Below are 57,671 nucleotides of genomic sequence, written 5' to 3' on the forward strand. Positions count from 1 at the left end.
TTTTAGTTGTGGCTGTGGTAACTACAACTTTAGGGGGAACCGATTTGTTTGTGAAGGGCTATTTTTTCATGTCAGGTTCGGTGCAAGTGTATTGCATCCAAGCCCCGGCTAAGCGGAAAAATCCCCTTAACTGAGCCCAAACCGAGCATTCAAGCCGGGAATAAAGGGAAAAATCCCATTAACTGAGCCCAAACCAAGCACTCAAGCCCGGAATAAAGGGAAAAATCCCATTAACTGAGCCCAAACCAAGCACTCAAGCCCGGAATAAAGGGAAAAATCCCATTAACTGAGCCCAAACCAAGCACTCAAGCCGGGAATAAAGAGAAAAATCCCATTAACTGAGCCCAAACCAAGCACTCAAGCCGGGAATAAAGGGAAAAATCCCTTTAACTGAGCCCAAACCGAGCACTCAAGCCGGGAATAAAGGGAAAAATCCCCTTAACTGAGCCCGATCCAACCACTCAGGTGGCTTGGCGCGAGCCCATCCTCGAGATAATTCCATCCCGAAGCTATCCCAACCCGTTTAAACCCCATCTACACCAAATCACAAGCCTCGGCAGGCATCCAGTGCGCATCCTGGCCGTCCCATTTGACGTTGCAGCCGATCGGATTGGTCAGCGGGGTGGTAATGGCTTGTCCGGCGAGTAGCTGGGACAATGCGTTGTCCAGGTCGTTCACCGTCATTTTGGCGGTTTCACGCGGGTTATCGACGCCGCGGCCGGTGTAGACCAGCTTGCGGTCCTGATCAAAAACAAAGAAATGCGGCGTGCGCAGCGCACCGTAAGCCCGTGCGGTTTCCTGCGTGTCATCGCGGAGATAGAGCCACGGGAACTTCTGCTCCTCCATCCGCTTCACCATATGCTCGTAGGAATCGTCCGGATGGGTCGTCTCACTGTTGGCGTTAATTCCCGCAAAAGCTACTCCCAGCTCACGGTACTTTTCGGCGGTCTGGCGCGTGACCTCATCAGACCCGACGACGAACGGGCAATGATTGCAGGTGAAGAAGATAACCAATGCTTTTGCTGTAGCAAAGCTGTCCAGCGAATACGTCTGACCGTCTGTTGCTTTTAAAGAAAAATCGGGAGCTGAAGCGCCCAGTTCCAGGGTAAAGCTCATGTTAATGCACCTCCGTAAATAGTATGAAACCATTGAGAGAAGCGTCAGCAGGCCCAAACGGTCTGCTGCTTAAGCAGTAACAATCCCTGTCATTATACTTTATTTGCCTCTGTGCTTCCAAATATTCCAACTCATCAGAGCATCAGAATCTCGCGGATATCCTGCTCGGTTAGGGCGGAGAGCGCCTCTGCCCCAGGCTGGATGACCTCCTCGATCAGGTTCTTTTTCTTCTGCTGCAGCTCGTACATTTTGTCCTCGACAGTGCCCTGGGCTACGAGACGGATTACCTGCACTACCTTCTTCTGCCCGATCCGGTGGGCCCGGTCGGCAGCCTGCTGCTCGACAGCCGGGTTCCACCACAGATCATACAGGATCACCGTGTCCGCTCCGGTCAGATTAAGGCCGGTGCCTCCGGCTTTTAACGAGATGAGGAACAGGTCGCGTTCCCCCTCATTGAACCGGCTGCACAGCTCTACCCGCTGGTCGGCCGGCGTCTTGCCGTCCAGATAAAAATGCCGGACGCCCTGCAGAGCAAGCTCCCGGCCGATCATCCCGAGCATCTCCGTGAACTGGGAGAAGATCAGCATCCGTTTGCCGGAGCTGCGGCATTCCTCGATGATCTCCAGCAGCTGGTCGAACTTGGCCGAGCCGCCGCCGTAGCCCTCGACGAACAGGGCAGGGTGGCAGCAGAGCTGCCGCAGCCGGGTGATGCCGGCCAGCACCTTGATCCGGCCGTGGCCGAAGCTCTCATTGTCGAGATGCTTCAGCGCTTCCTTACGCAGTCTGGCGAGATAAGCCATGTACAGCTTTTTCTGTTCAGGCAGCAGCTCCGAGGCATGCAGGGATTCGATTTTGTCCGGCAGCTCCTTGAGCACATCGCTTTTCAGCCGGCGCAGCAGGAACGGGCGGGTCCGCTTGGCGACCGTTTCGCGCGGCAGATCATGGAACGCTTTTTTGCCGGGGAACAGGCCGGGGAAAACAACACTGTAGATCGACCACAAATCCTCCAGCGCATTTTCCACCGGCGTTCCTGTGAGGGCGAAGCGGTAGCGGGCCTGCAGTATTTTTACCGCCTGCGCAGTCTGGGTGGCATGGTTCTTGATCATTTGGGCTTCATCCAGAATCAGGGTATGGAAGGACAGCCGGGCATACAGCTCAATGTCCCGCCGCAGCAGCGGATAGGAGGTGATAATCACGTCAGCACCCGAACTCTTGCGAACCGCCTTGGTACGCTCATTCAGGTTGCCGTCAGCAATGACGGCCTTGATGTCCGGGGCAAACCGCTTCAGCTCATTCTGCCAGTTGTAGAGCAGGGAGGCTGGAGCGACGATCAGCGCCGGCTTGCCGCCTTCACGGATACCGGTAAGCTCCGAGAGCAGAAAAGCAATGCTCTGCAGTGTTTTGCCAAGTCCCATATCATCAGCCAGAATCCCGCCGAACCGGTAGTGAGCCAGCGTCTTCATCCACTGGAACCCGAACTGCTGATAGTCGCGGAGCACAGGGGCGAGGCTGTCAGGCAGCGGAAAATCGAGATTTTCGGGACTGGCCATATTAGCCATTAACCGCCGGAAGGAGCGCCCGATTGTAACAGCATCGCCATGCCGGGATTCCGGATCCAGCTGCAGACCCTGGACCAGCGGCAGCGAGAATTGTGGTTTGTTAAAAGGAACACTGTGTACCCCGAGCTCATTCATGAACTTGATAATCTCCAGAAACTCCGCACTTTCCAGCGGCAGCAGCGCACCATCCGGGAGGCGGTAATATCTGCGTTTTTCCTGCAGCGCCTCAAGAATCTGCACAATGTCAGTCTCAGCGATGCCCTGCACGGCGAATTTGAATTCCAGCCAGTCGGTTTTTTCGTTCCAAGTCAATACAGCCTTGGGCGTGTAGGTATCAGCGGCAATACGGCCTTTGACGGCAGTCGTGGCATACACCTGAAGCAGCGGCTCCAGGAGCGGAATCGTGTGGTAGAGAAAATCGTACTCCGCTTCCTCATCGCTTATAATAAAGCCGCCTTCCGTCCGCACCAAAGACTCATGCGCCATCAGCCCGAGAATCCGCCGCTCGGCTTCCCCGTCCCGCATCAGAATCACCTCGCTTCCCCGGCTGCCGCTGTCTTCCTCCAGCGGATTAATAACGATGCTGCCATACTGGAATTCAAGGCCGGCCAGCAGCCGGTCCCGCACCCGGTCCAGGTACAACCGCGCCTGCAGCTGAGTCTGCACAATCCGGTCAGCGATGGCCTCGGCGATGTGCACATGGCCCAGCTTTTTCAGCCCGGGAATGACCTGCTCCATAAAAGGCTCCATTTGCTCAGGCGCAATCGCAATCCCGTCCTTGCGGGCGGCGGCCAGCATCCGCTTCAGCTCGGCGAGCCTGCGGCATTCATCAATGCCCAGCTTCAGCAGCCTGCCCCCGGCCAGCACCAGCCCGTAATCCTCCAGCACCATAACCTGTGCCATGCCTTCAATATCCAGATGGTAGCCGTCTTCTGCAGACTGGTCGAACCGGAAGCTTAAGGGCGGGGATTCGGCGGCCAGCTGCAGCTTCTCCAGGATCAGGTCGCCCTGCTGCAGCAAAGCGGAGGGGGCAGCAAGCAGTGCCGGAAGCAGGCCTTCCCAGAACAAGGGTGGAACCGCCAGCAGCCGCTCGCCGCCCATCCCGCCTGATTGTGCAGCATAGGGATTGACGCCGGCACGGTACAGCTTTTCATTCGATGAGATGTCAATCAGCTTCAGCAGAACATCATTGTCTTCCTTGTTGAATGAGTGCAGCGCAGGATCGTAGCTGAATTGCCTGGTGAACTCAAAAGGCTCGCCGCGCCGGACATGCTCCAGAAAGGTTCTGATTTTTTGTACAATATAGAGGCGCTTGGGCCCGACCTTTAATTCGACGCTGAGCATTTGCGTACTGTAGCTGACCGTGACCGGCTTGATAATGAACTCGACCTGCAGCGGTGTCCGGAGATCGGAATAGCTGCCAGTAACGCTCGGACGGGTACGGCTTAAACCTGCGAACACCTCCAGCATACCGTTCACCAGCTGACGGTCTCCGGTGTGTGCAGCTGTACCCCTAGTGCCGTTCTGTACATTGCGCGGGGTAAGAACGCCGGACTCTGCCGGCAGCCGGTCTGATTCCTCATGAGACGGGCTGCCAATCTCGTCGTCCGCATCGTCCTCCTCCAGACGGAGAATAGTGAACAGGCTGGCCGCGATATGCCGGCAAAAGGCCCCCCCGTGGTAATAGGCAGGACAGGTGCATTCCGCATTTACATCCCCGTCACTGTCGATGGCCAGTGCTACATCATAGCTCTCCAGCCCCTGAACCGCCGTGCGGTATTTGGAATATTCAAGCCTGTCGTCATTCTCTCTATAATTCAGCCGGACCCTCCCGGCATCGTGGTCTGCACGGCCTTTATCCAAGGCATCACTGCCGCACAGCAGCCGGATTACCCGCTCGGGAACATAATAACCCATGTTTCATTCACTTCCTCACACCTGTCCGGATTTTCCGGTTATTCAATAGTATTTATCTTAGCAGAACACGCGTACGCATAAAAGTCCGGGACAGGCTGCGGGAGATATGAGGGGCAATTTACCAACTTTATATAGAAAAAAAGCCACTGCGAAGGTTTGCCTTCTGCGGTAGCTCTGTTCTTTCTATCGCGCCAAAATGCAGCCAGACTTCACTGCTCACGCAGCGCCGGCCCGCCGATCCCGTGCAGCATGAAGCTGATCAGCAGACTGATCTCCTCCTCATCGTCCCAGTCCTTCTCCGGCATAAGCAGCAGGCGGGCCAGCAGATAACCGATCACCGAGGAGATAGTGAACCTTATTATAGCCGGGGTAGGCGCATCAATAACCTCACCTTCAGCCTGGAAATGCTCTGTAATCGCGGTTACCCGCTCAAGCACCTGCGCCAGGACGTTCTCGGCAAACTGCTCGCGGAGTGCCGGCTGGAATGGGATTTCCTGAACGAGTATCCGGATGATTTTGAAATTTTTACGGGCAAAGTCCAGCCGGTTCACAATAAACGCCCGCAAAAAGGCCTCATAGCTCTCAAACGGCATATCCAGCACCCCGTTAAAATTACGCATCACGAACGGGGCGATCATCCGGCTCATGGTCGGCCCGACGATGGATAGCAGCAGATCTTTTTTGGTCTTGTAGTAGCGGAAAATCGTCCCCTCAGCCACGCCCGCCTTCTGGGCGATCTCACTGGTGGATGCCGCCGAGAAGCCTTTATCGGAAAATATCTCTATGGCCGCCTCCAGGATGGAGATTTGCTTAGGCGTCATCTGCCCGTCTTCCTTGACGGCGAGCAGCTCCTCGATCCATTGCTCCTTATCGTGCTGCCCGGAACTTTCTTTAGTCATATCATGGCCCTCCAAAAATGTTGCTGTCCCTCTATAGTATCACGGCTGCGGACGAAGTTACACCGGGCTACATTCTGCGGTGTTTGCGCAGCGCCAGCACGTTAAGAACCATGAACAGCAGCGAAAAACCGACCAGCACATAGGCATTCGGGGCTATAGCGCTCCAGCCTTTGCCGCGGATCATAACATCCATCAGCGCCTGGGCGCCATAATAGATTGGAGTCGCCAGGCTGACCCGCTGCAGCCACAGCGGCAGCGTATCCATCGGGAACAGGCCGCTCAAAAAAATCTGCGGCACAATCACCAGCGGAATGAACTGGATCATCTGCAGCTCATTGCCGGCAAAGGCCGAGAGCAGTGTGCCGAGCGTGAGCGCCGTAATCGCCAGGAGCAGTGTAATGAGCAGCACATAGCCGAAGCTGCCGGCCATCATGATGCCGAGCACCTGAATGGAGAACCAGGAGATCAGCAGCGCCTGAACCACTGTGAAAATGCCGAAGCCGCAGACATAGCCGATGACAATCTCCCAGCGCTTCAGCGGCGTAGAGAGCAGACGCTCCAGTGTGCCTGTCGTCCGTTCGCGCAGGAAGGACACTCCGGCAATCAGGAACACGAAAAAGAAAACGAAGACCCCGATCATAATCGGTCCGAAGCGGTCGATCGTGGTCATATCCTCGGCACCGTACAAGTAGCTGATGGCTGGCCGGATCTGCTCCTGAGCGGAGCCGCCCGGGTGGAGCTGCAGAGCAGCTTCCTGCAGGGCGAGCAGAACTGCGCGGTTAGCGGCCGGGTTACTGCCTTCCAGCATTACGGCGGGTACGGTTCCGTCGAGCGTAATCAGGCCATCTATGTCGCCGTCCCTAAGCGCAGCTTCTCCCTGTTCAGCCGCAGGGAAGTCTGTAACGGCAGCATCCTGCGCTTCCAGCGCAGAGGAGAAGACAGTGGCCCCGCCGGTTACACCGATATTCGGCTTATAGGCATCCCCATTAAAAACAAGACTCATCAGGCTCAGGACGAGCAGGGGAGCGATGAACATCAGCGCCATCGTCCGTTTATCATGAATGAACTGCCGCAGAATGCGTAAGGTTATGGCACGAATTTTCATTTGCGGGCACCCCCATAGGTTAAAAAGGCTTCCTCGATCGTTGCGGAGGCGGTAGCTTGTATCAGTCCCGCAGGAGTATCTACGGCCAGCAGCTGGCCGTCCCGGATCATGCCCAGCCGGTCGCATTTTTCAGCTTCATCCATGACATGAGTCGTCAGAACGATGGTCGTTCCCTGGCGGTTCAGCGAGCGCAGCTCCCGCCAGATGGACTGGCGCAGCAGCGGATCGATCCCCACGGTCGGCTCATCGAGAATGAGCAGCGGCGGCTCGTGCAGAAGAGCGATGGCCAGCGACAATCGGCGCTTCATGCCGCCGGAGTACTGGTCCACACGCTTGCGCAGGTGCTCCTGCAGGTTCACGAGCTCCATTACGTCAGCGATCCGCCGCGTGCGGTTTCCCCCTTTAAGGCCGTAGAGCGCAGCAAAAAACTCCAGATTCTCCTTTGCGCTCAGCTCCGTGTACAGGGCATCCGACTGGGCCATATAACCGATTTGCTGCAGCATATCCAGCTTGGGCATCTTGACGCCCATGACCTGCACTTCCCCGGAGCTGACCTCGTCGATGCCGGTCAACAGCTTCACCAGTGTCGTTTTGCCGGAACCGGACGGGCCCAGCAGCCCGAAGGTTTCCGCCCGGTTCACCTGCAGACTGATATCCTTGAGCACCGTTTTGCTGCCAAAAGCCTTGCTGACATGGCTGACCGAAATAACCGGAGTATCCTGATCCATGACTATCTCCTCGATTCCTTTTATGGATGCTTATGTTTATGAGTGATTCATGAGTGAGTACTCACTCATTATTGTAGTGCGTTCTTTGCGCATTGTAAATCTTTATTTGGCAAAAATGCCCTTGATTCCGCCCCGAGCAGGCGGAACGGTACAATTAAACTTTAAATTTTAATAAGTCCTTTGGACTGTTTTTGGACAAACCGTTTTTCGTATGACTAATACGTTTAAATAAATATATATGTCCACTTAACCCTAAACATAGTTAGTCTCAGCAGGTTACTATTTAGTTAGTGTCAGCAGGTTACTTTCCTAAGGTTACTTTCCGCAGGTTACTTTCAACAGTCTACTATTTATTGCCATATTACAATTTTAAATTGCAACACCTATTGCCCTATACGCACCCACATTCCAGGTACCAGCCACTGTCCTAACACCACACACTAATCTCTGTTTTGATCATAAAGAGGAGGTTTCTGCTAATGTCTGACAGGAAGCCAATATTGACCCTGCTGGTTCTGCTGGCCGCAAGTCTAAGCTTGGGTGCATGCAGCAGGCCGGAGACAGCCGCAACGGACTCCCGTAATTTCCATACCCTGGCTGAGGAGAGAATCAGTGAGCCGCAGTATTTACCCCGTGATTTGCCGATTCCGGAAGGGGCGGGCATTACGTTTACGGAAGGCGAGTTTGCGGGCGGCAAGAAATCATCCATGCTGATCTACGAGACGGATGAAACGATGGCCGAGCTTGGCACTACATACCTCAAATATGTGAAAGAAAAAGCACTCGAGAGCGGTACGCAGATTTTGGATAAGGACAACTTGCTGATCAGCGGAAAAGCGCCGGGCAGCTATTCCTATTCGATCATCGGCAGCAGCTCGGAGGCGAAGCCGGGCGGTACCGAAATCATTGTAACGTGGGTTGAAAATTAAAAGTTTCATGCTTAATTGCAGGGCCTATCGAATTTTTTGCCGGAGATTTTACATAGCGTTAACTTTCAGGCTATCCTCAGGGTATTTGGGGGCTGGCCTTTTTGTGCACTTAATATTTCCAAAACATTCCTCTCGAACAGAATTCACACTGATAGCAGAAAATAGCATTAGCAGTTACCTATATGAAAAGGGTGAATCTAATTGAGAAATAGTAAATGGTTCAGCGCGGCTTTGGCTTCTGCACTTCTTGTAACAGGGGGCGCAGGCACGATTGTGGGGGCAAGCAGCGTGAGCGCCGCGGCCGTGGCAAGTACAGTTAAAACGGGTACAGCCACATGGACTGTAAACAGCAATCCGGCCCAGTTCAGCACAATTGACAGCAGCGGCTACAAACTGTATTCGCTTAGCCAGGTAGCCGGTGAGCTTGGTGCCAAGCTGATTCTCACAAACAGCGGTTTTGAGCTGAATGACAGCAAGGGGCTACATACGGTACAGCTTCAAGCAGGCTCCAAAAGCTATGTGGTGGATGGTGCACCCCAGCAATTTACGGTAGCGCCTATCGTATATAACGGAAAAGTTTACGTTGAGCTGACCAAGCTCGTAACCGCTCTGGGCGGGGAGCTTTCGGCGGATGACCTGGCAATTTTGAGCTTCGCCCGTCCGGAAGGCCAGTTTGATACCCTGCACTGGACAGCAGACGGCAGCATCATTGCGAACAAGAGTGACTCCGAAACAGCCCAGCTGCTGAAGTTCAGCGCATATCCGGGCGACTATGAAGTGTTTTCTTCCAATGAAAGTGCGCTTGATTTCTCCGTCTCCGCCGACCAGAAGTGGGGTGCGTTCACAGATGAGACAGGCCAGCTGAAGCTGATCAACCTGTCGAGCGGCGCCATTTCTTCCCTGGGCACCGACACCAGCGTGAAGACAGATCTGGTATGGTCGCAGGATGGCAAAACCATCTATTTCATCCAGGGAGACAAGCAGGAGAAGATCGCCCAGATCGCGGTTGATACCGGAACAGTAAAGACCGTGCTCGAAGATAAAGTGGAAAATAAATCCGAGCTGCGCCTCTCCGCTGATGCGAAAAGCGTGGTGTATATCGTCAACGTAACCGGCGTAGCCAAAAACGATGCCGACAGCACTGAAGATTCCCTGACTGTAGACTACAGCAAAGCCGGAGAGCAGCTCTATAAGCTGGATCTTGCAACCAAGGATGCCAAGCCAAAAGCACTGACTACCGAGCTCGACAACAAGCTGTACCCTGAGATCCTGGCTAACGGCGGCGTGGTCTATCTGAGTGCAGACGCTGAAGGGAATGCGGCTAACACCCTGAAATCGGTCAGTGCAGACGGAGCCACCATTACTAACATTGCACTGGATACGGAAGCAACCTGGTCTGCCGGTGTAGCTACGGGTCTGATTGTATCCGGAGTGGCTGCTGACGGAAGCACTACAATCTATTCCATCGATGCAAGCGGCAATAAAACCGTGCTGTTCCAGACGGCTGAAGATGTATCCGAAGTTGCAGTTTCCCATGACGGCAGCAAGCTGGCAGTAGTAAGCGATGGCAAAGTTCTGTTGATCCAGGGCGGCAAAGCACTGCAGCTGACTAAATAAGACACGTCCCTCATAGCCCACACAATATAACGGCATAGCGCCGGGAGGAGAATTCAGATCATGAAGCTTTTCAAAAAATTTACGGTAACGGCACTGACAGCAGTAATCGCGGTGACCGCATCATTCGCAGGTATTGCGGCAGCAGCCGACACGCTCAAAGGTAAAATCACTATTAACGGTTCTACGGCACTGCTTCCGCTGACCCTGCAGGCAGCCAAAGAATTCCAGAAGCTGCACCCTAAGGTGAAAATCGCCGCTTCCGGTAAAGGTTCCGTAACAGGTCCTCAGGCTGTAAAAAAAGGCATCGCTGATATCGGCGCCTGCGACTGGGATGCAAGCATCGACGTTCCAGGGTTCAAGGCTTTTGACGGACAGGTAGCGAACAAGGTAGCGGTTATTCCTTTTGCAACGATCGTTAACAAAAATGTCGGCGTAGATAACCTGACTACTGAGCAGCTGGCCGGTATTTTCTCCGGTAAAATCACCAACTGGAAAGAAGTCGGCGGTTCGGACGCCAATATCGTAGTTATCACACGTTCCTTCGGTTCCGGTACACGCGTTAACTACCAGGCTAAAGCGCTGGGCGGCGGAGACATCGTGAAGAAAGAAAAGAACTATAAGGAAACAGGCTCCAGCGGTGATATGAAGACTGCCGTAGCCACTACTCCTAACTCCATCGGTTACATCGACCTTGTATACGTAAGCGGCAGCGACATCAAAGCCGTGAAGCACAACGGTGTTGCAGCTACTACAGATAACGTAATCAACGGATCGTACAAGATCTGGGCATACGGATACTACATGACCAAAGGCCAGCCGACCGGTGCTACTAAAGAATTCATCGAGTACGTACAGAGCAAGAAGTTCCAGAACGGCTCGCTCAAAAAGCTTAAATTCATCCCGATCGCAGCAATGAAAGGCTAAGGAAAAGCTTCATTATATTGAACGGTAACAGCGGCCAGCTCCGGAATATTCGGGGGTGGCCGCTTACAGGAGGGAAAGTATGGGGGCACCCGTCCAAAGCCTGGCATCCCAATCGCCAAATAAGGCTGAGCATAGCAACATTAACGACAAACGCCACAGAAGACATCTGCTTGGCAACCGGTTGTCGCGTTATTATTTCTTTTGTAGCATCCTGGCATTGTGCTTCGTGCTTGGACTTGTCATTGTATTCATCGGAAAAACGGCGCTGCTGCTGTTCGGAGATGTCTCTCCGGCCGAGTTCTTTCTGTCCTTTAACTGGACACCGGAGGAGGAGGCTTTTGGTGCGGCGGCCTTTATTGTAAATACACTTACCCTGACTGCACTAACGCTGCTGATTGCAGTGCCGGTTTCTGTGGGGATGGCTGTGCTCTGCGCGGAGATTGCCCCGAAATGGATGAAGAGCTTCATCCGTCCCGTGCTCGACCTGCTTGTCGGCATTCCTTCTATAGTATACGGCTATCTGGGTCTCACTGTAATGCTTCCTTTCCTGCGCAGAATCAGCGGTGAAGGACTGGGCGACGGCGTTCTGGCTGCTGCGCTTGTCCTGGCTCTGATGGTGCTGCCTACGATCTGCCGGATCAGCGATGATGCCATTATTGCTGTGCCGCGCAAATTCCGTGATGCAGCCTATGCCCTTGGCTCTACCCGTCTGCAGGTGATCATACGGGTTGTGCTGCCGGCGGCCAAGCGGGGGATTATCTCGGCTATTATTCTCGGTATGACCCGTGCTGTCGGTGAGACGATGGCTGTAGTTATGGTAATCGGGAATACGCCGCAGCTGGCCAAAAGCCTGTTCACCCCGTCTTCCGTACTGACCAGTAACATTGTAATGCAGATTTCGAACGTGGAATTTGACTCGACCTGGAACTATGCGCTGCATATGATGGCCTTCCTGCTGCTGCTCATTTCCTTTGTGCTGATTCTTATCATCCGCGTAATCGGCCGGAAAAGGGAGGATGCGTAATGAACTTTACCCGTAATCCTCATACTGCACGCTCCCGCCGCAACAACCAGATCGCCACCTTCGGATTCTACGCGCTCGGTGCGCTGGTCATGCTGCTGATCTTCTGGCTGCTCTTTACGATTCTCAGCAAGGGACTGCCGCAGCTCAGACCCGAGTTCCTCGTCAAGCTGCCGGAGGAGATTGATCCGGGCGGCGGCATCGGGCCGGTGCTGTTCAACTCCTTCTATATCCTGTTTATTTCCCTGCTGATTTCGATACCGATCGGGGTAGGCGCAGGGATCTATATGGCGGAGTATGCTCCGGACAACCGCTTTACCGGCGCACTGCGCATCTGTGTAGAATCCCTGTCCTCTGTACCTTCGATTGTATTCGGTCTCCTGGGCTTGGCTATTTTTGCCGAATACTTCGGGATCGGCCTGACCATCCTCGGCGGCGGGGTCTCACTGGCCCTGCTCAATCTGCCGATGCTGGCCCGTGTAACCGAAGAAGCGGTCCGCGCGGTTCCCGCCGACATCCGTGAAGCCGGCTATGCACTGGGGATGACCAAATTCCACGTCATCCGCAAGGTTGTCCTGCCGGTGGCCCTGCCGGCCATCGTTACCGGCATCTGCCTGGTGGCGGGCCGCGCCTTCGGGGAGTCGGCAGTTATAATCCTGACCGCCGGCCTCAGCACCTCCGGCGAGATGTGGGACTTCAACCTGTTCTCACCGGGTGAGACCCTCGCGGTGCATCTCTGGTATGTGCAGTCCGAGGCGATTGTCGAAGACGCACGGCAGATCGCCGACAAGTCGGCGGCGGTGCTGGTCTTCGTCGTGCTGCTGATCAACTTCATTTTCCGGTTCCCGCTATGGCTGGGCAACCGCAAAAAAGGACACTAAAACAAGCTTTCCGGCTGTCCGGGGTGGAAGTTGCACACCGGACAGCTTTTTTGTATGGGGGCAGAGTTCCGCTGTTTAGTGATTGCTAATAAAAATTAATAATACTACAATGAAAGCAATTACACAGACAGTGCCATTTTTCGACAAACGGGCACATACCAGGGAGGTACAGCACGATGCCAGAACGCATGAGTGAGCAGGAGCTGAACAAGCTGATCAACATGCTGGAGCTTTCCGAGCAATGGGATGAGGATGAGCTGGATCAGGCTTTTATAGATCATGAAGCTGAAAGTGATCTCGGAGGGCGCGTGCTCGTCCGGGCAGGTAAAATCTTCGTCCAGGACCCGCTGCCCGGCGGCAGTCCGGCAGTCATCTCGGCTGCTGCGCCGGTTGTAGTCCGCGTTAACGGGCAGCCGATCACCGGTCCGACCGAGGTAACCTCAACAGATAAGATAGAATGGTCGATTACGGAACCTCCGCTGTACACAATTCATGTATCGGAGGATCATTTGCAGGCTTTTTTCACCCTGTATTCAACGCGGCGGTATCAGTGGAAGCTGAATGACTATTATTCTTCCAGTATGGTTGAAGTAGAAGCGGCGATGGACACGGATACGGTAATCGGGCTGCTGGGGCTCAATGAAATCATCGCCGATTTCGAGCAGCAGGGCATTAGGCAGAACCTGAACATTGCCGCCATTCACGCCGAGCTGCAAAACCCCACGTACCAGCCGATTACAGCGGCCAAGGGGCGGGCGGCGGTTCCGGGGGAGAATGCAACGCTTGAGCTGTTTTTTTCGGAAACCATTGAGAATGAATTCAGCGAAATAGAGGGACAGATAGACTTCCGCAGCCATCTCCGGATTCCGTCTGTGGTCAGAGGCCAGGTGATTGCCCGCAAAATCCCTTACATTGAAGGGATCCCCGGCTGTGACGTGTACGGGGCAATTCTGTATCCGCCCCTCCCGGGCGATATTACGATCGTTGCCAAGAATAACACGGTGATGCTGATCAACAATGAGATCCGTGCGCTGCGGGAAGGCCGTCCCCGTGTTACCGGGGAGAAGGTCAAATATTTTGACATTACGACTACTTATACAGTTCCGGGCAACGTCAGCATCAAAACGGGGAATATTATCTTTTCCGGCGATGTACTGGTACGGGGGAATGTCGAAGACAATATGATTATTGAATCGCTCGGTAATGTCTACGTGGAAGGCAGCATTTACAACTCCACCATTACAGCAACCGGCAGTATCGTCGTCAAGGGGAATGTTATCAACAGCAACCTGTATTCCGGCTATTTCGGCGTGATGTATAACCGGATTTTTAACTGCTCGAAGCTGCTGATTGAGGAGGCTGTCCTGCTCAAAAAAGCGGTCCGCCTGCTGATCCAGGCCGTCCAGTCCCGCAAGCAGAGCGTAAAATACGGCCAGGCGGTGCTGCTGCTGATGGAGAGCAAATTTCAAAAGATTCCCCGGCTGATCAAGGAGCTGCTCTCCTTGCTGGAGATGGTCCAGGGGTCCTATCACGAGGATCTGGACCAGACGCTGCATTTCCTGAATCTGATGCTGAAGCCGGTGCAGCTGGTTGACTTCTTGAACGAGGCTTCGCTGAACGGTGTAATCGGCATAATCGAAGAGCTGCATGCAGGCGTGGCCCGGATGCAGGAGAACAAGGTGGAGGTCAACATCGGCAGATGCCAGAACAGCACTGTTAAGTCTAACGGCGACATCAACATCCACAGGGACGGGATCGTGCAGAGTGAGCTGTTCTCCTCCGGCAATATCATCTTCCGCAAGATGTTCGCGGTGTGCCGGGGCTCAAAGCTGGAGGCGGGCGGCAGAATCAGTGCGTACTATGTCGGCAGCGAGAGCGGGGCGCAGTCCTACCTGAAGGCCAAGCACAGCATAACTGTACGCAAAATCTACACCGGCCGCATCACCATCGACAAATACACCACTGACATTACTGCTCCGCTGGAAAATATGACGTTTGACCTTGAGAACATCCGTACGGTCAAGCTGCAGATGGATTCGGAGTAACGCCGTGTTATTAGGAGCTTGTGCAGAGTGGTATGGCTAATGCGACCCGTGAGTATTGTATAGAGTAGTCTGCAAAAGCATCCGGTGAGCTTTGCAGGCGGGGAGTCGGGCTGGTGCTTGTGCGCTAAATGCCTCAAGTTGTTTTGGCCGGACGGACTCAGCAGTCCGGTCCGAACCTACGCCCGATGTCTAACGGACTCAGGAGACGCTACTAGTTTGTTTTAATGCGTCTCCACCGTTTAACGGACCCAGCTGCCGTTATTGATGCGACCGGGCAGCGAATGGCGCCTTTTGGAGCAGAATAACGGCTGTGGAGTCCGTTAGAGTTGGATTAAGCGGAAAATCAGCCAAATAGTGTCATCTGTGTCCGTTAAAAGTTACAGTGGTATTGTTCTGGTTGAGCTCAGACATATAGTGACATGTTCCGTCGTTCCATATTCCGCTATTATCGCTGTAACAAGCATCGCCGGCTCCTGGAGCTTCGAGTAGTCTCGCCTCCGGACAATGGCGCGCATCCCCCTGTAACGCAAAAACAGCCTTCCCGAAGGGAGGCTGTAATGCTTGTTACGTCCCGGAAGGGATGCAGCCCTGCAGGCTGATTGCGAAGCAGGTGCTAACGAAGCGGATGCTCCAACGTCCCCCAGACTGGGGTTCTCATCCCGCCGGAACGCAAAAACAGCCTTCCCGAAGGAAGGCTGTAATGCTTGTTACGTCCCGGAAGGGATGCAGCCCATCCGGGCTGATTGCGAAGCAGGTGCTAACGAAGTGTATGCTCCAACGTCCCCCAGACTGGGGTTCTCATCCCGCCGGAACGCAAAAACAGCCTTCCCGAAGGAAGGCTGTAATGCTTGTTACGTCCCGGAAGGGATTCGAACCCCCGACCGTGCGCTTAGAAGGCGCATGCTCTATCCGGCTGAGCTACCGGGACACGGACACTCAAAAGCAAGCAAAAATTATGTTATCATAGATGAATAATTTTTTCAACTTGTTTTTTTGAATGCGTGGCAGGATATGCTATAATCTACAATTGATCATGGATCGGATAAAAAGGAGGTGCCCTCATTAATCAATTCAATTCCCCTGCCAAAGAGAATGTCGTGCTGTTTCCGAAGACACTGGATTATTACCAGATCCAGCTTACGGTAATGCTGGAGAGTGAACGCTACGGGGAAGCGATGGAACTGCTGCGGTTTCTGCTGCAATGCCAGGGACAGGAAGAGCGGCACTACGAGGAATGGCAGTCATTGCTGGACTGGCTGGAGGCGGCGTTTCCATATGATGCGGGAAGCACAGAGGCGGACCGTGCCGCTTCGAGCGAGGAGCAGGATCTGAAAGAAGAGGATATGGCCCGTATTTTGGCAAAAGCCAAGCTTGAAGAGGATGCGGGTTACCCGGACAAGCTGCTGCGCAAGGTGATGAATGAGCCGCTGTCGGAGGGAACCATTCTGGCGCTGGAGCATCTCTCGTATCTGGAGGGCGGCAGTGTGGATGAGACGCTGACAACCTGGCTGCAAAAGACCCCCGTGCATCCGCTCCTGCAGTTCCGGGCGCTGCAGACACTTAAGAAGCGCGGCGTACAGGGAGTCATCCGGCTGGCACGCGGCAGCGAGCTGGCGCAGATCGAGATTGAAGCGGTCCCGCTGCAGAATGAGGATTTCCCGCCGCAGGTTGCCCAGGTTATGGAACGGGTAGCCGAGCAGGCGGAGGTGCATGAGCCTACACTGTATTATTTTGCACAGGAGCTCTGGGGACAGTTTATTATGTCGATTTATGGATCAGGCGAATATCGTAAATTGCTGGATGGCGGGGATGAGCTGCTTGATATCTGGGCGGGTGCGCTGCATCAGCTGGTATCAGAGAGTCTGAACGGAACCCTGCAGGAGGAGGAGGCCCGGGCCATGTACGGCATTACCGGAGGCATGCGCTTTCAATTCGAAGGGGCATACCGTTCTCTGAAAGGATTTGTTAAGAGTTCCATACTTGATAAATAAGGCGATGTTGTATATAATATAATGGTTATTCTGTGCGTGAAGATCGTAATAATCTAAGTTAACATGCAACCTATTTTTGGAGGGAAAAGTATATTATGAAAGCAACCTGGGAAAAAATAGAGAAGAACCTTGGAGTTCTTGAAGTCGAAGTAGAAGCAGAGCGCGTAGCTGCTGCCCTCGACAAAGCTTTTAATAAAGTGGTTAAGAAAGCAAACGTACCTGGCTTCCGTAAAGGTAAAGTGCCGCGGCCGATCTTTGAATCCCGTTTTGGCGTAGAGAGCCTCTACCAGGATGCAATCGACATCCTTCTTCCTGAAGTATACGGCGAAGCTGTTGAGCAGGCTGACATCTTCCCTGTTGACCGTCCTGAAGTGGACATCGAGCAATTCGCGAAAGGCCAAGCCTTCATCTTCAAAGCGAAGATCACGGTTAAGCCGGAAGTGAAGCTGGGCCAGTACAAAGGCCTGGAAGTTCCTGCCCAGAAGGCTGAAGTTACTGAAGACGAACTGAACGCTGAACTGAAACGCCTGCAGGAGCGTCACGCTGAGCTGGTTGTTGTTGAAGAAGACGCGGCAGTTAACGGCGACATCGCGGTAATCGACTTTGACGGTTCTGTTGACGGCGTTCCTTTCGAAGGCGGTTCGGCTGAGCGTCATTCCCTGGAGCTTGGCAGCAACTCCTTCATCCCTGGCTTTGAAGAGCAGGTTGTTGGTATGGCTACTGGCGATTTCAAGGATGTTGAAGTTACCTTCCCTGAGAACTACCATGCAGAGAACCTTGCCGGCAAGGCTGCAGTATTCAAAGTGAAGCTGCACGAAATCAAGCGCAAACAGCTTCCTGAGCTGGATGACGAGTTCGCTAAGGATGTAAGTGAATTCGACACACTGGAAGAATACAAAGCAGACCTGAAGGCAACGCTTGAATCCCGCAAGCAGGATGAACTCAAAGGCGTACGCGAAAATGCGGTAGTTGACGCAGCAGCAGCCAACGCTGAAGTTGAAATTCCTGAAGCGATGATCAATAGCGAAGTAGCGAACATGGTTCGTGATTTCGACAACCGTCTTCGTCAGCAGGGCATGAACATGGACATGTTCCTCAGCTTCTCCGGCCAGACCCGTGAAGATCTTGAAAACCAGATGAAGGGCGATGCCGAGAAGCGCGTCCGCAACAACCTGGTTCTTGAAGTGATCGCGAAGGAAGAGAACATCGAGGTTACCGAAGAAGAAGTAACCCAGGAGCTTGCTAATATGGCTGAATCCTTCAAGCGTACACCTGAAGAGATCCGCAGCATTCTGGCAGCCAACGGTTCCCTGAGCAGCCTGAACGAAGAAATCTCCCTGCGCAAAACCATCGACCTGCTTGTATCAAGCAGCGTTGAAGTTGAAGCACCTGCAGCTGAAGAAGCACCGGCTGAAGAAGCAAGCGCTGAGTAAGTTCTGCTGTAAACTCCATTTTACCTAGAGCGGCCAGGCAAGCCGGCCTCCATAATAGCAGTCAATAAGGCGCGTAAGTTCTGTTACGTGCCTTATTTTTATCGGTGGAGGGGCGTTTGTGTGTACATAACCCGAAGGCGGATTGGCATTCTGCCATGAAGTACGCTATAATGGCAGGCACGCGGTATCATGCTTTTTTTGCCGATAGTGAAAAAATGACATCCCGCCGCGAACGTGTTAAAATATTTCTGAAACGGTAAGACTAATCTGTATTGAGAAAAGAGGTTGGTGGCATGAGTCTGGTACCTATGGTTGTGGAATCAACTAATCGTGGCGAACGCTCATACGATATTTATTCCAGATTGCTTAAGGACCGCATTATCTTCCTGAGCAATGCGATTGACGATGATGTTGCCAATCTGGTCATTGCCCAGCTGCTGTTCCTGGCCGCGGATGACCCGGAAAAAGACATACACTTGTACATCAACTCGCCCGGTGGTTCTGTAACAGCCGGCATGGGTATATATGATACGATGCAATATATCAAACCGGACGTTTCAACCATTTGCGTCGGAATGGCAGCCAGCATGGGATCACTATTGCTCACAGCTGGAGCGCCAGGCAAGCGTTATGCGCTGACCAACAGCGAGGTTATGATTCATCAGCCGCTCGGCGGTGTTCAGGGGCAGGCGTCCGATATTTGGATTCATACAGACTGGATTCTCAAGACGAGACAGAAGTTGAATCAGATTTATGTGGAGCGCACAGGTCAACCCCTTGAAAAAATCGAACGGGATACGGACCGCGACAACTTCATGAGCGCGGAAGAAGCGAAGGAATACGGGCTTATTGACCAGGTACTCTCTTCACCGATCATATCTTAAAGGGGTGGTTAGATGTTTAAATTTAATGATGAAAAAGGGCAGCTGAAATGCTCCTTTTGCGGTAAGTCACAGGAGCAGGTCCGCAAGCTTGTAGCTGGACCAGGCGTTTATATATGCGACGAATGTATCGAGCTGTGCACGGAAATCGTGGAAGAGGAGCTCGGTCATGAGGAAGAGCTGGATCTTAAGGATATTCCGAAGCCGAAAGAGATCCGTGACATTCTTGACCAGTACGTAATCGGCCAGGAGCAGGCGAAGAAATCGCTCTCCGTTGCCGTATACAATCACTACAAGCGTGTCAATAGCCAGAGCAAGATTGAGGATGTTGAGCTGACCAAGAGTAATATTCTGCTGCTCGGTCCGACCGGTTCCGGTAAGACCCTGCTGGCCCAGACGATGGCCAAGATCATCAACGTTCCTTTTGCCATTGCAGACGCTACTTCCCTTACTGAAGCCGGCTATGTCGGTGAAGATGTGGAGAACATTCTGCTCAAGCTGATCCAGGCTGCAGATTACGATGTTGAGAAGGCCGAACGCGGCATTATCTATATTGACGAAATTGATAAAGTAGCCCGTAAATCCGAGAACCCGTCGATTACCCGCGACGTTTCCGGTGAAGGCGTGCAGCAGGCGCTGCTGAAGATTCTGGAAGGTACCGTCGCTTCCGTTCCTCCGCAAGGCGGACGCAAGCACCCTCACCAGGAGTTCATTCAGATCGACACGACGAACATCCTGTTCATCGTCGGCGGTGCATTTGACGGGCTGGAGCAGATGATCAAACGCCGTATCGGCAAAAAAGTCATCGGCTTCAATGCTGCAGTTGAAGGCCAGAAGGATCTGAAAGCCGGTGAATACCTGTCTATGGTATTGCCTGAAGACTTGCTGAAATTCGGACTCATCCCTGAGTTTGTAGGCCGTCTGCCGGTCATTTCCACGCTGGAGCCGCTTGACGAAACAACCTTGGTACGCATTCTCTCTGAACCTAAGAATGCATTGACCAAGCAGTACATCAAGCTGCTGGAGATGGACAATGTGGCGCTGAAGTTTGAACCGCAGGCCCTTGAAGCTATTGCCAAGGAAGCGATCAAACGCAACACAGGTGCCCGCGGTCTGCGTGCCATCATTGAGAGCATCATGCTCGATGTGATGTACGAGGTTCCGTCACGCGACGATATCAAGGATTGCGTGATTACGGAGCAGGTTGTCCAGGAGAAAGCACTGCCTGAGCTGGGCATCAAGAAAGACAAAAAGAAAGAGGAAAGCGCCTAAGAGCCGCTAGCCTTACAATAAACCACATCACAGCCTCCACCGTTCTCCCGCTTATCCCGCTTCACGGCGGAGCGGGAGGGGTGGAGCTTTGACCGTTATGGGGGAGAGAGAAACCATGTTCTTGAGACACCAGACCCGGCCCGTCAATGTCGGCGGCGTAATTATCGGGGGTAACAACGAGGTTGCTATTCAAAGCATGTGTACGACCAAGACCGCTGACGTAGAAGCTACAGTGGCTGAAATTCTGCGTCTGGAAGAAGCAGGCTGCCAGATCGTGCGCGTAACCGTCAACAATGAAGAAGCGGCTGCAGCGATCAAAGAGATCAAGAAGCGGATTCATATTCCGCTTGTTGCGGATATTCATTTTAACTATAAGCTGGCGCTGCTGGCGATTGAGAACGGTATCGATAAGGTACGGATCAATCCCGGCAATATCGGCCGCCGTGACAAGGTGGAAGCGGTAGTCAAAGCTTGCAAGGACAAAGGCATTCCCATCCGGATCGGGGTTAATGCAGGTTCCCTGGAGACACATCTCCTGGAGAAATACGGTTATCCGACACCGGAAGCAATGGTAGAAAGTGCTTTGTATCATATCGGTATTCTGGAAGAGCTTGATTTCCATGATATTATCGTCTCGCTGAAGGCTTCGGATGTTCCTATGGCCATTGAAGCTTACCGCAAGGCGGCAGAGGTCATCCCTTATCCGCTGCATCTCGGGATTACCGAGTCTGGCACATTGTTTGCCGGAACGGTGAAGAGCTCGGCGGGGATCGGTGCGTTGCTCTCGATGGGCATCGGCAGCACCGTCCGTATCTCGCTTAGTGCTGACCCGGTAGAAGAGGTTAAGGTGGCGCGTGAGCTGCTCAAGACCTTTGGCCTGATCTCCAATGCGGCTACGCTAATCTCCTGCCCGACCTGCGGACGTCTGGATATTGACCTCTTTTCCATCGCGAATGAAGTGGAAGAGTACATTTCCAAGCTGAAGGTGCCGATCAAGGTGTCGGTGCTGGGCTGTGCCGTTAACGGTCCCGGAGAAGCGCGTGAAGCAGACATCGGCATTGCCGGTGCCCGCGGTGAAGGACTGCTGTTCCGTTACGGCCAGATGATCCGCAAGGTGCCTGAAGCCGAGCTGGTATCCGAGCTGAAGAAGGAAATTGACGTCATCGTTGAGCATTTTGAACGGACAGGCGAAATTCCGGGGCGTAAGCATGCCAATCTGGCGCCGGCTGTGCAGCCGGTAAGCCCGGAAGCTTAATTGAACTTATTATACCTTAAAGAAGTGACGGAGAACGTTCCTTTCACCCCGGTTGACCGGTGGTGAACGGGGCGTTTTTTTTTGTTGTTTTACAGAGAATCAGTCTATGGAGGATGGGAAGATGAATTTGAATTATAAGCAAGCACATGGGGAGTTTATGCAGCTTCATCTGGAGTGCAGATCCGGGGAACGCAGGGGAAGGCTCGAGCGGGGACACCGGCATGCAGAAGAATTGTTTTTACGTAATGTATGGTGGCCGCTTCGCGGTGGTTTCGCAGATCTTCATCCGGAGTACGAAGTGCTTGATTGGCGTGGACGTTCGTACTTTGCTGATTTTGCTTTTTTGCCGGGTCATTTCAAGCTCCTCTTGGAGATCAAGGGATATGGCGCTCATGTAAAGGATATGGATCGGCAGAAGTACAGCAACGAGCTGAATCGTGAAACTTTTTTGTGTGCGATGGGTTACCAGGTGATTTCCTTTGCTTACAACGATGTGGAGCAGCGTCCTGATTTGTGTATGACATTAATGCGCATGGTGCTCGGCAGATATATGACGGCAGCTGTGCCGGAAGGAAAAACGCTGCTGGCAGAAAGAGAAGTCATCCGATTCGTCATACGTCAGGCCGGACCGGTACGTCCACAGGACATCGCTAAATATTTCGGGCTTGATCCCAAAACGGCCAGGCAAATGTTATACAAATTATGCGATAAAGGCTGGCTTAGTCCGGTAAAACGTGGTGATGGCATCCGTAAAGTAAGGTATGAGCTGGCGCGTGATGTGCTAAATTATTGGGAATGAGGCTTTACTGGGGCTGTGGACAGAGTGAAAAGATATAGCGGGAAATAGTCGCTTTAATCTTGTTGCAATTCTGTTTAAATTACGGATAGCGGGAAATTCTCCCGGTAATTTCATGAGAAAGTTCAAATACAGCCATTTGTTCAACATTATAGGGCGAAACTCCCTCTAATTAAGCTATGGGTCGCTATATGGGCAAATTAGAGGGTGTTATTCCCGCTAGAGTGCGAAGAATGGCCAAACTTTCATAAATACGGCCTTACGGCGTTTACTAATTTCTGAAACGGCTATACTACCTAGTAGCAGCCAATTGGGCCGAACAGATAGACATGAATGAAACAGGAGGGTGACCTATGGAATTAGGTATATTGCTGATGATCGTGCAGCTCTTTTTCGCGCTGGTTATCGGCGTTTATTTTTGGAATCTGCTGCGTGGACAAAAGACCAACAAAACCGCGGTGGACCGGGAGTCACGCAAGGAGCTGGATAAGCTGCGGAAAATGCGGATGATCTCCCTGACCAAGCCGCTCTCGGAGAAGACGCGTCCGGCCTCAATCGGAGATATTGTCGGGCAGAAGGACGGTCTGCGCGCGCTCAAAGCGGCGCTCTGCAGCGCGAATCCCCAGCACGTGATCATTTACGGGCCGCCGGGAGTCGGCAAGACTGCGGCAGCCCGGGTGGTCATGGAAGAGGCGAAGAAGAACGCGCTCTCTCCCTTTAAGCATGATGCGAAGTTTACAGAGATTGATGCGACTACGGCGCGTTTTGACGAGCGGGGGATTGCCGATCCGCTGATCGGTTCTGTGCATGACCCGATTTATCAGGGTGCCGGAGCGATGGGGATTGCCGGAGTGCCGCAGCCCAAGCCGGGAGCAGTGACGAAGGCACACGGGGGCATCCTGTTCCTCGATGAGATCGGCGAGCTGCATCCCATTCAGATGAACAAGCTGCTCAAGGTGCTGGAGGACCGCAAGGTGCTGCTGGAGAGTGCCTACTATAACTCGGAGGACAGCAACACGCCGGCTTATATTCATGACATTTTCCAGAATGGCCTGCCCGCCGATTTCCGGCTGGTTGGAGCGACTACACGCTCACCGGATGAAATTTCGCCTGCCTTACGCTCACGCTGCATGGAGATTTATTTCCGGCCGCTGCTGCCGGAGGAGATTGAGGTCATTGCCAGGGATGCCATCCAGAAGATCGGCCTGAAGCCGAGTCCGGAAGCGGTGGCTGTAGTCCAGCAGTACGCGACTAACGGCCGTGAAGCCGTGAACATGATCCAGCTGGCGGCCGGCCTTGCGCTGACCGAGCAGCGGGATACGCTGAGCGCGGCGGAAGTGGAGTGGGTAGCAGGCAGCAGCCAGCTGCCGCTGCGCACCGAGCGCAAAATCCCGACCTCCCCGCAGATCGGGCTGGTCAACGGGCTCGCCGTCTATGGGCCCGGCATGGGCACACTGCTGGAGATTGAGGTATCTGCCGCACTGGCGAAGAGCGGGCAGGGTCGGCTGAACATCACCGGCGTAGTCGATGAAGAAGAGATTGGCGGCGGCTCCCGGACGATCCGCCGCAAGAGTATGGCCAAGGGCTCTGTCGAGAACGTGCTCACCGTGCTGCGCATGATGAACCTGGAGCCGGACCGGTATGACCTGCATGTGAACTTTCCCGGCGGCACGCCGATTGACGGCCCGTCTGCCGGTGTAGCGATGGCTGTTGCCATCGTCTCCGCCATCCGCCAGCTGCCGGTAGATAATACCGTCGCCATCACCGGCGAGATTGGCATCCATGGCCGCGTGAAGCCGGTCGGCGGCGTCATCGCCAAGGTCGAAGCCGCCTTCCAGGCCGGCGCGACCACTGTCTTTATCCCGAAGGATAACTGGCAGTCCTTGTTCGCCGATGTTGCACCGCTTCAGGTCATCCCCGTCGATACCGTCGACGAGGTCTTCCGTCACCTGTTCGGCTCCGGCACCGCTGACATCCGCCTGCCGGCAGTATCGGGCGAGACGTTCTCCTCGGCTTCGCTGCTCAAGGCGGATGCTGCGGGGGAAGGTGCGCAGGCGTAAGCTCGAAGGGATATGGAGGCTGTCTCTCAGAGGCAGCCTTATTTGTATGTAGCAACAAATCTCACTTACATAATTGGTAATTTTCAGGTATTATATTAAGATGTTGTGAAATTACTGAATAGGAGTCCGCAATGCTGAACAAGCCGTTACATAGAAAGTATATTATAGCTCTCCTGATTATCCTGCTGTTTCTTTTTTCTTTCCTGCTGCCGGTTAAGGCGAATATTCTTGGATAGTTCGCTTAATCCCTCATAGAATTGGTTAATAATCAATACTAACAATTCAGCAAAGGGGGATGCTCATGCTACACGAATGGAGACGCAAGTGGAATGACTTTCTGGCCGGGTACTATGAAACTCTTTATGCCGATTGCCTCGTTCCCGCCAAAAGAGAAGAGCTGCTGTTGAAAGCCCGCGAGCATTCATACAGATCCTATAGATTGAGCCGGACGCCGTGAGGCGTCTTTTTTAATCTTGGGAACTTGGACATATTCTATAATAAAAGCACTAATAATACATAACGAATGTCCTGTACAAAAAAAGGACTGCTGCTTAACGTGCTGCCAGTTGGTGTTTTCAACCTGCTTTTGTTAAAATGATCTATATGACATAACTTGAGAACCATGGGAGGTGCGAAAGCGATGATGCCGAACAAATCCAAAGGTCGTCGTTTTCCTTTATTACCGCTTAGAGGTCTTCTTGTGTACCCTAGCATGGTTCTGCACCTTGATGTAGGGCGCGAGAAGTCCGTTCGTGCACTGGAAAAAGCTATGGTTGAAGATAACCTGATTCTCCTCTGCTCCCAGTCAGAAGTGAATATTGAGGAGCCTGGACAAGAAGATATTTTTCGGGTCGGTACTGTCGCCAATGTGCGGCAGATGCTGAAGCTTCCGAACGGCACGATCCGTGTGCTGGTTGAAGGAGTGGAACGGGCCGAAATTATTCATTATACGGATAATGAGGAGTTTTATGAGGTTATGGCGCGCGAGCTGCCGGAGCAGGAGGATGTCGATCAGGAGAGCGACGCCTTGATGCGCACGGTGCTTAGCCAATTCGAGCATTATATTACGTTGTCCAAGAAGGTCACTCCAGAGACCCTTGCGGCTGTCTCCGATATTGAAGAACCGGGACGTCTGGCTGATGTCATTACAAGCCACCTGGCGCTGAAGATCAAGGATAAGCAGGAGATTCTGGAGACCATCGATGTCAGCAAACGTCTGGAGAAGCTGCTCGATATTCTTAATAATGAGCGTGAAGTGCTGGAGCTTGAGCGTAAGATCAACCAGCGTGTGAAGAAGCAGATGGAGAAGACCCAGAAGGAATATTACCTCCGCGAACAGATGAAAGCGATCCAGAAGGAGCTCGGTGAGAAGGAAGGCCGGGCCGGTGAAGCCGAAGAGCTGCGCTCGCAAATGCAGGAGAAGAACCTGCCGGAGCGGGTGCAGGAGAAGATCGAGAAGGAAATCGACCGTCTGGAGAAAATGCCTGCAAGCTCAGCCGAAGGCAGCGTTATCCGCAACTACGTGGATTGGCTGCTTGGTCTGCCTTGGAGCGAAGAGACGGAAGACGATCTGGATATTCAAAAAGCGGAACAGGTGCTCGATGCGGATCACTACGGTCTGGAGAAACCTAAGGAACGTGTCCTGGAATATCTGGCCGTGCAGAAGCTGGTTAAGGAGCTGAAAGGACCGATTCTCTGTCTGGTAGGGCCTCCTGGCGTTGGTAAAACCTCATTGGCACGCTCCATCGCCCGTTCGCTGAACCGCAAGTTCGTCCGCATTTCGCTGGGCGGTGTGCGTGACGAAGCCGAGATCCGCGGCCACCGCCGTACTTATGTCGGCGCCATGCCGGGCCGGATCATTCAGGGGATGAAGACAGCAGGAAGCCTTAATCCGGTCTTCCTGCTCGATGAAATCGACAAGATGGCTTCTGACTTCCGCGGAGATCCTTCCGCAGCCTTGCTGGAAGTACTCGATCCGGAACAGAACAATACGTTCAGCGACCACTTTGTAGAGCTGCCGTTTGATCTTTCGAAGGTTATGTTCGTAACCACAGCGAATGTGGTACACAACATTCCCCGCCCGCTGCTCGACCGGATGGAGATGCTGTATATTCCCGGCTACACGGAGCTTGAGAAGCTGCAGATTGCCAGCCGCTACCTGCTGCCGAAGCAGCGTAAGAATCACGGTCTTGAGGACGCACAGCTCGTAATTGAGGACGACACGTTGCTGAAGATTGTCCGCGAATACACGCGGGAATCCGGCGTGCGTAATCTGGAGCAGCAGATTGCCGCACTCTGCCGTAAGGCGGCGAAGCAGATTGTATCCAGTGAGCAGGAGCAGGTTACGATCCTTCCTGGGGAAGTTAAAGAATATCTGGGTGAATCCAAATACCGCTATGGAATGGCTGAACTGGAGGATCAGATTGGTACAGTAACCGGACTGGCGTGGACTGAAGTCGGCGGCGATACACTGCTGATTGAAGTAACAGTGGTTCAGGGTACCGGCAAGCTCACGCTTACCGGTAAATTGGGCGATGTCATGAAGGAATCCGCTCAGGCTGCCTTCAGCTACACCCGTTCCAAAGCAGAGGAGCTGGGACTCGCCCCGGACTTCCACGAGAAGAATGATATTCACATTCATATACCTGAAGGTGCCATACCGAAGGATGGCCCGTCAGCCGGCATTACGATTGCTACCGCGCTCATCTCAGCACTCACCAGACGTTATGTCTCCAAGGATGTAGCGATGACAGGTGAAATTACGCTCCGCGGACGTGTCCTGCCGATCGGCGGACTCAAAGAGAAATCACTGGCTGCCCACCGGGCCGGCTACACAAAAATTCTGCTGCCTAAAGACAACGAACGCGACCTCAAGGATATTCCTGAGAGCGTACGTAATGACGTGGAGTTTATACCAGTGTCCCATATGGATCAGGTACTCCAGCATGCGCTCGTAGACCAGCAGGCAGATGTCAGCAGTAAAGCGCCGAGTAGTGTGCATTAGAAAGGAAGTTCCATTTGAAAGTTAACAACGCCGAATTTATCATCAGCGCCGTAGGCCCTGATCAATACCCAACGGACGCCTTGCCGGAGATTGCTCTGGCAGGGCGCTCCAACGTCGGGAAGTCTTCTCTGATCAACCGTATGATCAACCGCAAGAATTTGGCCCGTACCAGTTCTACGCCGGGTAAGACACAGCATATGAACTATTACCGGGTTAATCAGGATATGTATTTTGTCGATTTTCCGGGATACGGTTATGCCAAGGTATCCAAGACACAGCGGGCCTCATGGGGCAAAATGGTTGAGAAATACATGGAGGAGCGTGAGACGCTGAAGCTTATCCTGCTTGTAGTGGATCTGCGCCATCCGCCCACAAGTAATGATAAAATGATGTTTGACTGGCTCAAGCATTACGATCTGCCGCTCTGTGTGGTAGCAACCAAGGCAGACAAGATTCCCAAGACACGCTGGCCGAAGCATATTAAGATCATGAAGCAGGAGCTCGGCGTGCTGCCTGGAGATCATTTCATTCCGTTCTCATCCGAGCTGGGACTTGGCCGTGAGGAGCTGTGGGCTCTAATTGAGGATTACAGCAGATTTAATGAAGCAGATCAGCAGCCAGAAGAAGCAGTGGAACAGGAGGAGCTATCACAAGAATAGAGGGATGGTTATGGCTCAGCGATTGGCAACAGAATATGTAAATGCGACTTTGCAGATGACAGAATTTCAGATGAACCAGTTTCTGCTCACAGCCGATACCTGCTATATCAGCCACCGGGTCAAGGTCGCCGGGGGCGGGGAGCAGGTCATTGTTCTTGAGGAAGCCGGGGGTGAGGAAGTACGCCTCACAGTTGAGAATAAGCGGGGGATCTACATCTGTTCGCTATCCTGCCGTGTGGTCAATTCGCATCTCAATAATGCTGTCCGCAAGCTGTTCGTCACCTATAAAGGGACCGGGACTGTGAATAGAATCTATAAAGGTTTTACTATGGTCTATTATTATGAGCGCGGCTCCGTGCGCCGGATTTCGGAATTGACGGATTCGGGGAGTAAACTAATCTATCAGCACAAGCATTCCCTTTCAGAAATAATAAATGTATATAAATCAGATGCTGTAGAGCGGGAGATTGCGGAGCTGCGCCGCAAGGCTGACAGATTGCTGGATTTACGCAATGATGCACAGTCTGCCAAGGAATGCAGTGAGATTGATAAAGAGCTTGCGGCGATAGCCAAAGTCATGTTTTTCCTGGAAGCTTAAGCTTGAACAAAGTGCATTTTTAACAATCATTTCCTAGTGAAATGGTTGTATTTTTTTGACGAATCTATTCAAATCAACTGGAAAAGGGCCGATAAATAGTATATGATAGATATCCATAGCCACATTTTGCCTTTTATGGATGACGGTGCTGCCGACTGGGAAGCGGCCCTCTCCATGGCACAGGATGCCGTACAGGATGGCATTTCTACTGTTGTTGCCACGCCGCATCATGCTAACGGAGTATATATGAATCCCGCCCCGGCCATTGGACAAGCGGTAGAACTGCTGAATGATAGAATCAAGCAGGCTGAACTTCCGCTGCTTGTACTTCCCGGTCAGGAGATCCGTGTCTACGGGGATCTGCTGAATGATCTGGAGCAGGGTGAACTGCTGACGCTGGCAAATACGAGATACATTCTGCTGGAAATGCCTTCTTCACGTGTGCCGCGCACTATGGAGGAGACCTGCCACGAGCTGGTGATTCAGGGCTTCGTTCCGGTTATCGCCCATCCGGAGCGCAACGCTGAGATTGCCAGTAACCCCGTCAAGCTTGAGAGATTGATAGAGCTGGGGGCAGTGGGTCAGGTGACCGCCCAGAGTCTGGCCGGAACATTTGGAAGCAAGCTGCAGAAGCTGTCTATCGATCTGTGCCGCAGGAACGCGATTCATGTTATCGCATCGGATGCACACGATAACAGTCATCGTCCGTTCGGACTGAGTGAAGCTTTCAAAGTTTTGGAGAAGGAACTTGGCAATGTGGCTAGCGACAATTTACGCCAAAATTCGCAGAAAATCATCGACAATGAGGAGTTAATTCGGACTATTTATAGTAATTCGGGCAAGAAGCTTCATAAAATGTTCGGATTTTTTTCTCGTAAAGGGTGACCTGACTGTAGAATGATGGTAGAATTGTTTTTACTGGGTTATTGTTACAATTATTTTGATGAGTCAGGGCGCAACTTATCTAGCATTACCGCAGTATAAGATTGTATAACTACATAAGAAGAGGTGGATGACAAGTGAGTTTGAAGAAGAAACTGGCAGTATCAACTCTAGCAGTAAGCATGGCCGCAGCATCCGTTGCAGGATTTCCATTCAGCAGTGAAGGATTGGCCAAGCACTTGAACGGTGTGGCATCAGCAGCTTCCGTATCCCACGATACTGTGAAGAACAAGATCAAGGCGATCTACTCCAACCTGACTGTAACAGAAGCAACTTACCTGAAAGCCTATTCTACTGAAGTAGCAGGCCTGAGCCAGGATAAGTTCGATGAAATTTTCGCTCCGGTTCTTGGTAAGCTTGAACTGAACAATGAGGAGAAGGCAACTTCCCTGAAATTGTTCAAGAGCGTATCCAGCGTAGTTTACAACGTATATGCCGATGATTTCGATGCGCTGAAAGAAATTCGTTACGATGTTGACAACGTTAAGCTGTTCAACAGCATTGCAGCCAAAGCCCAGGTAGAAGGTCTTACCTTCGATGATATTCTTGATTTCTTCTTCGCCACTAATGGTGTAGAAGCAGAGCTTCGCACTTTGCTGGGAAGCAAGAGCAATGCTGATCTGATTAACATCATTGCTAATCCTGAATCCCAGAAGACACTGGTTAAGGATGCTGTATATAAGGTGCTCCAGCACAAGACTGGTGCCGATGGATTGACAGTAAGTCAGGCTGTTTACAATCTGGGAATTACTGCTGATGACATCGTTAAGACATTTAATAACGTGAACACTGAGATTAAGTCTGCTAAGCAGGCAGCTCAGGCACTTGCTCTTGGTTACATCCGTGCATATCCGCTCACTACAGACGGTAATAACGGCGGCGGCGGTGGCGGCGGCGGAGTTGTTACTACACCGGTAACTTCAACTCCAGGTGTGTATGATGTTTCCAGGCTAGTAACAGTTGTTGGCAACAAAGCGACTCTTAATCTCGTAGACGCTGATGTCCTCAAAGCATTTGATGCTCTTGTAGCTGCTAACGCTGGGAAGACGGGCCTTACGCTTACCCTGGACCTTGGTACAGTGAACGCTGCGACTGTGGAAGTTCCGCTGTCCAAGGCTATTATTGAAGCTGCTAAAGCTAAAGGTATTGCTAACATTGCTATAAGCTTCAATGGTCTGACAGTAACCATTCCGGTAACCCAATTCGCTGAAGCAGTAACTTTGACAGTTACTACTGAAGCTGATACTACAGTAACTTCTATCACTACCCTGAAGCTTGCTTCCAAGGTATACTCCTTCGACTTGACAGTAGGCGGAGTAGCAACAACAACCTTCAAGCAACCATTGACAATTAAGCTTCCACTGGTTAATACAACAGGACTCGATAAAGAACTGCTGTCGGTAGCGAAGATTGTATATGGTCAACTGCAATACCACGGTGGTGTGGTGGACGGTGATTACATCGTTGAACCGCGTGATACCTTCTCTTCCTACGCAGTGGTTGAGAACAAGGTAACCTTCAGTGATATCGCAACTGTACAGGCTTGGGCTGGCAGACAGATTCAGGTTGTTGCTGCTAAGGGCGCAATTGAAGGTATCGGTTCCGGCAAGTTCGCTCCTAAGAGCAATGTAACCCGTGCTGAATTCGCGAAGATGCTGATCCGTGCACTGAACCTTGAGAACAGCACAGCCACTGAAAGCTTCAGCGATGTAGCTTCCACAGCATGGTATGCTCCATATGTTGCAGTAGCAGCTGAGAAGGGAATCATCACTGGACGTAGCGCTTCGACCTTTGATCCAAATGCAACAATCACCCGTGCTGAGATGGCGACCATGATCTCCCGTGCAGTTAAATCGCTTAACCCTGCTGCATCCACAGATGCTTCCGCACTGAGCAAGTTCTCTGATGCTGCGAAGATCAGCGCTTCCTTGAAAGACGGCGTAGCATTTGCAGCAAGCAACAACCTTGTAATCGGTAATGCAGGTAAGTTTAACCCTAACGATACAGCTACTCGTGCAGAAGCTGCAGTTATCATCTACCGTACAATTAACTTCAAGTAAGCAATAATTAAGCAAGTGGAGAGCCTCCTCTCGTCAGTATGAGAGGAGGCACTTTTTTAGCACGGATTATATCATTTTAGAAACCGCTTGGAGGGAAATTCACTTGTCAGCTCAAGAATTGGATCTGCGCGATTATTTTCAGATTGTTAAGAAGAGACTGTGGATGATTGTCAGTATTGTGGTCGTCGTATGTCTTCTTGCCGGGGTGTACAGCCTGTACATTAAGAATCCGGTATATGAAGCTTCAACCAAGATTATTGTTAATCAGACCCAACAAGTACAGACTGCAGCATCGCAGCTGGATTTGAACCAGATTAATACCAATATTCAATTGATTAACACGTATAAAGAAATTATCAAGACACCGGCTATTCTGGATGTTGTAGCCAAGAATTACCCGGAGTTTGATACTACTGCCGAAGAGTTGCTTAAGAAGGTTAATGTGAGCTCCGTCAATAATACGCAGGTGATGACACTTGTCGTTCGAGATAATTCATACCAGAGAGCAGCAGAAATTGTAAATGCGATTTCGCTAGTGTTCAAACAGGAGATCCCTTCCTTGTTCAATGTACAGAATGTATCGATCCTGAATGAGGCCAAGCTCAATCCGCCTGTCGCACCAGGGCCGGTTGAACCCAACGTCGTGATGAACATGGCTATTGCCTTTATCGTGTCGCTAATGATCGGACTTGGTATTGCCTTTCTGCTGGAGTATCTGGATGATACATTGAAGACGGAAGAGGATATCGAGAAGTACCTGGGTCTGCCGACGATTGCCATGATTACCAGACTCGGCCAGGAAGAAACGAAGACAACGGCAACACAGGCACAGACGTTATCCAGAAAGGCGGGCGAACTCGAACATGTCTCAGCAGCCAAATAAACAACGCCACCTGATTACCGTAACCAACCCGCGCTCTCCGGTATCGGAAGCGTTCCGGGCGCTGCGTACGAATATTGATTTCTCCTCTGTAGATGAACGGATTCAGATTATTATGGTTACCTCCTCCGGTCCGGAAGAAGGAAAGTCTACAGTTACAGCCAATCTTGCAGCCGCCTATGCTCAGGCTGATAAGAAAGTTCTGCTCATTGACGGTGACCTGCGGAAGCCTACGGCTCACAAGACATTCTCGCTCAGCAACCGCTATGGATTATCATCCTTGTTATCCCAGCAGTCTGAATTAAAGGATGTCATACAGGAATCAGGAGTTCCGAACCTGTCCATTATGACCTCGGGGCCGATTCCTCCGAACCCGGCCGAGATGATGGCTTCTAACCGGATGAGTATGGTTCTGCAGGAGCTTCGTCAAGAGTTCGATGTAATCATGTTCGATACTCCTCCGCTGCTGGCTGTAACGGACGCGCAGATCGTTGCCTCCAAGAGTGATGGTGTTATTATGGTTGTCAGCTACGGTAAAGTAAAACGGGATATTGCAGCGAAGGCCAAAGCAAACCTGGACAGAGTGGGCGCGAAGATGCTGGGTGTTGTTCTGAATAATGTTAAACGCAAAGCCAGCGAAGGCTACTATTATTACTACTATGGAAATTGACATTGTTCTATAGATCAAATTGTTATTTTTGGAGGCACTAAAAATGACAGCGAAAACCAGAGTGTTCGTGTTGTTCTTCATTGATCTTGCCATCATATGGTTCAGCATCGTGACATCTTACCTGTTCCGTTTCTATAGTGATATTCCTGAGGAATATATAGTGCAGATGCTGTTTTACGGAATAATCTGTACTCTTTCTTTTGGCGGCAGTCTGATTTACTTCGGGCTGTACCGCAGATTGTGGCAGTATGCCAGTATCGGTGAGATTGTATCGGTCATGAAGGCTATTGTAGTAGGGGCAGTAATCTCATACGCAGTAGCTTTTGTTATGCTTCCGTCACGTGTCCCTTTCAGTATAGAGGTGCGCTCTGTTGAGACTATTCTTCTGCTGGTGGGTGGCGTACGTCTATTCTGGAGAGTCTTCGGCAGAGGAAGATTTAACAATGTAGATACTGAGGTGCATACCTTAATTGTCGGAGCAGGGGATTGCGGAATGCTGATTGCCAGAGAGCTGATGGGCGCGTCCTTCGCCAATACTCGTCTGATTGGTTTTGTTGACGACAGTGTTGATAAACTTCATTTGAAGATCCTTGGCGTTCCGGTACTTGGAAACCGCTATGATATTCCAAGAATTGTAAAAGATCGGGGCGTTCACGAGGTTATTATCGCCATGCCATCGGTATCACGAAGTGAAATTTCCGAGATTGTCAGTCTGTCCAAAGCAACCGGAGTGAAACTTAAGATTATTCCTGCACTTAGTGATTTGATTACCGGAAAGGTATCCATCAAGAAGTTGCGCGATGTTAGTGTAGAGGACCTGCTTGGGCGTGAGCCTATCGTGGCTGACATGAACAGTATCCTTGGTTATGTACACAATAAGACGGTATTAGTTACGGGTGCCGGAGGTTCTATCGGGTCCGAACTTTGCCGCCAGATTTCACCTTTTGCACCGGACAAGCTGCTGATCCTCGGTCATGGCGAGAACAGTATTTACACAATAGAGATGGAACTCCGCAAGAGCTTCCCGGAGCTTTCGATTGTGACTGTCATTGCCGATGTACAGGATCGGACACGGATGATGGAGGTCTTCGAGAGTCATAAGCCGCAGGTTGTCTTTCACGCGGCAGCGCATAAACACGTGCCACTGATGGAGCGTAATCCTTCCGAGGCCATCAAGAATAATGTGTTCGGCACACGCAATGTGGCCGATTGCGCGGACAAGTACGGAGCCGAGCGTTTTGTACTAATTTCCTCTGACAAGGCGGTTAATCCGACCAGTGTTATGGGAGCTACGAAACGGATTGCTGAAATGTATGTACAGAGTCTCAATACAACAAGCAATACGAAGTTCTCGGCAGTACGCTTTGGTAATGTGCTGGGCAGCCGCGGCAGTGTTATCCCTGCCTTTAAGCAACAGATTGCTGCAGGCGGACCGGTAACCGTTACTCATCCGGAAATGGTGCGTTATTTCATGACGATTCCGGAAGCTGTACAGTTAGTCATTCAGTCTGGTTCATTTGCCAAAGGTGGCGAGGTGTTCGTACTGGATATGGGTGAGCCTGTAAAGATCCTGACACTTGCGGAAGACCTGATTACCCTGTCTGGCTATGAGCCTTACAAGGATATCAATATCGTCTTCTCGGGTATTCGTGAGGGTGAGAAGCTGTACGAAGAACTGCTTACAGATGAAGAAAATCTCGGTTCCACTCAGCATGACCGTATCTTTATAGGTAAACCAAATGTGATCAGTCAGAATCAGCTGGAACTGGAATTCAAGCGATTGGAGCGCGTCTTGTCTGAAGAGCCCGATGCGATCCGTGAGGTCATTAACCAGATTGTGCCAATGCAGCCGGTAGCCCAGGCGGCAATCAGCTAACTATTGTATGTGGAGGTACATGAAGTGAAAAGATGGAAGAAAGTTTTAATCTGGACATTGTCGGTAATAGTGGTGCTTGGCGTCGGCGGTTTGTTTGCGGCAAATTATGCCGTGGATAAGCTAATGAATTCCATGGCGGGCGGTTTTGAGGTGGAGGATACTGCAGATAATGCAGCACAAGGTGAGGTTGTTGAGCCTGTTGTGGCGGCAGGAGATGCAGGGGCAGAACCAACAGCAACAGATACTCCAACCAATAGTGCTGCTCCAACCAGTGGTGCTGATCCTGCGGAAAGTACAGATAAACCTGTCACCGGTGGCGATTCTGTGAATGATACAACCGGACCCACTAGTGTTCCGGCTACATGGAAGCCTACCGCTGCTCCTAATGGTTACACTGCTCAAGTATCCACAGACAAAGCCAAGGATATTCAAGATAACGTAACGGTTAAAGATAAAGCGGATGTGGCTTCTATCGTTATGAGTCAATTAAGCATATCTGATATTAAACGCCTTCAAGAGTTGGCTAAAGGCGGATTAACGATTGAAGAGAAGCGTGAAGCCCGCAGTATTATTCTTGGCAAGGTATCTGAGGATCAATATAATGAATTGTCACAGATTGCTAAGAAATATGGTGTAAGCCAAGGTAAGACCCAGCAACAAATCATTGCGGAAGAAGAGCAGCTTAAAGCACAAGAAAAGGGGAGTGAATAAGTTGGCCAGAATGAAATTCCCGGCAGCTGCATTATTGCTGTTTGTACTTATAGGTTCTGCGCCTTTAACAGCTTCAGCGCCTTTGTCAGCATCTGCAGCTGCTGTAGCCGTTACGGACTCTATCAAGGTTCAGAGTATGGATGTGAAAATGGTTTTTGACGGGGTGAGCATACAGCCTCCAACAGGTCAACATGTCTTCATATACAACAATTCAACATATGTTCCAATCAGATTCGTCTCCTATGCCTTGCAGAAGAGCGTTAGCTGGGATGCCAAAAACCTGAAAGTTACAATTGCTGAACCTAGCAGTTCCGAGCTGGTTGTTATTAAGGAATATCTTATGAATGCTGGAAGTGCAAATCCTTCAGCGACAGGAGCAAAGAATATTGTTCTTAGTAAAGTGAAGGCAAGCTATGTATTCAATGGATCAGCCAAGGCAGTGCCAGCAGGCCAGTCCAGCTTTATATTAAACGGTTCCTTATATGTTCCACTTCGTTTTCTTTCTGAATCAGTAGGTAATAAGATCTCATGGGATCAAAAGACGAAGACCATTACAGCTACTTCTGCCGGTTATCAGGAGCAGAACAACGGTTCAACTGGCGGTGGCACAACCGGGGGGGCGAGTCCTTCAGCAACAACGACTCCGGCTCCAACAAGTACGCCATCAGCTGGCGGCGGATCTGGGGGCACAGGGACAGTAACATATGAGCAAATTACAAGTGCGACAGAGGCTAAGCTTACTGCATTACGTAATCAGAGCAGTTCTGCTCTAATGAGTCTTGCTCTCCAATACGTACAGGCAACGGACGAAACAACTAAAGCCAACCTGTTGGCTCAGGGTAAACAACAGCTGGCTTCATCTACTGCTACTTTTAATAGTATAGTGGCTGATGCTGAGAAGCAGTTAACTGCCAATGGCTATAGTACAGATATTATTAATCAGTACAGAGCAACCTTTGAGGCTGAATTGCAACAAGGTATGGCATTGGCTGAGGGTATGGGAAATTAACAAGGTTTTTATTTATTTTATCTGCACAACCTCTATCTATATTACTGTAGATGAGGTTGTGCATACTATGAAATACTAGTTCTAAAAGGATCAGGTGAACTTACTTATGAAGCCTTATACCATTGTAAAACCAATCATTGATTTTCTACTGGCTCTAATCGGAATTCTCCTGTTATGGCCTTTTTTCTTGATTATTGCAGCCTTCATTAAGCTGGGCTCAAAAGGACCGGTATTATTCAAGCAGAAAAGAATAGGAAAACATAAAAAAGAGTTTTACATTCTTAAATTTAGAACGATGCGTACAGATACTCCTGCAGAGATGCCTACGCATTTATTACAAGATCCGGACTTCTTTATTACTAAAGCAGGTAAATTCCTGAGGAGGACAAGCCTGGATGAGCTACCTCAGATTATTAATATACTAAAGGGTGATATGAGTATTATTGGTCCACGACCGGCTCTATGGAATCAGTATGATTTGATTGCAGAACGGGATAAATATAGAGCTAATGACATAAGGCCAGGGTTGACCGGATGGGCACAGGTTAATGGCAGAGATGAGCTTCCTATTGAGATAAAGGCAAGATTTGATGGTGAGTATACTGCGAAGTTTACATTTATGTTGGATCTGAAGGTTTTCTTTATGACCGTATCAAGTGTGCTGAAATCTGAGGGTGTGAGAGAAGGCGCTAATGATGAAGAAGTAGTATCGAACACCAAAGGAGCCGCTTTGTAGATGGAAAAGAGAAAAATACTGATTACCGGAAAAGGGAGTTATGTTGGAACAAGCCTTATAGAATGGTTACACCAGTGGCCTGATCAGTATGAGGTTGAAGAACTGTCTGTCAGAGGCAACACATGGAGAGAATATGATTTTTCCAAGTATGATGTTGTTTTACATGTAGCTGGAATAGCACATGTGTCCAGTGATCCGAAAATGGAGGAGCATTATTATAAAGTAAATCGAGACTTAGCAATCGAGGTAGCTAAAAAAGCAAAACAAGAGAATGTAAAACAATTCATTTTTATGAGCAGTATGATTATTTATGGTGCTGACAGTAAGATTGGTGAGAAGAAAGTAATTACTAAAGATACATTGCCGGACCCAAGTGACTTTTATGGTAGAAGTAAGTTAGAAGCTGACTTGGAAATAGGAAAAATGAACAATGAATTCTATAAAACGGTTTGTGTAAGAACACCTATGGTTTACGGGCCAAAATGTAAAGGTAACTTTCCTAGACTAAAGCAATTAGCTGGTAAGACTCCTGTATTTCCAAATATTATGAATCAACGAAGTATGATTTTTATAGATAATTTATGTGAGTTTCTTAGGAAAATCATTGATAATTCATTGGCGGGTATCTTTTTTCCACAGAATAAAGATTATGTGAGTACAACGGAGATCATCAGGATAATGGGTTCACAAATGGAAAGGAAAATAGTGTTTGTCAAAGGCTTTAATCCTTTGCTTAGAGTGCTTTCAAATAGAGTGAAGATGATTAACAAAATTTTCGGCAATAAAATATATGATCATGCGAGCTCCCCATCATTTGAATACTGTGTAGTGGATTTTGAAGAATCTATAAAAATAAGTATGTAATAAGGTGTGGAAAAATTGAAAAAGAAAAAGGTTTTATTATTAGGAAATCATGGTTTCGTAATTTATAATTTCCGAAAAGAATTAATACAAAAGCTATTAGCCGAAGGTTATGAAGTATATATTTCACTTCCCAATGATGAAAAGGTAGAAATTATGGTTGGTTGGGGCTGCAAGTTTGTAGAAACAAAAATAGATAGAAGAGGGACTAATCCAGTTTCTGATTCTAAGCTTATCCTACACTACTTGCGTATACTCAAAGAAATTAAACCGGACGTAGTGCTTACCTATACAATTAAACCCAATCTTTATGGAGGATTGGCTTGCAGATTGTTGAAAATTCCATGCGTTAATAATATTACAGGGTTGGGAAGCGGATTTAATCAAAATTCTGCATTGAAAAAATTCTTATCTATTCTCTATAAGGTTAGTTTGAAGAAGTCTTACTGTGTATTTTTTCAGAATACCGAGGATAGAAACACCTTGTTAGAAAGTAAGACGATTACAAGCAATCATGAATTAATTCCCGGATCTGGGGTTAATCTAGATGATTTTAAGCTTAAACCGTTCCCGTTAAAAGAACAGGCAGTTTCCTTTATTTTTATAGGAAGAATTATGAAAGACAAGGGGATTGATCAATATCTGGAAGCCTCTAAGATCATAAAAGAGAAGTATCCCGAGACAATTTTTAATGTTATAGGTTTCATTGAGACAACTCACCCACACTATAATGAAATGATTGGGGAATACAATAAAAAAGGATACATACGCTACTTGGGATATCAATCGGATGTTAAGCCTTTTATAGAACAATCTCATTGTATTATTCAAGCGTCTCATGGCGGGGAAGGTCTATCAAATGTTTTGTTGGAGACAGCTGCCACAGGCCGCGTATTAATTGCCTCCAATATTCCTGGTTGCAGAGAAACTATTGATGTGGGAAGTAATGGATTCACTTTTGAAGCGAGAAATACAGCTGACTTAGTTGACAAAATAGAGTCCTTCATCCAAATGAGTTATGAGGATATGGAAAAAATGGGGATCAACGCCCGATTAAAAGTAGAAAAAGAATTTGATAGAGCGATTGTCATAAAAGCATACATGGATAAAATTGAGCGAATCTGTAATTATCAATAATGATATGGAGTGTATGAAATGTCCAAAATTGCTGTAGTAGGAACAGGATATGTAGGACTAGTATCAGGAGCCATTCTTTCTGATTTTGGTCATACGATAACATGCGTTGATATTGATGACACAAAGATAAATAGTTTAAAACAAGGGATTATTCCTATCTATGAGCCTGGTCTTGAGAATATAGTTAAGAAGAATTATGAAAATCAACGTCTTAGTTTTACTACAAATATAAAAGAAGCAGTTGAAAATAATGATGTAATATTTATAGCAGTCGGTACACCGCCAGCGGATGACGGCAGCGCAGATCTTCAATATGTCTTAGCTGTTGCAAAAAGTATAGCTGAGTACATGAATGGATATAAAGTTGTTGTAGACAAGTCCACAGTCCCTATCGGAACTGGACAAAAAGTTAAGGCAATGATTCAAGAAACTCTTATCGGCAGGGGATTGGAATATGCTTTTGATGTTGTTTCAAATCCTGAATTCCTAAGAGAAGGATCGGCGGTACAAGATTTTACTCACCCGGACCGTGTAGTAATCGGAGCTGAAAGTGATCGGGCGTTTGAAGTGATGAAAGAAGTATACAGGGTTCTATATATTAATGAGACGCCCTTTGTTGAAACAAATATTGAGACTGCAGAAATGATTAAATACGCATCTAATGCGTTTCTGGCAATGAAAATTACCTTTATCAATGAAGTTGCAAATGTATGTGAACAAGTGGGAGCAGATGTTCAAAAAGTTGCCAAGGCAATGGGGCAGGACGGACGTATTTCTCCTAAGTTTCTACATGCTGGACCCGGCTATGGTGGAAGCTGTTTCCCTAAAGACACTATGGCATTAGCGCGGATTGCCCAAGATGTGGGTGAACCCATTTCTCTTATTGAAACTACCGTCCAGGCAAATGAAAGACAAAAGAAGAGAATGGTAGATAAGATTGTAAATGCTATGGGTGATGTTAATGGTAAGGCTATTGCCGTACTTGGAATAACTTTCAAACCTAATACTGATGATATGAGAGATGCTCCTGCATTAATTATTTTACCTGAGCTTGTTAGCCAAGGGGCAAAGTTAAAGATCTATGATCCTGAAGGTAAAAAGGAAGGAACATGGAGGCTTAAGGGAATAGAAGAGGATATCGAGTGGTCTGAAAATGCCTACGATGCAATAAAAGATACAGATGCAACTGTTCTGCTCACAGAGTGGAATGAATTCAGAAATCTGGATTTTGATAAACTAAGAGATATAAACGGTGGAGATTACTTCTTTGACTTGAGAAATATTTACAATAAAACAACAATGCTCGAAAAAGGCTTTAAATACTATGGAGTAGGGGTTTAACTATGCACTTAAAACCTGTAGATCATACAAAAACATATTTAATAACAGGGGCAGCTGGATTTATTGGTATGCACCTATCATTGAAATTATTACAATTTGGCTGCAAGGTGATAGGATTTGATAATATCAATGATTATTACGATGTTAATCTTAAAAATGAGCGTCTAAATTTGTTGCAAAAGTATGATAATTTTGTTTTTCACAAAGCTGATCTAGTTGATAAAGAGTACTTAAATCAAATGTTTACCGATACCCGGATAGATATCGTAATTAACTTGGCTGCACAAGCTGGAGTAAGATACAGTCTGGAAAACCCAGACACATATATTCAATCTAACATAGTGGGTTTTTTGAATATACTTGAAATGTGCAGACATCATAATGTAGATCATCTGGTGTATGCATCGTCCAGTTCTGTTTATGGAGCTAATGAGAAAATTCCCTTTTCGACTGATGATATGGTAGATCGCCCAGTTAGCCTATATGCTGCTACCAAAAAATCCAGTGAATTGATGGCCCATACATATAGTCATTTATTTTGTATTCCTACTACAGGACTACGCTTTTTCACGGTATACGGACCTTATGGTCGTCCTGACATGGCATATTTTTCTTTTACAAAAGCCATAGTTGAAGGGAAACCAATCAAGATTTTTAATAATGGCGATATGTATCGTGACTTTACTTATATTGATGACATTGTTGATGGAATCATTCGCTTAATTCCTAACTCTCCAGCTCTTAACAATGTGCCTCCTTACAAGATTTATAACATTGGCAACAATCAGCCGGAGAAACTTATGGATTTTATACAGGCTATTGAGTCTGCTGTTGGGAAAGAAGCGATTAAGGAGTATTATCCAATGCAGCCTGGAGATGTTTATCGTACTTACGCAGATGTAGATGATCTAATAAGGGATGTAGGATTTAAACCGGAAACATCAATATTTTTAGGGATTTCAAAATTTGTAAATTGGTATAACAAATATCGCAGTGTGAAATAATGTGAGAATGTACTTCCCTGCTGTAGTGGACATCTAATGTCTGTTTAATTGAGGAGTTGTCAATGCCGCCTAGTAAAAAAAATATTAGGTGGTAATGACGATGCGGATCTCAAAAAGAGAAAAAAGATAATACAGTTCCTAAAATACTTTAGGTCGCTTTAGAGCTTGAAGAACCATGAGGTTTGACACATATTAAATAACCCATCAAGTAGAGCGAAGATCTAAATCTTTTATTGATAAAAAAATGAAAACTATTTAGGAGAGAAAAGTGTTTGAAAATACTACATATAATTAATAATCTGGGTTCTGGTGGAGCTGAAAAACTTATTGAAGAAACTATACCGCTATTAAACAACAATTCTGGATTGTTAGTAGAGTTATTATTACTAACAGATAAAGATAACGTATTTGAAAAAGCATTGAAAAGTGCACATATTAAAATTGGCATAATTCCTCTCAAAAAAATGAGAAGTCCGTTGAATATATTCTACATACGTAATTATATAATTCAAGGTGCCTATGATATTGTACATGTGCATCTATTTCCAGCGCAATACTGGACGGCGATGGCATGCATGTTGATTTTTAAAAATAAGCCCAGGCTAATTACTACAGAACATAATACAACTAATAGAAGACGTAAAAAAAAGTATTTTAGGTATATTGATCAGTTTATTTATTCGAAAATTGATAAAATAGTTTCTATAAGTGACGCTACTAAAAGATCGATCGACTCATGGTTAAACCTGACTTCAAAAAATGCTATGAAATCAGTAGTTATTGAGAATGGTATAAATTTAGGAAAGTTTAAAAGTGCAGAAGAATATTATAAACATGATATAAATGTTGAATTTTCAAATGAAACTAAACTTCTGTGCATGGTCGGAAGATTCACAACTCAAAAGGATCATCAAACTTTAATTAAAGCATTAGCACGACTTCCTGAATATATACACTTACTTCTTGTAGGTGAAGGGGAACAAAAGGATGTATACGAGAGTTTAGCGTTAAAATTGGAAGTTGATGATAGAGTTCACTTTCTAGGGTTTAGAAATGATATTGAAAGAATATTAAAAACGGTAGATATGGTGATATTATCATCTAAGTGGGAAGGTTTTGGATTAGCAGCACTTGAGGGAATGAGTTCAGGGAAATTGGTCCTTGGAACTAATGTTGAAGGATTAGCTGAAGTAATAGGGGACGAAGACTTATTATTTGAAGTAGGGAATGATAGGGAACTGGCTGAAAAAATAATGATGTATTTAAATGATACTCAACTTTATTTGAAAAAAACAAATGCTGGTCTCATTAGAAGTAGCAAATACAGTATTTCTAATATGACAGCTCGTTATATAGAGCTTTATCAAAAAGTTTAAAATGATTTTGCACAAGGAGATAATATGCGCTTAAATAAAGTGTTTACAATCTTTTTAGTTTCATTTCAATTGTGGTTTTTGTATGCAACTCCTATTTCAAGTATTTCAGTTGCTGATGCCATATTGATACTAATGTATCCTGTACTCTTATTTAAATTGATAAAAGAGAAAAAAATGTATTTAAGTAAGAATAATCTTCCACTGGTACTGTTTTTAGTTTATATTTTTTTTCAATTTATATTAGTATTCAGTATTAACGATATTTCCTTTGTAAATGAAGCGGCGTTAAGAACAGGTCGGTATGTGTTATATTTAATAACTGTGATTTTTATTGCACCAAATTTTTTCGAAGTTAAACTAGGAATAAAAGTATTAAAATATATATGTATAGCCTCTACCATATTTCTTTTTTTTCAAATACTAATGGTTCGTTTTGCAGGTGTATATATACCAGGAACAATACCTGGCCTACCGCTAATACGCCTTGATTTATTAGAGTTCAATCAAAATATAATGAATGCTGGATATTTAATTAGACCAAGGTCATTCTTTTCAGAACCTGCACACTATGCTACTTATGTATTGCTGTATTTAGGTATAGGACTTTTCTCAGAAAAGAAAAAAATCATTGATTATTTTCCTGAAATAATAATTACATTTGGTTTATTAGTATCAAATTCCGCCACAGGATTTATTGCATGTGCTATAGTATGGGGTGTTTGGGCTTTTAAAAAGCTTTTATTAAATGAAAAAAAAACCAAATTTATTATAGCTACATTATTATTAACACCATTTTTATTATTTTTAATCGTGAATACAGAGTATTATCAAACTTTTGTATTTAGAGTCTTTGGCGAAGGATCAGGAGGATTAGGTACAGCAGCAGCTAGTCGAATGGAGAATTATGATTTGGCATTCTCTACAGATGGCCTATCAACCATAGAAATACTCTTTGGACATGGTATGGTGGATACAGCTTATTATATGCCATCAATACCTACTATTTTCTTTTATTTCGGAATAATAGGGATGCTAGTATTTTTTATTTTTTCATTAATGATAATGCATAATGGTAATGAAAAGCAAAAAATTATTATTATTCTAACTATTGTATTATCAATAGGTGGAGATGCAATATTTGGACCGAATTGCTTATATTTTTATTTATTCCTATTAAGTCCGAAAACTACAAAAAAGTTGGAATGAATTTATCTGTGAATTGGTAAGACTTAATTATTAATTTGAGTTGTAATTTCTTACTCGAAAGGAAGGGAAAATGAGATTAAATGTAGCTTACGCAACTGGCGAAGTTTATGCAAAACACGCCGGAATATCAATGATTTCATTATTTGATAATAATAAAAATTTCGAGGAAATTTATGTATATATTATTGATAATGGAATTTCACAAAATACAAAAAAAAAATTATTAGAAATTTCTTTTGAATATAATCGAAAGATTATTTTCATAGAATTCAATGATATATGTGATATAAGACTATTTAAGGACGTAGGTAATTACTCGAAAATTATTTTTTCGAAAATGTATTTGCATAAAATTGAAGAAATTGAAAAGATAATATATATTGATTGTGACATGATTGTAAAAGATTCTTTTTACGAACTGTGGGAAATGAGTATGGAAAAATATTTAGTGGCTGGTGTAAGAATGCCAACACCGATCCAATATATTCAGAAATTTTCATCTGGAAATAATGATAAATATATAAACGGTGGTTTTATTCTCTTTAACTTAGAAAATTGGCGTAGTTTTAACGTAGAAGAAAAAATAAAAGAATTTATGGTACGACATAAAAATGATATTTATATCGAAGAAAATATAATTTGTAATATTTGTAAAGATTCGATATTAGTTTTGCATCCAAAGTATAACTTAAATGGATTAATGATTGCGTTTAATAGTTTTCAGATAAAAAAAATATCTGACGAAAAAAATTATTATTCTCAAAAACTTATAGAAGAAGCTAAAAATTTCCCGACTATAATTCATTTCTCAAGCGAGATTTATAATCGTCCGTGGTTTCGAAATTGCAATCATCCCTATAAGGATGAGTACCTCAAATACTTAAAAGTTTCTCCCTGGAGTTCAATGAAGTTGGAAAAAGATAATGTTCAATTGAAAATTAGAATAAGAAATGCGTTGAGAATATATTTGCCATTTAATATTTATTTAATAATAAGAAAATTGCTGAAATCAGCTTAGGGAATGGAGTGTTAGAATGCAATTAAATGTAGCCTATGCTTGTGGGGAAGAATATGCAAGACATGCTGGAGTTTCTATGATCTCCCTTTTTGAAAATAATAAATCATTTGAAAAAATAGTAGTTTATCTTATTGATAATGGTATTACTGAAATAACAAAAAGAATACTAGAAAAAATTTCTGAACAGTATAATCGTGATGTGATATTTATTTCTTGTGAGAAATTATGCAGTAAAATAAAGGTGAATACAGAAAGATATCCAGTATCTACTTATTCTAAAATATTTTTTGGTCAATTTACTGAAATAGATAAAATAATATATTTAGATTGTGATATTTCTATCACAGGTTCATTAAAAGAACTTTGGGAAAAAGATATTTCGGAGTACTATGTTGCAGGAGTTTGGGATGATGCAGCACCTCGGCTCAAACAAGCTGTTGGAGTACACGGTAACGATCCTTATATAAACTGTGGGTTAGTATTAATGAATTTAACAAATTGGAGAAAATATGATCTTGAAAAAAAATCAATAGAATTTATACAAAAATTTAATGGAGATGTTCCATTTTTAGATCAAGGAGTGGTCAATGGTATATGTAAAAATAAAATATTATTATTAGATCCTAAATATAATGTAATGAGTTACATGATGATGTATAGAGCAAAAGAAATTCAATTGTTATGTGAGTTGGATGAAATGTATAGCCAAGAGCAAATAGATGAGGGGATAGAGAAGCCTATTGTAATACACTGGGTAACTGGTTGTTACAATAGACCTTGGAGTATAAATTGCACACATCCTTTAAAAACTGAATATTATAAATATTTAGAGATTTCTCCATGGAAAGGTGAGTATACAAATACTAAATTACCTAAAAATGCAAAGAGAATATATATACTATATAAAATATTACCGTTTAGTATATTCAAATGGCTGAGAAAAAAAAGCGATAGAAGAAAAAGAGTACTCTATTATGGCAAATGATAGATTAAGAAAAGTTTTAAATAACCTTTCGTATTCTTTATTTGTCAACATGTTTTCTCTTGTAGTTTCATTATTGACGGTTCTGATTTTTCCTAAATTAATGGGTATTACAGACTATTCATATTGGCAATTATATCTCTTTTATTCATCGTATATTGTTTTTATGAGTATTGGTTGGTGTGATGGAATTTATTTAAGATATGGTGGTTATGAATACAGGAATTTACCAAAGGATATATTTACTTCTCAGTTTTGGTCTATGACAATATATTTATTTATTGTAACGCTTAGTGGTATATTAATTATTGGAATTTCAGATATTGGATATGAAAAGAAATTTATATTAATAGCAACTTTTATATGTGGATTATTTTATATATGTCGAATTCATTTTCAGTTTATTTTACAGACTACAAATCGTATAAAAGAATATTCGAGACTACTTTTAATTGATAGAATAATGTTTTGTGGGGTACTTATATTGTTCATCTTCTACGGTTCTATTGGTTACAAAGGTCTAATCGTTTTAGATTTGTTGATTAAGTTTGGTACGTTGATATATATTATGATTAAGTGCAAAGACATTACTTTCAATAAGTTCGTTGCATTTAGCATTAATCTTAAAGAAACAATAAATAATATTAATGTCGGTATTAAACTAACTGTCTCCAACTTAGCTGGTATTTTAATTATTGGTATTGTTAGGTTTGGTATTGAACGAAATTGGAGTCTTGAGACGTTTGGAAAAGTATCGTTTACCCTTAGTATAAATAATATGATCCTGGTTTGTATTAATGCTATGGGTCTCGTGGTTTTTCCTATTTTATGTAGAGCACCTGTGGAGACTCTACCAAAAATTTATAGGAGTATTCAAAATATGTTATCCGCACCGCTCCTTGGTATTATTATTTGTTTTTACCCTGTTAAAGTATTACTTTCCTCATGGCTACCTAGTTATACTGATGCATTAGATTATATGGTTTTATTATTCCCTATTTGTTTTTTTGAAAGTAAAATGTCTCTGATTCTAAATCCATATTTGAAAGCTTTGCGGAAAGAAAGTGGTCTTCTTAAAATAAATGTAGTAACAGTGATTTTAAGTGTAATAACAACTATAATTACAATCTTTTTTGTGGATAATTTGTTTATCACGGTAATATCAATTACCTTCCTCTTAGGATTCAGATATTTTATTGCTCAAAAATTCTTATCAAATTTATTGGGAGTAAATTTGAAAGGGGATATGTTTTACGAGTTTTTCATGTGTGTTATTTTTGTTGCTTTAAATTGGTTTATTAATTCTTGGTTATCAGTGTTAATCTATTTGCTAATATATTTGGTTTATATTTTCCTTAATAAAAACAGTATTCTAAGTACAGTATTAACCATTAAAAAATTTATTAGATCCAATTAATTGGGATATACCTATTAAATTACTTATGATAAAAGGAGAAATCATCATGAAAGTTGTTATACTTGCAGGTGGGTTTGGTACACGGATAAGTGAGGAATCACATTTAAAGCCAAAACCAATGATAGAAATTGGTGGTATGCCTATACTATGGCATATCATGAAAACATACTCATATTATGGATATAATGATTTTGTTATCTGCTGTGGCTATAAAGGGTACGTAATAAAAGAGTACTTTGCCAATTACTATTTGCACAGATCTGATATAACTTTTGATTTTACTAATGCAAATAAAATGACAATACATAATAATATAGCTGAGCCATGGAAGGTAACGCTTATAGAAACTGGATTGAATACAATGACCGGTGGACGTGTTAAACGAGTTAGTGATTATGTAGGTAATGAACCATTTATGCTAACTTATGGTGATGGCGTTTGTGACATAGAGATTGATAAGCTTGTAGATTACCATAAATCACATGGGAAAATTGCTACTATCACTGCTATCCAACCGGGAGGTAGATTTGGAGTTCTTGGAATTGATAATGATAATAGAATTTCTAATTTTAAAGAAAAGTCTAAACAAGATGGTGGTTGGATTAATGGTGGATTTATGGTCCTGAATCCAGAAATTATGGATTATATTGATAATGATAGTACTGTCCTGGAAAATTACCCTTTAGAGAAGCTAGCTGAATTGGGTGAAATTAAAGCATATAAACATGACGGTTTTTGGCAATGTATGGATACTCTTAGAGACAAAATTCTGCTTGAGGAACTTTTAGAAAAAGGACAAGCACCATGGAGAGTGTGGTAATTATGAATTTGACATTTTATAAAAATAAGCGAGTATTTATTACGGGGCATACTGGTTTTAAGGGAAGTTGGATGTGTAAGGTTTTGACTATGTATGGTGCTAATGTAATGGGCTACGCTCTAAATCCTAGTACCACACCGAATTTATTTGAAGTAGCTGATATTGAGTCAAACATTTCTCATACTGTAGGAAATATTTCAGACTTAGAACATCTCAAGCGAGTTATAATGGACTTTAAACCAGAAATAGTTATTCATATGGCGGCACAGCCACTTGTACGTGAATCGTATGTTGATCCTGTGTACACCTACCAAACAAATGTTATGGGAACGGTAAATATTTGTGAGGCAGTACGGCTTTGTGATAGTGTGAAATCATTTATAAATGTTACTACAGATAAGGTTTACGAAAATAAAGAATGGAGCTGGGGGTATCGTGAAAACGATAACTTAAACGGCTATGATCCTTATTCAAACTCTAAGTCATGTAGTGAGCTTGTGACAAGTAGTTATATTAATTCATATTTTTCAAACAATAAAAATTTAGCGGTTTCTACATGTAGAGCCGGCAATGTAATTGGTGGAGGAGACTTTTCAAAAGATAGAATTATTCCCGATTGTATTCAGGCTGCTATAAAAAATGAGGATATTATTGTAAGAAATCCTTTTTCGGTTAGACCGTATCAACATGTATTGGAACCTGTTTATGCATATTTATATATTGCAATGATGATGTATCAAGATGCATCGTATTCTGGTACTTACAATATTGGGCCTAACGAGAGTGATTGTATTGAAACGGGGGCACTAACAACGTTATTTTGCGATATTTGGGGAGAGAACCAAAAGTGGATAAATTTAAGCGAAGCTAACTCTGTTCATGAGGCTAATTATTTGAAACTTGATACATCTAAGGTGAAAAGTACTTTTGGGATCAAACCTCGGTGGGATATTTCAACTGCAATAGAAAAAACTGTTGAATGGACTAAGGTATACAACAAAGGTGATAATATCAGCGATGTAATGTGTAAACAAGTTATTTCGTATATGGAGGACTTATAGCAATGAAGCGGGTTATTGTAACTGGTGCCAATGGTTTTATTGGAAGTTCAATGGTAAACTATCTTGCTAGTTTGAATATAGAAGTTTTTGCTATTGTAAGAAATGAGGACTCAAACGCTGATAGACTAAATAAAAATAACAAAAATGTAAAGATAGTTTATTGTGATTTAAATCAAATAAGCAAGCTAGCAGATTTTTTTAACGGTATAGAAATTAATACTTTTTATCATTTTGGTTGGGCTGGTGTTTCTAATAGTGATAGAAATAATTATAACTCTCAATTAAATAATATCCAGTGGAGTTGTGATTGCGTTAAGTTGTGTGAAACATTAAATGTTAAACGTTTTATATTTGCCTCAAGTATATGGGAATATGAGTGTTGTAAATCAATGAATGAGACAAATGATGTCAAATTATCATCACTTTATTCAACAGCGAAAATTGCAGCAAATTTTATGAGTCGTACATTATGTAATGATTTTGGGATAACATTTGTTGCAGGTGTTATTACAAATATTTATGGAGTAGGCGAGTTATCTCCACGGCTCATCAATTCTACTATTAGAAAATTGATAAATGGTGAAGAAACAGCCTTTACTTCCTCGACACAAATGTATGACTTTATCTATATAGATGATGCAGTTAGAGCCTTCTATTATATGGATTTATATGGAGTTAATAATAAATCATATTATATCGGGTCTCATGAACCAAAGCCTCTTAAAGAGTTCTTATATTTACTTAGAAATTGTGTTAATAAAGATGCGGAGCTAGGCATTGGAAAAATTCTGCAAAGTGGAATTCACCTAGACTACAATCATTTTAATATTTTTGAGTTGAAAGATGATACTGGTTTCGAAAATGAAGTTTCCTTTGAAGAAGGTATAATAAAAACTTCTGAATGGATAAAATCTTTAAAAGGAGTTTTTTTACATGAATAAATACGAGTTTTTTGAAACAGGAATAGAAGGATTAACGCTTATTAATCCATTTCATTTGATGGATGAAAGAGGTTTGATGAAAAAGACTTTTGAGATAAATATTTTCGAGCAAAATAATATTAATTTTCACCCTATTGAGGAGATGGAAACAACTTCAAAAAAGGGTGTTTTAAGAGGGCTGCACTTTCAGACATCAAACTCACAAGCAAAATTAGTTAGATGTTCTAAAGGAGCCATTCTAGATGTTGCAGTAGACTTGAGGAAAGGGTCAGAAACGTTTGGGAAAAGCTTTTCAGTTCTGCTTTCGTCTGAGAATAAAAAAATGCTATATATTCCTCGGGGATTTGCTCATGGGTGCCTCACTGTAATTGAAGATTCTACCTTTTATTATTTGAGTGATAATAAATATTATCCTGAGTATGACTCCGGTATACGTTGGGATGATAAAGATTTAAATATTAATTGGGAGATGGATGGGAGCATTGAAGTGATTTTATCAGAAAAAGATAAACACTTAGGGAGCTTTCAAAATTTTATAACAACACATGGTGCGATAGAAATTTTATAGTAAAATCGTTTGAGAGATGCTTTTTTCTCTTCAGGTAGGGTCACGTTTATTTTTAACTATCTTTATAAAAACTCAGTTTATAAACTACCCCATACTGCTCTGCTACAATGCAAAGTGGTGGTGAAACCGTACAGCAGCGGAACAACATTTAACGAGTATATTAAAATGATCGGCAACGCCTTCGGCTATAATGGGCCCGAGGCCAAGGAGTCCTTGCAGGAAATCAAGCGCTGGTTTCACTGATTTTGACAAAAAAACATAAAACATTTCACATTTCCACGGACAGCTTCTGACAAACAAATTAGTTATCCCGGTCTATAATTAGTTTCAAATCTAGTTATTTTCCGGGAGAGAAGTCCTATGCCAAATTATTATTTCAAGGAAATCTGGACACCGCTGAAGTGGGTGAAGATACGGTTCTTCCGGGATGATGATGACCGGGTCTGGGTGAAGTTCGGATGGCGGAGACGGCAGCTGCTGAATCGGCAGGAAGTGGAGAGCAAAACGGAGGCCTAAGGGCCTCCGTTTTTCATCTCTATCCAATATTTTAATTACACCCTAAACCGCCCCAGCGCCCCCTTCAGCTCCTCCGAAGTCTCCACCAGCCCCGCCGCAGAGCGGCTAATCTCGTCGATTCCCTCAAGCTGCACTGCAGTAGCGGCTGCGACCTGGTGCGAGTTCGTGCTGGTGGTGCGGGCGATTTCGGTGATGCTGGTGACGGAGGCGGTGATCTGCTGGATGCCGGCGGACATCTGCTCGGAGGCTGCGGCCATTTCTTCGATCTGGGCGGTGATCTGGCCGTTGGTCACGAGGATCTCCCGGAAGTTGTTGTCGGTATCATGCGCGATCTGCAGGCCGGACTGAACCTCACTGATCATTTGAGCGATAGCCTGCACAGACTGATGCATGCCGTTCTCCATCTGATGAACCAGCTCAGCGATACGGGCAGAGGATTCCCCGGACTGTTCCGCCAGCTTGCGGACTTCGGTGGCTACGACGCCGAAGCCCCGGCCATGCTCGCCTGCCCGTGCGGCTTCAATCGAAGCGTTCAGGGCGAGGAGGTTGGTCTGACCGGCAATCTGCTGAATGACAGCGAGAATGGCCGAGATCTCCCGGGACTGTTCGTCCAGCTGGCGGATGACTCCGTCTGTCTCCTTTGCGGAGCGGCTGATCTGGTTCATCTGCTGGACAGTGCTGTTAACGAACCCGGCTCCGGCTTCCGCCTGCAGCCTGGAATGATGGGCAGACGCGGAAATGTCGGCGGCGCTTTCGGCCATCTTTTGGATTCCGATAGAGACCTCTTCCATAGCCAGCAGATTTTCGTTGCTGCTCTGGGTCTGCATCTCTGCACCCTGTGCAACCTCCCCGATGGCCAGGGCAATCTGCTTGGACTCGGCGGCCGTCTGCGTCGTAGCCTCTTTAATCGTGCCGGTTGCGTTACCCACCTTGGTTGCTGTCTCGAGGCCGTGAATGATCAGGGTCTGGAGACTATTTTTCATCTGATTATAGCTTGTGACCAGGTCACCGATTTCATCGCGGGTAGTATCTTGAATCGAGACGGTGAAATCACCGCCGCCAGCATGCTGCAGTGCAGACGAGATTCTTCTGATCCGGGTTGTCATGCGGCGGATGAACAGCACCATAACCAGCACAGACAGAACCATTGCAATGATCATCATCCACACAAAATGCTGCATAAAGGAAGAGATAATCACATCAATCAGGCTTTGGGATGCACCTACATAGAAGATACCAATGATCTCATTCTGCCCGTTCACGAGCGGCATGTAGGCAGTCTGGTAGGTCTGTCCCACCACATTGGCTTCCCCGTAATATTCTTCCCCTTTGATGAGCACCGCTTCATGAACAGCTTCCGAGACAGCAGTGCCGACCGCCCTCTGACCATCGTTCATTACATTGGTGGTTACCCGCTGATTCCCCTGAAAAAGAGTCACCGTATCGCCAGTCAGCTCGCCGATTTCATCAACCAGCCCATGGTTCTCATTGATCCGCAGATCGCCCTTATAGAGCTGACCGTCCTTGATCTGCCAAGCTCCGGGGTATTTATATTCAAGGAACCGTTCAGCCAGCTTCAGATCGCTTCGCGCTTTCTCCCCGGCAAAGGAGGTAATTCCATTCTTCATCTCATTAATGACGACAACCATCACAGCAGCCGAAAAGACCAGCAGCACGCCTATCAAAATCATGCTGATCTTGGTTCCGATACTTCGCCTATTCATCCTTTTCCTGCTTCCCCCAGTCAGTCATATCCGGTATGTAAGTTAAGCCGCAGCTCTACTATATTTATCGGCACAAAATAGTTATTCGTTAAAAATTAAACAATTTATATTTTAGATAATGACCGCTTAAGACAGTAATAGACAATATTTTCAAAAGTAGTTATGATGGAGCTTGTAGTTAAATTTTGAGAAAATATTACTAGGGGAGGGGCGTTGCAGTTACGCTAGAGGGTTGACAGACGATTTTTCAATCATTCACTGGGGAGTAGGAGATTAGGTATGTATTCAAAGAGATTGCGCATGACTGTGTCGCTGATATTAGTATTTGTGTTGTCCTGCATGAATGTGCTGGGAGCATCCGCTGCTTCTTTAAAAGCCGGTTTAGCTTCCAATGAACAGGCTCAGGACGGCACTCAATTCATTACAGTGAACAGTGTAGTAGATGTTACCTATTACGATCTTAAAGTTCTGCAGGATGTCCGGTTCATTCTTAGTAAGGATGGGACTGAAATCGCACGTGCTGTGAAGCCTAAGCAAGAGGCCAAGCTCACTGTGATGGACGCTGTATATACTTCCCTGGAATATAACCGTATTCCGTTTGCAGGCCTGGAAGCCGGCGGGGAATATACACTCCGGGCAGAATATGAAGGGGCAGGGGGCACGATTGTCACTCCGTCTGAGACTGTAAGGGTTCCATCATCGACCGGAATTGACATTACCATTGAACGGATGGCTAAGGATTCCGACACTTATGTAAATGCCGGCAATGCGGAAGTCCGCAGCGACGATAAGAGCATTAGAATTACAGTACTAAGCAACGGGGTTCCTGCAGCCGGGGAATCTATCGCCATTTGGAATTCTTATTCCTCTACTTATTATACGGCAGATGACAAGGGCCAAATTCTGCTGCAGAATAACGCCGGTGGTCTGGCTTTCCGCTCCGCAGTGTCCTTTATCCTGCTAAGACAAGGCAGCGAGCAATATGATGCTAAACCGTTCTATGTGACGGATCTGGAACAGCCGGGGACTTATACCGCTGCTATCCGTTATCTTGATGCAGACGGCAAGCTGCTGTCTAAGCACAGTGAAAGCTCCATGGTGCCGAACGGCTACGTTGAGCGCTTCAGTGTACCGGGAATAGATGTCCTTGTACTGAGAACCGGCGAGGTTTCAGGAAGTGCGTTAACCCGCTTCACGACCAGCAATGAGACCTATCTGTTTCAGATCGGGCAGACCACCTTGTATTCATCCGTCAGCGGGGTACATAAGGAAATTATTGAAGATGGCCGCAGTTACAGCCGGCTTAGTTTCAATTACACATGGGACAATAAGCCGGTAAAGCTGGAGTCCATTAGTTTGATAGACAACAACCAGTACAAACAGATTAATACCGGATACAATGCAATAAGCCTTACAACCCTTACAACCCCTGTGCTTCATGTAAAAAAAGATAGGGAATATGAATTTACCGCAATAGGTACGGTTCAGGGAGTGGACGGCAAAGTGGTGCTGCGCAAAAAAATTCAACCGACTGAAGTGGCAGAAGAGGTTACATATGCTGCCCATCCGGCTGATTTCAGCGCACTTACTCTTCAAGTTCCGGTCATCTATACCGGAGCTGGACAGGTACATCTGTCCTATCTTAACAGCAAGTATAATTACAGCCAGATCAGCACTGCAATTCCTGCCGGTAACGGCAAGCTGTATGTCCAAAAAAATGAAGAGATTCACCGCCTGACAGCAAGTCCGGTTACTGAGTCCAGTCAATACAGCTATAACGCGGACCGGATTCTGCTGAAAGCCTTCTTCACTCCTTCCGAGAGCGTGTATTCTCTGAAGGCCGGCAGCAGCTATACGGCGCAGATTGATACGATTGTTACTGATCCTAACTACAATGGGGAGCCCGAAGCACGAAATGAGCTTGTACTGGGTGAAAATGTAATTAACCGTGTAGTAATGAAGGATGAATACGGTAATCTCCTTGATCTGCGTAGTTACAGGCTGGTCGTTGTAGACGGCAAGGGGGTTACCATTGCGGATGACTCGCTCAACTGGACAACCATGGAGCAGGACGGCAATCTTGAGCGGATCAACCAGCGTGACTGGAAGCCGGCAGCAGCAGGTGACTATAAAGTTCAGCTGTATTCGTCAGACTACATCAATGGACAACTTGTAAAAGGGCCTTTGCTTGCAGAAACGCAGCTCAAGGTTCTGCCCAAGAATGAACTGGATGTTGAAATCAGAGACAAGGACGGCAAGCTGGTTGATCTGGTGGACAAGCCGTACTTGACCGTTGACCAGGCTAATCAGATTACAATTACTGTACGGCAGCATGTGACCGGCGGACAGGGAGCGCTGCAATCCGGCGTTAAGGTATACCGCTATGGCCAGCTTCTGGGAGAGACAGATGCACAGGGGCAGTTCACTATCCCTGAGGATCAAGGCGTTTATCTCGGTGAGCTTCTGTTCAAGAAGCCCGCTTTCATGTTCAAGAAGGTGAACGTGGCGGTCATTAATCCCGAGAATCAGGCGGTAGTAAGAGTACGGGGCCTGGACAAGGCTGAAGGCAACAGCTATGCCGGCGGTGTACCGCTGGATTATGCAAGTATTCAGGCCGTGGTCAAGAATCCGAACGGCTCCCATATCAACCAATCAACCTTCATTGATACTTCCGGAACGCAGGCCCTTCTGATTGTGGATTCCCCTTCTGTGGTAGACATTGACTTCATACGCTACAACCGGAGCTACACAGGGATTGAATCTAAATATGGGTACTATATGTACGGTTCGGTCCGCACGGAGCCGGGCAAAGAGTATTCACTTGTGCTGGATGCCAGACAAGAACAGCAGGAAGTCAGCAAAGTAATTCTGGACAGACCTGCTGAAGATCTTTCGGTTATAAGAAAAGACCTGGCTGGTGTGGAAAATGTACCTTATGTGGTTGACAGCAATGCAGTGAATGAGAATTACTTCTATGCTACGCAAGGGACGTACAGTATGCTGGCCCAGACAACGTGGGGAACCTTTATCTACCGTGATAACGTGGTGGTCGGTACAGGGGACAATACGCTGGTGCTCGATGATTCTGCGGCTGGCTTGGCTACTGTAGTCGCACCGGAAACGGCGGCGATTTACAGAGTCGAATATACGACACCTAATCAATCGAAGCTGAGCAGCTATGTGCATAATATCAATCAGATTCAATTGACGCCTGGTGATGTAACCATCCAAATGGATCAATCCATTGGAGCTACAGAATATCAGTTTAATATTCATTTTGCACCAGGTTCATTGAAGGCCGGAACGCTTACCGAGCTTACAACGCAGACGCTGCAGGGGCTTGATATTGTGGGGCTGCAGGACGGTAAGGTGAAGATAGCGCCAGGGGCAGGCTACATGCAGATTGGACTGGTTGATACTGCAGGTAATCAGATCGGACAGATCAAGAAGCCGCAGATTCTGGTTACTAACGGAGGCTGGTCTAACGGATACAAATACCTTTCCCCGGAGGCAGCTTCCTACGAAATACAGGATGAGTCCGGTAAAACCCTGATTTCAGATGTATCCGGAGGTTATCCTTTATACGTTTCTACGTACACTTTTGACGCTTATAATGGTTATCATGAGCTTCCTACGGGTACGTATGTAATCAAAGCTTCGGTGACAATTGACGGACAGCAGTATACCCTGAATAAGAAGGTTATGCTAGAAACAACAACAGGTACAGTTACCAATCCTGGACAGGAAACTCCGGGCACCGATAACGGAAACAACAACGGAAACAATGGCAACAACAATGGCAATAACGGCAATAACAGCGGACCCGGACCGGGTGCTGGTCCGGTTGCACCGGCCCCGACTTCAGCTCCAGCAGCTGGCAATTCCGAGAACGTACAGAAGCAGAATGACAAGCTGCAGGACTTGCTGACCAGTACCACAGGTTCGGCAGCAGATAAAGCGGCAGCAGCACAAACGGCCATCAGCAGTATTGCGGATTCGTTCAAAGCTGCGTCAACCGCAGCAGAAGCTGAGCAGAGCAGCAAGAGTCTCTCGCAGGCGATGAATACAGCATCAGACTTGCTGGCAACCATTCAGGATCCTGCAGCCAAGCAAAAGATTGTTGAC

At 46.6% G+C, this 57,671-nt stretch carries 46 protein-coding genes and 1 tRNA gene (1 of these 47 running past the window's edge); 40 read left to right on the forward strand and 7 right to left on the reverse strand.

Going from position 1 to position 57,671, the window contains the following annotated elements; genetic code table 11:
• Nucleotides 1-534: 534 nt before the first annotated feature.
• The 5 genes from M2108_RS23735 to M2108_RS23755 form a co-directional block, all read right to left on the reverse strand.
• The gene (locus M2108_RS23735; protein ID WP_277471954.1) at nt 535-1,116 is read right to left on the reverse strand and encodes a thioredoxin family protein; all 582 of its coding nucleotides are present in this window, start codon (nt 1,114-1,116) and stop codon (nt 535-537) included.
• Nucleotides 1,117-1,250: 134 nt separating this feature from the next.
• Nucleotides 1,251-4,592, reverse strand: a complete 3,342-nt coding sequence (locus M2108_RS23740) for a DEAD/DEAH box helicase (RefSeq protein WP_277471953.1) — start codon at nt 4,590-4,592, stop codon at nt 1,251-1,253.
• A gap of 209 nt (nt 4,593-4,801) precedes the next feature.
• A complete protein-coding gene (locus M2108_RS23745; protein WP_277471952.1) occupies nt 4,802-5,491 on the reverse strand; it encodes a TetR/AcrR family transcriptional regulator in 690 nt (229 codons plus the stop codon).
• A 67-nt stretch (nt 5,492-5,558) separates the two neighbouring features.
• On the reverse strand, nt 5,559-6,596 hold the full coding sequence (locus M2108_RS23750; RefSeq protein WP_277471949.1) for an ABC transporter permease: 1,038 nt from the start codon (nt 6,594-6,596) through the stop codon (nt 5,559-5,561).
• A complete protein-coding gene (locus M2108_RS23755; RefSeq protein ID WP_277471948.1) occupies nt 6,593-7,324 on the reverse strand; it encodes an ABC transporter ATP-binding protein in 732 nt (243 codons plus the stop codon). The genes M2108_RS23750 and M2108_RS23755 overlap by 4 nt, the downstream gene beginning before the upstream one ends.
• Before the next feature lie 479 nt (nt 7,325-7,803).
• On the opposite strand from M2108_RS23755, the gene M2108_RS23760 reads away from it, so the two are divergent.
• From M2108_RS23760 to M2108_RS23785, 6 genes are all read left to right on the forward strand, one after another.
• Nucleotides 7,804-8,253, forward strand: coding sequence for a hypothetical protein (locus tag M2108_RS23760; protein ID WP_277471946.1), 450 nt, complete (start codon nt 7,804-7,806; stop codon nt 8,251-8,253).
• Between the two features lie 201 nt (nt 8,254-8,454).
• Entirely contained in the window at nt 8,455-9,870 is a 1,416-nt protein-coding gene (locus M2108_RS23765; protein ID WP_277471944.1) for a stalk domain-containing protein, read from the forward strand.
• Nucleotides 9,871-9,930: 60 nt separating this feature from the next.
• Nucleotides 9,931-10,794 carry a phosphate ABC transporter substrate-binding protein gene (locus tag M2108_RS23770; protein ID WP_068726833.1) on the forward strand — a complete coding sequence of 288 codons (864 nt, stop codon included), beginning with the start codon at nt 9,931-9,933 and terminating at the stop codon, nt 10,792-10,794.
• A gap of 79 nt (nt 10,795-10,873) precedes the next feature.
• Entirely contained in the window at nt 10,874-11,818 is a 945-nt protein-coding gene (gene pstC, locus M2108_RS23775) for a phosphate ABC transporter permease subunit PstC (protein ID WP_277471942.1), read from the forward strand.
• Nucleotides 11,818-12,696, forward strand: coding sequence for a phosphate ABC transporter permease PstA (gene pstA, locus M2108_RS23780; RefSeq protein WP_277471940.1), 879 nt, complete (start codon nt 11,818-11,820; stop codon nt 12,694-12,696). Before pstC ends, pstA begins: the two co-directional genes overlap by 1 nt.
• 176 nt (nt 12,697-12,872) lie before the next feature.
• Complete coding sequence (locus tag M2108_RS23785; RefSeq protein ID WP_277471939.1) at nt 12,873-14,741, forward strand: FapA family protein; 1,869 nt, start codon at nt 12,873-12,875, stop codon at nt 14,739-14,741.
• An 854-nt stretch (nt 14,742-15,595) separates the two neighbouring features.
• Here the strand turns inward: M2108_RS23785 and M2108_RS23790 are convergent.
• A tRNA-Arg gene (locus M2108_RS23790) sits at nt 15,596-15,669 on the reverse strand.
• Between the two features lie 217 nt (nt 15,670-15,886).
• Here M2108_RS23790 and M2108_RS23795 point away from each other — a divergent pair.
• The 33 genes from M2108_RS23795 to M2108_RS23955 all read left to right on the forward strand — a co-directional run bounded on the left by M2108_RS23795 (nt 15,887) and on the right by M2108_RS23955 (nt 51,822).
• The gene (locus M2108_RS23795) at nt 15,887-16,732 is read left to right on the forward strand and encodes a hypothetical protein (RefSeq protein ID WP_277471962.1); all 846 of its coding nucleotides are present in this window, start codon (nt 15,887-15,889) and stop codon (nt 16,730-16,732) included.
• Nucleotides 16,733-16,827: 95 nt separating this feature from the next.
• Nucleotides 16,828-18,165 (forward strand): trigger factor, encoded by a 1,338-nt coding sequence (gene tig, locus M2108_RS23800; protein ID WP_277471937.1) that lies wholly within the window; start codon nt 16,828-16,830, stop codon nt 18,163-18,165.
• Between the two features lie 293 nt (nt 18,166-18,458).
• Entirely contained in the window at nt 18,459-19,049 is a 591-nt protein-coding gene (clpP, locus tag M2108_RS23805; RefSeq protein ID WP_221803132.1) for an ATP-dependent Clp endopeptidase proteolytic subunit ClpP, read from the forward strand.
• Between the two features lie 12 nt (nt 19,050-19,061).
• Nucleotides 19,062-20,318: an ATP-dependent protease ATP-binding subunit ClpX gene (gene clpX, locus M2108_RS23810; RefSeq protein ID WP_068726859.1), complete on the forward strand. Its 1,257-nt coding sequence runs from the start codon at nt 19,062-19,064 to the stop codon at nt 20,316-20,318.
• A 115-nt stretch (nt 20,319-20,433) separates the two neighbouring features.
• Entirely contained in the window at nt 20,434-21,573 is a 1,140-nt protein-coding gene (ispG, locus tag M2108_RS23815) for a flavodoxin-dependent (E)-4-hydroxy-3-methylbut-2-enyl-diphosphate synthase (protein WP_277471935.1), read from the forward strand.
• 121 nt (nt 21,574-21,694) lie between these two features.
• Complete coding sequence (locus M2108_RS23820) at nt 21,695-22,372, forward strand: type IV toxin-antitoxin system AbiEi family antitoxin domain-containing protein (RefSeq protein WP_346780594.1); 678 nt, start codon at nt 21,695-21,697, stop codon at nt 22,370-22,372.
• 350 nt (nt 22,373-22,722) lie between these two features.
• Nucleotides 22,723-24,429 carry an ATP-dependent protease LonB gene (gene lonB, locus M2108_RS23825; protein WP_277471934.1) on the forward strand — a complete coding sequence of 569 codons (1,707 nt, stop codon included), beginning with the start codon at nt 22,723-22,725 and terminating at the stop codon, nt 24,427-24,429.
• Between the two features lie 301 nt (nt 24,430-24,730).
• Nucleotides 24,731-24,886: a hypothetical protein gene (locus M2108_RS23830; RefSeq protein ID WP_156123845.1), complete on the forward strand. Its 156-nt coding sequence runs from the start codon at nt 24,731-24,733 to the stop codon at nt 24,884-24,886.
• Between the two features lie 183 nt (nt 24,887-25,069).
• Nucleotides 25,070-27,433: an endopeptidase La gene (lon, locus tag M2108_RS23835; protein ID WP_277471932.1), complete on the forward strand. Its 2,364-nt coding sequence runs from the start codon at nt 25,070-25,072 to the stop codon at nt 27,431-27,433.
• A 14-nt stretch (nt 27,434-27,447) separates the two neighbouring features.
• Nucleotides 27,448-28,092: a ribosome biogenesis GTP-binding protein YihA/YsxC gene (gene yihA / locus M2108_RS23840; protein ID WP_277471930.1), complete on the forward strand. Its 645-nt coding sequence runs from the start codon at nt 27,448-27,450 to the stop codon at nt 28,090-28,092.
• A 10-nt stretch (nt 28,093-28,102) separates the two neighbouring features.
• Nucleotides 28,103-28,690, forward strand: a complete 588-nt coding sequence (locus M2108_RS23845) for a non-ribosomal peptide synthetase module (protein WP_277471928.1) — start codon at nt 28,103-28,105, stop codon at nt 28,688-28,690.
• Between the two features lie 102 nt (nt 28,691-28,792).
• Entirely contained in the window at nt 28,793-29,575 is a 783-nt protein-coding gene (locus tag M2108_RS23850; protein WP_277471927.1) for a tyrosine-protein phosphatase, read from the forward strand.
• A 134-nt stretch (nt 29,576-29,709) separates the two neighbouring features.
• Entirely contained in the window at nt 29,710-31,692 is a 1,983-nt protein-coding gene (locus M2108_RS23855) for an S-layer homology domain-containing protein (protein WP_277471926.1), read from the forward strand.
• Between the two features lie 103 nt (nt 31,693-31,795).
• Nucleotides 31,796-32,575, forward strand: a complete 780-nt coding sequence (locus M2108_RS23860; protein ID WP_277471923.1) for a YveK family protein — start codon at nt 31,796-31,798, stop codon at nt 32,573-32,575.
• Nucleotides 32,556-33,242 (forward strand): CpsD/CapB family tyrosine-protein kinase, encoded by a 687-nt coding sequence (locus tag M2108_RS23865; protein WP_277471921.1) that lies wholly within the window; start codon nt 32,556-32,558, stop codon nt 33,240-33,242. Before M2108_RS23860 ends, M2108_RS23865 begins: the two co-directional genes overlap by 20 nt.
• Nucleotides 33,243-33,285: 43 nt before the next feature.
• The gene (locus M2108_RS23870; RefSeq protein WP_277471920.1) at nt 33,286-35,118 is read left to right on the forward strand and encodes a polysaccharide biosynthesis protein; all 1,833 of its coding nucleotides are present in this window, start codon (nt 33,286-33,288) and stop codon (nt 35,116-35,118) included.
• A gap of 24 nt (nt 35,119-35,142) precedes the next feature.
• Complete coding sequence (locus tag M2108_RS23875) at nt 35,143-35,829, forward strand: S8/S53 family peptidase (protein WP_277471919.1); 687 nt, start codon at nt 35,143-35,145, stop codon at nt 35,827-35,829.
• A gap of 10 nt (nt 35,830-35,839) precedes the next feature.
• Nucleotides 35,840-36,838: a copper amine oxidase N-terminal domain-containing protein gene (locus M2108_RS23880; RefSeq protein ID WP_277471958.1), complete on the forward strand. Its 999-nt coding sequence runs from the start codon at nt 35,840-35,842 to the stop codon at nt 36,836-36,838.
• Between the two features lie 106 nt (nt 36,839-36,944).
• On the forward strand, nt 36,945-37,574 hold the full coding sequence (locus M2108_RS23885) for a sugar transferase (protein WP_277471918.1): 630 nt from the start codon (nt 36,945-36,947) through the stop codon (nt 37,572-37,574).
• On the forward strand, nt 37,575-38,438 hold the full coding sequence (locus M2108_RS23890) for an NAD-dependent epimerase/dehydratase family protein (RefSeq protein WP_277471917.1): 864 nt from the start codon (nt 37,575-37,577) through the stop codon (nt 38,436-38,438). It begins immediately after the preceding gene.
• A gap of 15 nt (nt 38,439-38,453) precedes the next feature.
• Nucleotides 38,454-39,572 (forward strand): glycosyltransferase family 4 protein, encoded by a 1,119-nt coding sequence (locus M2108_RS23895; protein ID WP_277471915.1) that lies wholly within the window; start codon nt 38,454-38,456, stop codon nt 39,570-39,572.
• 18 nt (nt 39,573-39,590) lie between these two features.
• On the forward strand, nt 39,591-40,913 hold the full coding sequence (locus M2108_RS23900; protein WP_277471913.1) for a UDP-glucose dehydrogenase family protein: 1,323 nt from the start codon (nt 39,591-39,593) through the stop codon (nt 40,911-40,913).
• Nucleotides 40,914-40,915: 2 nt separating this feature from the next.
• Nucleotides 40,916-41,917 (forward strand): NAD-dependent epimerase, encoded by a 1,002-nt coding sequence (locus M2108_RS23905; protein ID WP_277471912.1) that lies wholly within the window; start codon nt 40,916-40,918, stop codon nt 41,915-41,917.
• 272 nt (nt 41,918-42,189) lie between these two features.
• Nucleotides 42,190-43,293, forward strand: coding sequence for a glycosyltransferase (locus M2108_RS23910; protein WP_277471911.1), 1,104 nt, complete (start codon nt 42,190-42,192; stop codon nt 43,291-43,293).
• A gap of 24 nt (nt 43,294-43,317) precedes the next feature.
• Nucleotides 43,318-44,499, forward strand: coding sequence for a hypothetical protein (locus M2108_RS23915; protein ID WP_277471910.1), 1,182 nt, complete (start codon nt 43,318-43,320; stop codon nt 44,497-44,499).
• A gap of 70 nt (nt 44,500-44,569) precedes the next feature.
• Nucleotides 44,570-45,517 (forward strand): glycosyltransferase family 8 protein, encoded by a 948-nt coding sequence (locus M2108_RS23920; RefSeq protein WP_277471908.1) that lies wholly within the window; start codon nt 44,570-44,572, stop codon nt 45,515-45,517.
• A 16-nt stretch (nt 45,518-45,533) separates the two neighbouring features.
• Entirely contained in the window at nt 45,534-46,502 is a 969-nt protein-coding gene (locus M2108_RS23925; protein WP_277471907.1) for a glycosyltransferase family 8 protein, read from the forward strand.
• Nucleotides 46,492-47,916, forward strand: coding sequence for a lipopolysaccharide biosynthesis protein (locus tag M2108_RS23930; protein ID WP_277471906.1), 1,425 nt, complete (start codon nt 46,492-46,494; stop codon nt 47,914-47,916). The genes M2108_RS23925 and M2108_RS23930 overlap by 11 nt, the downstream gene beginning before the upstream one ends.
• 46 nt (nt 47,917-47,962) lie before the next feature.
• The gene (gene rfbF / locus M2108_RS23935; RefSeq protein WP_277471904.1) at nt 47,963-48,736 is read left to right on the forward strand and encodes a glucose-1-phosphate cytidylyltransferase; all 774 of its coding nucleotides are present in this window, start codon (nt 47,963-47,965) and stop codon (nt 48,734-48,736) included.
• 2 nt (nt 48,737-48,738) lie between these two features.
• Nucleotides 48,739-49,797 (forward strand): CDP-glucose 4,6-dehydratase, encoded by a 1,059-nt coding sequence (gene rfbG / locus M2108_RS23940; protein ID WP_277471903.1) that lies wholly within the window; start codon nt 48,739-48,741, stop codon nt 49,795-49,797.
• 2 nt (nt 49,798-49,799) lie between these two features.
• Nucleotides 49,800-50,738 carry an NAD-dependent epimerase/dehydratase family protein gene (locus tag M2108_RS23945; RefSeq protein ID WP_277471902.1) on the forward strand — a complete coding sequence of 313 codons (939 nt, stop codon included), beginning with the start codon at nt 49,800-49,802 and terminating at the stop codon, nt 50,736-50,738.
• Complete coding sequence (gene rfbC / locus M2108_RS23950) at nt 50,731-51,306, forward strand: dTDP-4-dehydrorhamnose 3,5-epimerase (protein WP_277471901.1); 576 nt, start codon at nt 50,731-50,733, stop codon at nt 51,304-51,306. Before M2108_RS23945 ends, rfbC begins: the two co-directional genes overlap by 8 nt.
• Nucleotides 51,307-51,666: 360 nt before the next feature.
• Nucleotides 51,667-51,822 carry a hypothetical protein gene (locus tag M2108_RS23955; protein ID WP_277471900.1) on the forward strand — a complete coding sequence of 52 codons (156 nt, stop codon included), beginning with the start codon at nt 51,667-51,669 and terminating at the stop codon, nt 51,820-51,822.
• 35 nt (nt 51,823-51,857) lie between these two features.
• Here M2108_RS23955 and M2108_RS23960 read toward each other — a convergent pair whose 3' ends face one another.
• A complete protein-coding gene (locus tag M2108_RS23960) occupies nt 51,858-53,546 on the reverse strand; it encodes a methyl-accepting chemotaxis protein (protein WP_277471899.1) in 1,689 nt (562 codons plus the stop codon).
• A 279-nt stretch (nt 53,547-53,825) separates the two neighbouring features.
• On the opposite strand from M2108_RS23960, the gene M2108_RS23965 reads away from it, so the two are divergent.
• Nucleotides 53,826-57,671, forward strand: the 5' portion of a protein-coding gene (locus M2108_RS23965) for an S-layer homology domain-containing protein (RefSeq protein ID WP_277471898.1). 1,431 nt of this gene lie beyond the right edge of the window; the window shows 3,846 of its 5,277 coding nt (coding positions 1-3,846); it begins with the start codon at nt 53,826-53,828; its stop codon lies beyond the right edge, outside the window.

The organism is Paenibacillus sp. PastM-3, assembly GCF_029893965.1.
GTDB lineage: Bacteria > Bacillota > Bacilli > Paenibacillales > Paenibacillaceae > Paenibacillus_AQ.

Bases quoted from the DNA above. Each gene is read 5' to 3' on its own strand.
- M2108_RS23920 (WP_277471908.1), top strand. From the start codon at position 44,570: ATGAGATTAAATGTAGCTTACGCAACTGGCGAAGTTTATGCAAAACAC.
- ispG (WP_277471935.1), top strand. From the start codon at position 20,434: ATGTTCTTGAGACACCAGACCCGGCCCGTCAATGTCGGCGGCGTAATT.
- M2108_RS23880 (WP_277471958.1), top strand. From the start codon at position 35,840: ATGAAATTCCCGGCAGCTGCATTATTGCTGTTTGTACTTATAGGTTCT.
- M2108_RS23755 (WP_277471948.1), bottom strand. From the start codon at position 7,324: ATGGATCAGGATACTCCGGTTATTTCGGTCAGCCATGTCAGCAAGGCT.
- M2108_RS23885 (WP_277471918.1), top strand. From the start codon at position 36,945: ATGAAGCCTTATACCATTGTAAAACCAATCATTGATTTTCTACTGGCT.
- M2108_RS23870 (WP_277471920.1), top strand. From the start codon at position 33,286: ATGACAGCGAAAACCAGAGTGTTCGTGTTGTTCTTCATTGATCTTGCC.
- pstC (WP_277471942.1), top strand. From the start codon at position 10,874: ATGGGGGCACCCGTCCAAAGCCTGGCATCCCAATCGCCAAATAAGGCT.
- M2108_RS23820 (WP_346780594.1), top strand. From the start codon at position 21,695: ATGAATTTGAATTATAAGCAAGCACATGGGGAGTTTATGCAGCTTCAT.
- rfbC (WP_277471901.1), top strand. From the start codon at position 50,731: ATGAATAAATACGAGTTTTTTGAAACAGGAATAGAAGGATTAACGCTT.
- M2108_RS23785 (WP_277471939.1), top strand. From the start codon at position 12,873: ATGCCAGAACGCATGAGTGAGCAGGAGCTGAACAAGCTGATCAACATG.
- M2108_RS23930 (WP_277471906.1), top strand. From the start codon at position 46,492: ATGGCAAATGATAGATTAAGAAAAGTTTTAAATAACCTTTCGTATTCT.
- M2108_RS23845 (WP_277471928.1), top strand. From the start codon at position 28,103: ATGGCTCAGCGATTGGCAACAGAATATGTAAATGCGACTTTGCAGATG.
- M2108_RS23795 (WP_277471962.1), top strand. From the start codon at position 15,887: ATGCTGGAGAGTGAACGCTACGGGGAAGCGATGGAACTGCTGCGGTTT.
- lonB (WP_277471934.1), top strand. From the start codon at position 22,723: ATGGAATTAGGTATATTGCTGATGATCGTGCAGCTCTTTTTCGCGCTG.
- M2108_RS23745 (WP_277471952.1), bottom strand. From the start codon at position 5,491: ATGACTAAAGAAAGTTCCGGGCAGCACGATAAGGAGCAATGGATCGAG.
- clpP (WP_221803132.1), top strand. From the start codon at position 18,459: ATGAGTCTGGTACCTATGGTTGTGGAATCAACTAATCGTGGCGAACGC.
- lon (WP_277471932.1), top strand. From the start codon at position 25,070: ATGATGCCGAACAAATCCAAAGGTCGTCGTTTTCCTTTATTACCGCTT.
- M2108_RS23760 (WP_277471946.1), top strand. From the start codon at position 7,804: ATGTCTGACAGGAAGCCAATATTGACCCTGCTGGTTCTGCTGGCCGCA.
- M2108_RS23770 (WP_068726833.1), top strand. From the start codon at position 9,931: ATGAAGCTTTTCAAAAAATTTACGGTAACGGCACTGACAGCAGTAATC.
- M2108_RS23925 (WP_277471907.1), top strand. From the start codon at position 45,534: ATGCAATTAAATGTAGCCTATGCTTGTGGGGAAGAATATGCAAGACAT.
- rfbF (WP_277471904.1), top strand. From the start codon at position 47,963: ATGAAAGTTGTTATACTTGCAGGTGGGTTTGGTACACGGATAAGTGAG.
- M2108_RS23890 (WP_277471917.1), top strand. From the start codon at position 37,575: ATGGAAAAGAGAAAAATACTGATTACCGGAAAAGGGAGTTATGTTGGA.
- M2108_RS23945 (WP_277471902.1), top strand. From the start codon at position 49,800: ATGAAGCGGGTTATTGTAACTGGTGCCAATGGTTTTATTGGAAGTTCA.
- tig (WP_277471937.1), top strand. From the start codon at position 16,828: ATGAAAGCAACCTGGGAAAAAATAGAGAAGAACCTTGGAGTTCTTGAA.
- M2108_RS23830 (WP_156123845.1), top strand. From the start codon at position 24,731: ATGCTACACGAATGGAGACGCAAGTGGAATGACTTTCTGGCCGGGTAC.
- M2108_RS23955 (WP_277471900.1), top strand. From the start codon at position 51,667: ATGCCAAATTATTATTTCAAGGAAATCTGGACACCGCTGAAGTGGGTG.
- M2108_RS23750 (WP_277471949.1), bottom strand. From the start codon at position 6,596: ATGAAAATTCGTGCCATAACCTTACGCATTCTGCGGCAGTTCATTCAT.
- rfbG (WP_277471903.1), top strand. From the start codon at position 48,739: ATGAATTTGACATTTTATAAAAATAAGCGAGTATTTATTACGGGGCAT.
- M2108_RS23900 (WP_277471913.1), top strand. From the start codon at position 39,591: ATGTCCAAAATTGCTGTAGTAGGAACAGGATATGTAGGACTAGTATCA.
- M2108_RS23915 (WP_277471910.1), top strand. From the start codon at position 43,318: ATGCGCTTAAATAAAGTGTTTACAATCTTTTTAGTTTCATTTCAATTG.
- M2108_RS23960 (WP_277471899.1), bottom strand. From the start codon at position 53,546: ATGAATAGGCGAAGTATCGGAACCAAGATCAGCATGATTTTGATAGGC.
- clpX (WP_068726859.1), top strand. From the start codon at position 19,062: ATGTTTAAATTTAATGATGAAAAAGGGCAGCTGAAATGCTCCTTTTGC.
- M2108_RS23905 (WP_277471912.1), top strand. From the start codon at position 40,916: ATGCACTTAAAACCTGTAGATCATACAAAAACATATTTAATAACAGGG.
- pstA (WP_277471940.1), top strand. From the start codon at position 11,818: ATGAACTTTACCCGTAATCCTCATACTGCACGCTCCCGCCGCAACAAC.
- M2108_RS23735 (WP_277471954.1), bottom strand. From the start codon at position 1,116: ATGAGCTTTACCCTGGAACTGGGCGCTTCAGCTCCCGATTTTTCTTTA.
- M2108_RS23865 (WP_277471921.1), top strand. From the start codon at position 32,556: ATGTCTCAGCAGCCAAATAAACAACGCCACCTGATTACCGTAACCAAC.
- M2108_RS23740 (WP_277471953.1), bottom strand. From the start codon at position 4,592: ATGGGTTATTATGTTCCCGAGCGGGTAATCCGGCTGCTGTGCGGCAGT.
- M2108_RS23850 (WP_277471927.1), top strand. From the start codon at position 28,793: ATGATAGATATCCATAGCCACATTTTGCCTTTTATGGATGACGGTGCT.